At 73.3% G+C, this 49,413-nt stretch carries 49 protein-coding genes; 19 read left to right on the forward strand and 30 right to left on the reverse strand.

Annotated features, from left to right (window positions below; genetic code table 11):
* Window positions 1–120: 120 nt before the first annotated feature.
* The gene (locus AB0O40_RS22845; protein ID WP_365044641.1) at window positions 121–2,595 is read right to left on the reverse strand and encodes an FHA domain-containing protein; all 2,475 of its coding nucleotides are present in this window, start codon (window positions 2,593–2,595) and stop codon (window positions 121–123) included.
* Window positions 2,596–2,844: 249 nt separating this feature from the next.
* On the opposite strand from AB0O40_RS22845, the gene AB0O40_RS22850 reads away from it, so the two are divergent.
* Window positions 2,845–4,464 carry a streptophobe family protein gene (locus tag AB0O40_RS22850; protein ID WP_365044644.1) on the forward strand — a complete coding sequence of 540 codons (1,620 nt, stop codon included), beginning with the start codon at window positions 2,845–2,847 and terminating at the stop codon, window positions 4,462–4,464.
* Window positions 4,465–4,533: 69 nt separating this feature from the next.
* A complete protein-coding gene (gene serB, locus AB0O40_RS22855) occupies window positions 4,534–5,733 on the forward strand; it encodes a phosphoserine phosphatase SerB (RefSeq protein ID WP_365044647.1) in 1,200 nt (399 codons plus the stop codon).
* Window positions 5,734–5,806: 73 nt separating this feature from the next.
* Here serB and AB0O40_RS22860 read toward each other — a convergent pair whose 3' ends face one another.
* From AB0O40_RS22860 to AB0O40_RS22875, 4 genes are all read right to left on the reverse strand, one after another.
* Window positions 5,807–6,325 carry a histidine phosphatase family protein gene (locus AB0O40_RS22860; protein WP_365044650.1) on the reverse strand — a complete coding sequence of 173 codons (519 nt, stop codon included), beginning with the start codon at window positions 6,323–6,325 and terminating at the stop codon, window positions 5,807–5,809.
* 236 nt (window positions 6,326–6,561) lie between these two features.
* Window positions 6,562–6,786 (reverse strand): hypothetical protein, encoded by a 225-nt coding sequence (locus AB0O40_RS22865; protein ID WP_365044653.1) that lies wholly within the window; start codon window positions 6,784–6,786, stop codon window positions 6,562–6,564.
* Between the two features lie 135 nt (window positions 6,787–6,921).
* Window positions 6,922–7,038, reverse strand: coding sequence for an SGM_5486 family transporter-associated protein (locus AB0O40_RS22870; RefSeq protein ID WP_365044656.1), 117 nt, complete (start codon window positions 7,036–7,038; stop codon window positions 6,922–6,924).
* Between the two features lie 4 nt (window positions 7,039–7,042).
* The gene (locus tag AB0O40_RS22875; protein ID WP_365044659.1) at window positions 7,043–8,362 is read right to left on the reverse strand and encodes an MFS transporter; all 1,320 of its coding nucleotides are present in this window, start codon (window positions 8,360–8,362) and stop codon (window positions 7,043–7,045) included.
* 98 nt (window positions 8,363–8,460) lie between these two features.
* On the opposite strand from AB0O40_RS22875, the gene AB0O40_RS22880 reads away from it, so the two are divergent.
* A complete protein-coding gene (locus AB0O40_RS22880; protein WP_365044662.1) occupies window positions 8,461–9,150 on the forward strand; it encodes a FadR/GntR family transcriptional regulator in 690 nt (229 codons plus the stop codon).
* Window positions 9,151–9,180: 30 nt separating this feature from the next.
* Here the strand turns inward: AB0O40_RS22880 and AB0O40_RS22885 are convergent, their stop codons facing one another.
* From AB0O40_RS22885 to fabG, 3 genes are all read right to left on the reverse strand, one after another.
* Complete coding sequence (locus AB0O40_RS22885) at window positions 9,181–9,636, reverse strand: hypothetical protein (RefSeq protein WP_365044665.1); 456 nt, start codon at window positions 9,634–9,636, stop codon at window positions 9,181–9,183.
* A 138-nt stretch (window positions 9,637–9,774) separates the two neighbouring features.
* Entirely contained in the window at window positions 9,775–10,545 is a 771-nt protein-coding gene (gene fabI, locus AB0O40_RS22890; RefSeq protein WP_365044668.1) for an enoyl-ACP reductase FabI, read from the reverse strand.
* A gap of 5 nt (window positions 10,546–10,550) precedes the next feature.
* A complete protein-coding gene (fabG, locus tag AB0O40_RS22895) occupies window positions 10,551–11,270 on the reverse strand; it encodes a 3-oxoacyl-[acyl-carrier-protein] reductase (RefSeq protein WP_365044671.1) in 720 nt (239 codons plus the stop codon).
* A 184-nt stretch (window positions 11,271–11,454) separates the two neighbouring features.
* Here fabG and AB0O40_RS22900 point away from each other — a divergent pair, with 184 nt between their 5' ends.
* The 3 genes from AB0O40_RS22900 to tyrS all read left to right on the forward strand — a co-directional run bounded on the left by AB0O40_RS22900 (window position 11,455) and on the right by tyrS (window position 15,699).
* Window positions 11,455–12,978: a TldD/PmbA family protein gene (locus tag AB0O40_RS22900; RefSeq protein ID WP_365044674.1), complete on the forward strand. Its 1,524-nt coding sequence runs from the start codon at window positions 11,455–11,457 to the stop codon at window positions 12,976–12,978.
* Window positions 12,975–14,366: a metallopeptidase TldD-related protein gene (locus AB0O40_RS22905; RefSeq protein ID WP_365044677.1), complete on the forward strand. Its 1,392-nt coding sequence runs from the start codon at window positions 12,975–12,977 to the stop codon at window positions 14,364–14,366. Before AB0O40_RS22900 ends, AB0O40_RS22905 begins: the two co-directional genes overlap by 4 nt.
* Window positions 14,367–14,433: 67 nt before the next feature.
* Window positions 14,434–15,699: a tyrosine--tRNA ligase gene (gene tyrS, locus AB0O40_RS22910; RefSeq protein ID WP_365044680.1), complete on the forward strand. Its 1,266-nt coding sequence runs from the start codon at window positions 14,434–14,436 to the stop codon at window positions 15,697–15,699.
* 104 nt (window positions 15,700–15,803) lie between these two features.
* Here the strand turns inward: tyrS and AB0O40_RS22915 are convergent, their stop codons facing one another.
* Complete coding sequence (locus tag AB0O40_RS22915; protein ID WP_365044683.1) at window positions 15,804–16,082, reverse strand: GlsB/YeaQ/YmgE family stress response membrane protein; 279 nt, start codon at window positions 16,080–16,082, stop codon at window positions 15,804–15,806.
* A 214-nt stretch (window positions 16,083–16,296) separates the two neighbouring features.
* Here AB0O40_RS22915 and AB0O40_RS22920 point away from each other — a divergent pair, with 214 nt between their 5' ends.
* Together AB0O40_RS22920 and AB0O40_RS22925 are read left to right on the forward strand one after the other, a co-directional pair.
* Window positions 16,297–16,623, forward strand: coding sequence for a DUF3099 domain-containing protein (locus AB0O40_RS22920; protein WP_365044776.1), 327 nt, complete (start codon window positions 16,297–16,299; stop codon window positions 16,621–16,623).
* 138 nt (window positions 16,624–16,761) lie between these two features.
* Window positions 16,762–16,992 (forward strand): hypothetical protein, encoded by a 231-nt coding sequence (locus AB0O40_RS22925; RefSeq protein ID WP_365044686.1) that lies wholly within the window; start codon window positions 16,762–16,764, stop codon window positions 16,990–16,992.
* 59 nt (window positions 16,993–17,051) lie between these two features.
* On the opposite strand, the gene moaA is transcribed toward AB0O40_RS22925, so the two are convergent.
* The 3 genes from moaA to AB0O40_RS22940 all read right to left on the reverse strand — a co-directional run bounded on the left by moaA (window position 17,052) and on the right by AB0O40_RS22940 (window position 20,205).
* Window positions 17,052–18,041, reverse strand: a complete 990-nt coding sequence (gene moaA, locus AB0O40_RS22930) for a GTP 3',8-cyclase MoaA (RefSeq protein ID WP_365044688.1) — start codon at window positions 18,039–18,041, stop codon at window positions 17,052–17,054.
* Between the two features lie 155 nt (window positions 18,042–18,196).
* A complete protein-coding gene (locus AB0O40_RS22935) occupies window positions 18,197–19,849 on the reverse strand; it encodes a cation acetate symporter (protein WP_365044691.1) in 1,653 nt (550 codons plus the stop codon).
* Entirely contained in the window at window positions 19,846–20,205 is a 360-nt protein-coding gene (locus AB0O40_RS22940) for a DUF485 domain-containing protein (protein ID WP_365044694.1), read from the reverse strand. Before AB0O40_RS22940 ends, AB0O40_RS22935 begins: the two co-directional genes overlap by 4 nt.
* A gap of 240 nt (window positions 20,206–20,445) precedes the next feature.
* Here AB0O40_RS22940 and AB0O40_RS22945 point away from each other — a divergent pair, with 240 nt between their 5' ends.
* Complete coding sequence (locus AB0O40_RS22945) at window positions 20,446–21,984, forward strand: S8 family serine peptidase (RefSeq protein WP_365044697.1); 1,539 nt, start codon at window positions 20,446–20,448, stop codon at window positions 21,982–21,984.
* Window positions 21,985–22,059: 75 nt separating this feature from the next.
* Here the strand turns inward: AB0O40_RS22945 and AB0O40_RS22950 are convergent, their stop codons facing one another.
* From AB0O40_RS22950 to AB0O40_RS22960, 3 genes are read right to left on the reverse strand one after another with little or no spacing between them, the layout of a single operon-like run.
* Window positions 22,060–23,103: a zinc-dependent alcohol dehydrogenase family protein gene (locus AB0O40_RS22950; RefSeq protein WP_365044700.1), complete on the reverse strand. Its 1,044-nt coding sequence runs from the start codon at window positions 23,101–23,103 to the stop codon at window positions 22,060–22,062.
* 18 nt (window positions 23,104–23,121) lie between these two features.
* The gene (locus AB0O40_RS22955) at window positions 23,122–23,835 is read right to left on the reverse strand and encodes a lysoplasmalogenase (protein WP_365044703.1); all 714 of its coding nucleotides are present in this window, start codon (window positions 23,833–23,835) and stop codon (window positions 23,122–23,124) included.
* Window positions 23,832–24,743, reverse strand: a complete 912-nt coding sequence (locus AB0O40_RS22960; protein ID WP_365044706.1) for a sterol desaturase family protein — start codon at window positions 24,741–24,743, stop codon at window positions 23,832–23,834. The genes AB0O40_RS22955 and AB0O40_RS22960 overlap by 4 nt, the downstream gene beginning before the upstream one ends.
* A gap of 121 nt (window positions 24,744–24,864) precedes the next feature.
* Here AB0O40_RS22960 and AB0O40_RS22965 point away from each other — a divergent pair, with 121 nt between their 5' ends.
* Window positions 24,865–27,945: an NACHT domain-containing protein gene (locus tag AB0O40_RS22965; protein WP_365044709.1), complete on the forward strand. Its 3,081-nt coding sequence runs from the start codon at window positions 24,865–24,867 to the stop codon at window positions 27,943–27,945.
* Window positions 27,946–27,971: 26 nt separating this feature from the next.
* On the opposite strand, the gene AB0O40_RS22970 is transcribed toward AB0O40_RS22965, so the two are convergent.
* Genes AB0O40_RS22970 through AB0O40_RS22985 form a run of 4 tightly spaced genes read right to left on the reverse strand, consistent with a single transcriptional unit; the run spans window position 27,972 to window position 32,232 of the window.
* Window positions 27,972–29,219: an amidohydrolase family protein gene (locus AB0O40_RS22970; RefSeq protein WP_365044712.1), complete on the reverse strand. Its 1,248-nt coding sequence runs from the start codon at window positions 29,217–29,219 to the stop codon at window positions 27,972–27,974.
* Window positions 29,216–30,529, reverse strand: coding sequence for an amidohydrolase family protein (locus tag AB0O40_RS22975; RefSeq protein WP_365044715.1), 1,314 nt, complete (start codon window positions 30,527–30,529; stop codon window positions 29,216–29,218). The genes AB0O40_RS22970 and AB0O40_RS22975 overlap by 4 nt, the downstream gene beginning before the upstream one ends.
* A 10-nt stretch (window positions 30,530–30,539) precedes the next feature.
* Window positions 30,540–31,424: an SDR family NAD(P)-dependent oxidoreductase gene (locus AB0O40_RS22980; RefSeq protein WP_365044718.1), complete on the reverse strand. Its 885-nt coding sequence runs from the start codon at window positions 31,422–31,424 to the stop codon at window positions 30,540–30,542.
* A 1-nt stretch (window position 31,425) separates the two neighbouring features.
* Window positions 31,426–32,232, reverse strand: coding sequence for an acetoacetate decarboxylase family protein (locus AB0O40_RS22985; RefSeq protein WP_365044721.1), 807 nt, complete (start codon window positions 32,230–32,232; stop codon window positions 31,426–31,428).
* Between the two features lie 113 nt (window positions 32,233–32,345).
* Here AB0O40_RS22985 and AB0O40_RS22990 point away from each other — a divergent pair, with 113 nt between their 5' ends.
* The 5 genes from AB0O40_RS22990 to AB0O40_RS23010 all read left to right on the forward strand — a co-directional run bounded on the left by AB0O40_RS22990 (window position 32,346) and on the right by AB0O40_RS23010 (window position 36,146).
* Window positions 32,346–32,990 carry a helix-turn-helix domain-containing protein gene (locus AB0O40_RS22990; protein WP_365044724.1) on the forward strand — a complete coding sequence of 215 codons (645 nt, stop codon included), beginning with the start codon at window positions 32,346–32,348 and terminating at the stop codon, window positions 32,988–32,990.
* A 95-nt stretch (window positions 32,991–33,085) separates the two neighbouring features.
* Entirely contained in the window at window positions 33,086–34,063 is a 978-nt protein-coding gene (locus tag AB0O40_RS22995; protein WP_365044727.1) for a DEDDh family exonuclease, read from the forward strand.
* Window positions 34,064–34,127: 64 nt separating this feature from the next.
* Complete coding sequence (locus AB0O40_RS23000) at window positions 34,128–34,361, forward strand: hypothetical protein (protein ID WP_365044730.1); 234 nt, start codon at window positions 34,128–34,130, stop codon at window positions 34,359–34,361.
* Between the two features lie 173 nt (window positions 34,362–34,534).
* Window positions 34,535–35,341 (forward strand): SURF1 family protein, encoded by an 807-nt coding sequence (locus AB0O40_RS23005; RefSeq protein ID WP_365044733.1) that lies wholly within the window; start codon window positions 34,535–34,537, stop codon window positions 35,339–35,341.
* Between the two features lie 49 nt (window positions 35,342–35,390).
* Complete coding sequence (locus AB0O40_RS23010) at window positions 35,391–36,146, forward strand: SDR family oxidoreductase (protein ID WP_365044736.1); 756 nt, start codon at window positions 35,391–35,393, stop codon at window positions 36,144–36,146.
* A 145-nt stretch (window positions 36,147–36,291) separates the two neighbouring features.
* On the opposite strand, the gene amaP is transcribed toward AB0O40_RS23010, so the two are convergent.
* The 9 genes from amaP to AB0O40_RS23055 all read right to left on the reverse strand — a co-directional run bounded on the left by amaP (window position 36,292) and on the right by AB0O40_RS23055 (window position 42,628).
* A complete protein-coding gene (gene amaP, locus AB0O40_RS23015; RefSeq protein WP_365044739.1) occupies window positions 36,292–36,855 on the reverse strand; it encodes an alkaline shock response membrane anchor protein AmaP in 564 nt (187 codons plus the stop codon).
* A 4-nt stretch (window positions 36,856–36,859) separates the two neighbouring features.
* On the reverse strand, window positions 36,860–37,444 hold the full coding sequence (locus tag AB0O40_RS23020; protein WP_365044779.1) for a DUF6286 domain-containing protein: 585 nt from the start codon (window positions 37,442–37,444) through the stop codon (window positions 36,860–36,862).
* 8 nt (window positions 37,445–37,452) lie between these two features.
* Window positions 37,453–37,785 carry a hypothetical protein gene (locus AB0O40_RS23025; RefSeq protein ID WP_365044742.1) on the reverse strand — a complete coding sequence of 111 codons (333 nt, stop codon included), beginning with the start codon at window positions 37,783–37,785 and terminating at the stop codon, window positions 37,453–37,455.
* A gap of 181 nt (window positions 37,786–37,966) precedes the next feature.
* A complete protein-coding gene (locus AB0O40_RS23030) occupies window positions 37,967–38,158 on the reverse strand; it encodes a hypothetical protein (RefSeq protein ID WP_365044745.1) in 192 nt (63 codons plus the stop codon).
* A 38-nt stretch (window positions 38,159–38,196) separates the two neighbouring features.
* Window positions 38,197–38,622 carry an Asp23/Gls24 family envelope stress response protein gene (locus tag AB0O40_RS23035; RefSeq protein WP_365044748.1) on the reverse strand — a complete coding sequence of 142 codons (426 nt, stop codon included), beginning with the start codon at window positions 38,620–38,622 and terminating at the stop codon, window positions 38,197–38,199.
* 95 nt (window positions 38,623–38,717) lie between these two features.
* A complete protein-coding gene (locus AB0O40_RS23040) occupies window positions 38,718–39,497 on the reverse strand; it encodes an enoyl-CoA hydratase/isomerase family protein (RefSeq protein WP_365044751.1) in 780 nt (259 codons plus the stop codon).
* 131 nt (window positions 39,498–39,628) lie between these two features.
* Window positions 39,629–39,850, reverse strand: coding sequence for a helix-turn-helix domain-containing protein (locus AB0O40_RS23045; RefSeq protein WP_007263382.1), 222 nt, complete (start codon window positions 39,848–39,850; stop codon window positions 39,629–39,631).
* 299 nt (window positions 39,851–40,149) lie between these two features.
* Window positions 40,150–41,748, reverse strand: a complete 1,599-nt coding sequence (locus tag AB0O40_RS23050; protein WP_365044755.1) for an ABC-F family ATP-binding cassette domain-containing protein — start codon at window positions 41,746–41,748, stop codon at window positions 40,150–40,152.
* A gap of 112 nt (window positions 41,749–41,860) precedes the next feature.
* A complete protein-coding gene (locus tag AB0O40_RS23055; RefSeq protein ID WP_365044758.1) occupies window positions 41,861–42,628 on the reverse strand; it encodes a hypothetical protein in 768 nt (255 codons plus the stop codon).
* A 141-nt stretch (window positions 42,629–42,769) separates the two neighbouring features.
* Between AB0O40_RS23055 and AB0O40_RS23060 the strand changes: the two genes are divergently transcribed.
* Entirely contained in the window at window positions 42,770–43,657 is an 888-nt protein-coding gene (locus tag AB0O40_RS23060) for a neutral zinc metallopeptidase (RefSeq protein ID WP_365044761.1), read from the forward strand.
* A gap of 60 nt (window positions 43,658–43,717) precedes the next feature.
* A complete protein-coding gene (locus AB0O40_RS23065; protein ID WP_365044764.1) occupies window positions 43,718–44,113 on the forward strand; it encodes a VOC family protein in 396 nt (131 codons plus the stop codon).
* A 643-nt stretch (window positions 44,114–44,756) separates the two neighbouring features.
* Here the strand turns inward: AB0O40_RS23065 and AB0O40_RS23070 are convergent.
* Window positions 44,757–46,070 (reverse strand): hypothetical protein, encoded by a 1,314-nt coding sequence (locus AB0O40_RS23070; protein WP_365044782.1) that lies wholly within the window; start codon window positions 46,068–46,070, stop codon window positions 44,757–44,759.
* A 179-nt stretch (window positions 46,071–46,249) separates the two neighbouring features.
* A complete protein-coding gene (locus AB0O40_RS23075; protein WP_365044767.1) occupies window positions 46,250–47,377 on the reverse strand; it encodes an alpha/beta hydrolase in 1,128 nt (375 codons plus the stop codon).
* A 286-nt stretch (window positions 47,378–47,663) separates the two neighbouring features.
* On the opposite strand from AB0O40_RS23075, the gene AB0O40_RS23080 reads away from it, so the two are divergent.
* Window positions 47,664–48,926: an inorganic phosphate transporter gene (locus AB0O40_RS23080; protein WP_365044770.1), complete on the forward strand. Its 1,263-nt coding sequence runs from the start codon at window positions 47,664–47,666 to the stop codon at window positions 48,924–48,926.
* A gap of 41 nt (window positions 48,927–48,967) precedes the next feature.
* Window positions 48,968–49,189 carry a hypothetical protein gene (locus AB0O40_RS23085; protein WP_365044773.1) on the forward strand — a complete coding sequence of 74 codons (222 nt, stop codon included), beginning with the start codon at window positions 48,968–48,970 and terminating at the stop codon, window positions 49,187–49,189.
* Window positions 49,190–49,413 lie beyond the last annotated feature (224 nt).

Genomic DNA, 49,413 nt, shown 5'->3' on the forward strand with positions numbered 1-49,413 from the left:
GCTCGCGCTGGCCCCCCGGTTCGCCGGGACCCGCTCGGCGCAGGACGGACTGGCGGCACCCGGACTTCCGGGTGCCGCCCCGCGGCGTTTCGTGCGTACCGGGCCGGGCCGGCGGCCGGGCTACTTGCGCATGACCTCGGGCTCGTGGCGGCGCAGCAGGCGCGCCACGGCGAAGCCGCAGGCGATGCCGATGAGCAGCAGGACGGCGACGTCGAAGGTCCACTGCCCGGCGGTGGCCTCCCACAGCGGGTCGGTGTTGCCCGGGTTGTCGTGGTCCCACGGCGGCATGAGGTGGCCGAGGTCCAGGGTGGTGCCGGCGGCGCCGATGGCCCAGCGGGAGGGCATCAGCCAGGCGAACTGCTCCAGGCCCGGGGAGTCGTACACCTGGAAGAGGATGCCGGTGAACACGACCTGGACGATCGCGAACATGACCAGCAGGGGCATGGTCTTCTCGGCGGTCTTCACCAGCGAGGAGATCACCAGGCCGAACATCATCGAGGTGAAGCCCAGCGCGATGATCGCGATGCACAGCTCGGCGGCGGGCGGGAAGATCAGGCCCTCGGCGGGCAGCTGGCGGGTGGCGAAGCCGATGCCGCAGATGATCACGCCCTGGATGGCCGTGATCACGCCGAGGACGATCACCTTGGACATGAGGTACGCGGAGCGGGACAGGCCGGTGGCGCGCTCCCGCTCGTAGATGACCCGTTCCTTGATCAGCTCTCGGACGGAGTTGGCGGCGCCGGAGAAGCACATGCCCACCGCGAGGATCAGCATGATCGTGCCGGCGTCGCCGTTGAAGCGGGACTTGCCGGTCGGCGGCGCGAGGCCGAAGTCGGCCGGGATGACCGTGGAGACCACGCCCAGCACGGCCGGCAGGATCAGCATCAGGCCCATGAAGCCCTTGTCCGAGGCGATCACCGAGACGTAGCGGCGCATCAGGGTGAACAGCTGCGCGCCCCAGGCCTGCGGCTTGGGCGGCCGCATCTGCTGCGCGGGCGGCATCGAGACGGACTGCGGGGCGACGGCGTCGATGTCCGCGGCGTACATCTGGTAGTGCTGGGAACCCTTCCAGCGGCCGGCCCAGTCGTAGTCGCGGTAGTTCTCGAAGGCGGAGAACACGTCGGCCCAGGTCTGGTAGCCGAAGAAGTTCAGCGCCTCGGCCGGCGGGCCGAAGTACGCGACCGCGCCGCCGGGCGCCATGACCAGCAGCTTGTCGCAGATGGCCAGCTCGGCCACCGAGTGCGTGACGACCAGGACGGTGCGGCCGTCGTCGGCGAGGCCGCGCAGCAGCTGCATGACGTCCCGGTCCATGCCCGGGTCGAGGCCGGAGGTGGGCTCGTCGAGGAAGATCAGCGACGGCTTGGTCAGCAGCTCCAGGGCGACGGACACGCGCTTGCGCTGACCGCCCGAGAGCGAGGTGATCTTCTTGTCCTTGTGGATGTCGAGCTTGAGCTCGCGCAGCACCTCGTCGATGCGGGCGTTGCGCTCCTCGTCGGCGGTGTCGCCGGGGAAGCGGAGCTTGGCCGCGTACTTGAGGGCGGTGCGGACGGTCAGCTCCTTGTGCAGGATGTCGTCCTGCGGGACCAGACCGATGCGCTGGCGCAGCTCGGCGAACTGCTTGTAGAGGTTCCGGTTGTCGTAGAGGACGTCGCCCTCGTTGGCGGGCCGGTAGCCGGTGAGCGCCTTGAGGAGGGTGGACTTGCCGGAGCCGGACGGGCCGATCACGGCGATCAGCGACTTCTCGGGGACGCCGAAGGAGACGTCCTTGAGGATCTGCTTGCCGCCGTCGACGGTGACCGTGAGGTGGCGGGCCGAGAAGGACACCTCGCCGGTGTCGACGAACTCCTCGAGCTGGTCGCCGACGATCCGGAAGGTCGAGTGGCCGACGCCGACGATGTCGTTCGGGCCCAGGGTCGCGGTGCCGGACTTGGCGAGCGGCTGGCCGTTGACGTAGGTGCCGTTGTGGCTGCCCAGGTCCTTGATCTCGAACCGGCCGCCGGCCGAGCGGAACTCGGCGTGGTGGCGGGAGACCTGGAGGTCGGAGACCACGAGTTCGTTGTCGAGCGCACGGCCGATGCGCATGACGCGGCCGACGTCGATGTGGTGGAAGGTGGTCGGGCTGCGGTCGCCGTAGACGGGGGCCGCACCCGGCCGCCCGCCGCCCTGGTGGCCCTGCTGCTGCGGGACCTGGGGCGGGGCCTGCTGGGCGTACTGCGGCTGCCCGTCGGCGGCCTGGCCGGGCCAGACCGGTGCGCCCTGCTGGGCATGGGCCGTCGGCGCGGCCGCGACGGCGGCGGCCGACAGGTTCAGCCGCGGGCCGTCGGTGGCGTTGCCGAGGTGGACCACGGTCCCGGCGCCGAGGTCGGCGCGCTGCACCCGCTGGCCCTGCAGGTAGGTGCCGTTGGTGCTGCCGTGGTCCTCGAGGGCCCAGCCGCGGCCGGTCCAGCTGATGGTGGCGTGCCGCCACGAGACGCGGGCGTCGTCGATCACCACGTCGCCCTGGGGGTCACGACCCAGGGTGTACGACCTGGACGGATCGAGGGCCCAGGTCCTTCCGTTCAATTCCAGTACGAGTTCCGGCACTCCACGCCCCACTTGTTGTCCCCCGATTTCCCCCTGACGGCAGGGAGTCTAGGGATGGCGAACTTCGGGGGGAACTATTTCAGGCCCGCGCACAGAAGTGGAATCCGGGCCCCGCCGAGTGCGTACGGATCATATGCACCGGGGAGATCCGTGATGACTCGGTACGAATCGGGGGGTCCGGGCATGAGGTCCTCGGGGCGGCGGACGACGCAGGGGCCCGGTGGGGCGCGGGGGCACCGGGCGCCGGTGCGGTGGGCGGAGGTGCTGCTGACCGCCGTCGCGGCGGTGAGCTGGGCGTTGGCGGCGATGGCCGCGGTGGCGGCGGCCGGGCTGCACCTGCTGGGGGCGGATGCGGCCGGTGGTTCGCTGGGGGCGATGACAGCGGCCGCGGTGGTGCTGGCCGTTGGGGGTGCGGTGACCCCGTCGGGGGACGTGTCGGCCTTCGGCCTGTCGGGGCCGGCGGCCTCGGGCGCCGTCGACATCGCGCCACTGGGGGTGTCCCTGGCGGGGGCGCTGGCGCTGGCCGTCGTCTTCCTGCGCTCGGTGCGGTGGTACGGCGGGGACGGCCGCCAACTCGCGGTGCGGGGTGCGGCGGTGGTGGTGCTGTTCGTGGCGATGGCGGGGGGCCTGGTCTGGCTGGGGCACGACGCGGTCACGCTGGACGGGGTACGGCTGCCCGGCGGCGGGAGCGGGGACGGCGGGCCGGCGGTGCCGGGGCTCGGGGACCTGGGCGGTCTCGGGGGGCTGCTGCCGGACCGGGTCGGGGACCTGGTCGAGGCCCGGGCGCGGGTGGGCTTCACCGTGCGGGCCGCCCCCACGCTCCTGGCGGCCGGGCTCTGGGCGGCGGGGGTGCTGCTGGTCGCGGTGTGCGCCGGGCGCCGGACGGCGGCCGGGCGGTGGCTCGGGGCGCTGCGGCCGGCCGTCTCCGCGGTGGTGGCGGTGCTGCTGGTGACGGTGGCGGCCGCGCTGGCCGCCGCCGGGTGGGCGGCGGCCGGTGACGAGCATCCGCGGCGGATCCTGGGCGCGGCGCTGCTCGGGGCGCCGAACGGCGCCTGGTCGGCGGTGCCGCTGGGGCTGCTGGTGCCGTTCGACGGCCGGGTCGGCGGGTCGGCGGCGGGGCTGCTGCCGGATCCGATGGGCGAGCTGCTGGGGGGCTCGGCCGGGGAGCCGGTGACGGTGGCGCGGCTGGCGGGGTACGACGGGCGGGTCTGGCTGCTGGTGGCCGCGGTGCTGCTGGCGGTGGTGTACGGCGGGGTGCTGGCGGGGGTGCGGATGCCCCGGACGGCCGGGCCGGGGGCGTTCGCGCTGCGGGCCGCGGTGCGGGCGGCCGCGGTGTGGGCGGTGGCGCTGCCGCTGCTGGTGCGGCTGACGGGGGTGTCGGTGCGCGCGTCGCTGTCCGTGCTGGGGATCGACGCCTTCGGGGCGTCGCTGGAGCTGCACGGCCGGCCGGTCCCGGCGGCGCTGCTGGGGGCGGGCTGGGGGGCGCTGCTGGGCGGGGCGGGCGCCCTGGCGGCCTGGCGCTGGGCGCCGGTACCGGTGGCGGGTCCGGCCGGGGCGTACGGGCCCTCGCCGGGGCCCTACACGCCCTCGCCGCCGCCGGGGGTGCCGCGGGTGAACCCGTACCGGGACGGGCCGCCGGGGCGGGAGCCCGGTCCGGGGGCCGGGTACGGACGGGACGTGTCCGGGGACGCGACCCTCGCGGGGCCGTCCCCGTGGGGGCCCCGGCGGGGCGGGGGCGGTGGCCGGGAGGCCGAGGAGACGATCGCGGGGGTCCCGCCGCCCCCGCCCCGGCCGCGGCGGCCCGCAGCCGAGCCGTTCACTCCCCCGCCGCCGCCCGGACCCCCGCCCGCTCCCCGGCGGCCACCGGAAGACCGCAGGTAGGGGCGTTTTCGTCCGGGAGATGGGACGGGGGGCGCCACATCGTGGGCAGGACGATACGGTGAGGGCACCATGAGTGCTTCGCAGACCTCCGACGTCCCCACCCTCCTCGTCAAGATCTTCGGCAAGGACCGTCCCGGGATCACCGCCGGGCTGTTCGACACCCTCGCCGCGTACTCCGTCGATGTCGTCGACATCGAGCAGGTCGTCACCCGCGGCCGCATCGTGCTGTGCGCCCTGGTCACCGCCCCCGGCTCCACCCTCGACGGGGAGCTGCGGGCGACCGTGCACAGCTGGGCCGAGTCGCTGCGGCTCCAGGCCGAGATCATCTCCGGTACCGGTGACAACCGGCCGCGCGGCAGCGGCCGTTCCCACGTGACCGTGCTGGGGCACCCGCTGACCGCCGAGTCCACCGCGGCGGTCGCCGCGAAGATCACCTCGGTGGGCGGCAACATCGACCGCATCTTCCGGCTCGCGAAGTACCCCGTGACGGCGGTGGAGTTCGCCGTCTCGGGCACCGAGACCGAGCCGCTGCGCACCGCGCTGGCCATAGAGGGCGCCCGGATCGGCGTGGACGTCGCGGTGGTCTCCGCAGGGCTGCACCGCCGGGCGCAGCGCCTGGTGGTGATGGACGTGGACTCGACCCTGATCCAGGACGAGGTCATCGAGCTGTTCGCGGCGCACGCGGGCTGCGAGGACAAGGTCGCCGAGGTCACCGCGCAGGCGATGCGCGGGGAGCTGGACTTCGAGCAGTCGCTGCACGCCCGGGTGGCGCTGCTGGCCGGGCTGGACGCCTCGGTGGTCGACAAGGTGCGCGCCGAGGTGCGGCTGACCCCCGGCGCCCGCACCCTGATCCGGACCCTGAAGCGGCTCGGCTTCCAGGTCGGCGTGGTCTCCGGCGGTTTCACGCAGGTGACGGACGATCTGCAGGAGCGGCTGGGGCTGGACTTCGCCTCGGCGAACACGCTGGAGATCGTCGACGGCAAGCTGACCGGCCGGGTGACCGGGGAGATCGTGGACCGGGCCGGCAAGGCGCGGCTGCTGCGCCGGTTCGCCGAGGAGGCCGGGGTGCCGCTGGCGCAGACGGTGGCCATCGGCGACGGCGCGAACGACCTGGACATGCTGAACGCCGCCGGGCTGGGCGTGGCCTTCTGCGCGAAGCCGGTGGTCCGGGAGGCCGCGCACACGGCGGTGAACGTGCCGTTCCTGGACACCGTGCTGTACCTGCTGGGCATCACCCGTGAAGAGGTCGAGGCCGCCGACATCGACTGAGCCGTGACAGCGGCGAAGGGCCCCCGGCCGACGGCCGGGGGCCCTTCGCGTCTCGGCCCCGCGGGCCGGGGTGTCAGTGCTGCGGGACCCAGAAGTCCAGCAGGGTGCCGACGCCGTGCTCCACGGACTTCCAGGTGCCGCTGAAGCCGACCACGGCCACCGCGGCGGCCGGGAAGCCGCTGCGGGCCATGCGCTGGAGGGTGTCCCCCTCGGCGCGTCCGGAGAGGGCGTCGGCCAGGGCGTGCATGCCCGGGTTGTGGCCGATCACGAGGAGGTCGGCGACGTCGTCCGGGGTTTCGTTGAGCAGGGCGATCAGCTCGCCGAGGGAGGCTTCGTACAGCCGCTCCTCGTAGAGGGTCTTGGGCCGGTGCGGGAGTTCCTGGACGGCGAGCTTCCAGGTCTCGCGGGTCCGGGCGGCGGTGGAGCAGAGGGCCAGGTCGAAGGTGATGCCGGTTTCGGCCAGCTTCAGCCCGACGGCCGGGGCGTCCTTCCGGCCCCGCTCGGCCAGCGGCCGGTCGTGGTCGGACACCTGCGGCCAGTCGGCCTTCGCGTGCCGGAGGAGGACGATCCTGCGGGGTGTGTCGGCGCTCATGGGTCCCAGCTTCGCATGAAATGAGCCACGGGGCGCAGGGTGTTGACGGGCTCACCCGACCGGTGCGGGCGTGCTCCGGCGCGTGTCCTGCGGGGTCCGTGCGCGGTGGGCGGGGGCGCGCGTACCGGGTGAACACGACGCGGCCCAGCGGCGGGGTCCGCGCGCGGTGGGCGGGGGCGGGCCGGTGCGCGGCCGCCGGCCGGGCCGGCCGCCGGGGGCGGTGCGGGGGCGCGGGGTCAGGACAGGATGCGCAGGAACTGCTCGAAGAGCCCGGCCAGGCCGGTGGCACCGCCGGTCGCGGCGTGCGCCTGGGCCGCGCCGGGTCCGGACAGGAGCAGCAGCAGGGCCGTGAAGGCGAGGGCGGGCAGGATCAGGCCCCACCAGCGCAGCCGGGTCTCGGCGCCGCCCGGGGTGTGCGCGGTGTACCGGCGGGTGGACCGGGTCTGGATGGGGGCCGACATGACCGCCTCCGTGGGTGATCGGCTGGGTGTTCCGTCTGCTTCGAATCTAGGGATTCGAGGCGGCGGCTCCCATCAGGTGATCCACCCACTTGACCCTGAGCTCTACCCCCTAGGGGACGGGGGGTTAACCCCACCTCAGGGGGAGGCGAGGGTCGCGATGATCGCGACGACCACGGTCACGCCGAGCATGGCGCCGAGGATGAGCAGCAGCTTCTTGCGGCTGTTCTGGGGGTTCGGTTCGAGAACGGGCATGGGGTCAGTCTCCCATGCGGCATTCGTCTTCGATCGTCCGGTCCCGGCCGGCCAGCCAGCCGACCACCATCTGCGGCAGCATCAGGCCGGCCATGAGGGCCAGCGGCAGGTCCCAGCCGCCGGTGTGCTGGTAGAGGATGCCGATCAGCAGCGGGCCGGGCAGCGAGATGAGGTAGCCGGTGCTCTGCGCGAAGGCCGACAGCTTGGCCACGCCCGCGGCGGACCGGGCGCGCAGTCCGATCATCGTGATGGCGAGCGGGAAGGCGCAGTTCGAGACGCCGAGCAGGACCGCCCAGACCCAGGCACCGCCAGCGGGGGCGAGGTAGAGGCCGGCATATCCGGTGAGGCCGAAGAGGCCGAGGCCCAGCACGATGACGCCCTGGTTGCGGACGGCGCCGGCCAGCCGCGGGATCACGAAGGCCAGCGGGACGCCCATGACCATGGTGACCGCGAGGAGCACCCCGGCCGTGGAGGCCGAGACCCCGGCGTCGCGGAAGATCTGCGGCATCCAGCCCATGGTCACGTACGCGCCGGTGGCCTGGAGGCCGAAGTAGCCGCCCAGGGCCCAGGCGGTGCGGCTGCGGGCGACCCGGGGGCCGGCGTCGGGGGCGGTGGGCGCGCCCTGCGAGCCGGCGGCGGCGCGGTCCCGGCGGGCCTCGCGGGCCACCAGCAGCCAGGGCAGTACGGCGGCCAGCGCGAGCACCGCCCAGATGAGCAGGCCGGTGCGCCAACTGCCGCCGAGCGCCTGGGTCATGGGGACGGTGGCGGCGGCGGCCAGTGAGGTGCCGACGGCCAGGGCCATGGAGTAGAGGCCGGTCATGGTGCCGACCCGGCCCGGGAACCAGCGCTTGACGATCACCGGGAGCAGCACGTTGGTGAGCGCGATGCCGGCCAGGGAGAGGGCGCTGGCGGCGAGGAAGCCGAGGGTGCCGCTCGCGAAGGGGCGCAGGAGCATGCCGGCGGCGATCGCGGCCATGCCGGCGCAGACCACCGCGGCGGGGCCGAAGCGGCGGGAGAGGCGGGGCGCGGTCACGCCGAAGACGGCGAAGCACAGCGCCGGCATGGAGGTGAGCAGGCCCGCGACGGTGCCGCTCATGCCGAGGCCGGTACGGGTCTCCTCGAGCAGGGCGCCGAGGCTGGTGATGGCCGGGCGGAGGTTGAGGGCCGCGAGCACGATCGCGACGACGAGCAGCGGTCCGAGCCAGCCGGGGGCTTCGCGTTCGGGGGCCCGCTCGGCGCGCGGGGCGGGGGCGGCGGGGCGGGTGAGGGTGCGGACGGGGGCCGGTGCCGCCGTCGTCCCGGCTCGGGTGGGTTCCTCGTGCATGGGACCCACTATAGATTCATGGGATGATTGGTTGTCCAGTCTTCCGACCACAGGTGCGATAGTTCGGTGCCGAGCACACCCCCGATCCAGGAGAGTCCATGCCGCTGACCTCACCCCGGCGCTCCGCCCTCGTCGACCAGGTGATCGCCCAGCTGAGGAACCAGATCACCGGCGGGGAGTGGCCGGTGGGCTCGCGCATCCCCACCGAGCCGGAGCTGGTCGAGCTGCTGGGGGTGGCCCGCAACACGATCCGCGAGGCGGTCCGGGCGCTGGCGCACAACGGCCTGCTGGACATCCGCCAGGGCTCGGGCACCTACGTCCTGGCCACCAGCGAGCTGGCCGGCGTGATGCACCGCCGGTTCGCGGACGCCGACCCGCGGCACGTGGCCGAGCTGCGGTCCACGCTGGAGTCCTCGGCCGCCCGACTGGCCGCCGAGCGGCGCACCGAGCGGGACCTGGCCCAGCTGGACGCGCTGCTGGCCCGGCGCGAGGAGGCCTGGGGGTCCGGGGACGCGGAGCTCTTCGTCGCCGCGGACGTGAGCCTGCACATGGCGGTGGTCGCGGCCTCGCACAACGACGTCCTGATGGGGCTGTACGCGGACCTGGGCGACCTGCTGCGGGACTGGCTGCGCGACGACGTCGGCACCGAGCTGACCCCGGACACCCACATGGACCATGCCCGGCTGGTCGAGGCGATCCGGCGGGGCGACGGGGACGCGGCGGCCTCCGAGGCGGCGGGCTACCCCTTCGAGTGGCTGCGCGGGGCCCCGGGCCGGGCCCGGGACTGATCTCCGTACGACGGCCGCCCCGGCGCGCGGTCAGCCGCGCTCGTGGCTGACCCAGGCCGAGCCGACCTCTTTCCAGCAGCGGCTGGACAGCTGGACGTGGTCGGCCGGGCCGACCGGGACGGCCACGGTGTCGCCGTCCACGTCCCACCAGCGGGCGCACTCCACGTGCAGCCGGACCAGGTCGGTGTCGGGGTACGGGTTGTGGCAGTTGGCGACCACGTGCGAGCCGGTGGTCTCCAGGTCGCAGTCGGCGCCGAAGAGCTCGGCGGACCGGTCGCGGGCGGGCCGCAGCGGGGGCTCCTCGGCCAGCTCCGCGGGGAGGTCCGCAGGCAGGTCGGCGGGCAGCTCGGCGGCGGGCGGGCGACCGGCGGCCCCGGCGGCCGGGTCGAGGGCATCGGAGTCCGCGGCGGCCCCGGGCATCAGGAGGCCGGTCAGGGCGACGGCGCACACCATCAGCGACACCACCCGGCTTCGCCTCGGACGCACCCCGCACCTCCCGAGCCCCGGCCGGGGCGGTCCCGGCGTGATCAGTCTGCGGGAAAGCCGGAGGCCGCGCCTCCGGAAGAGACGCGGCCCCGTGGTGGCGCGTGCGGATTCAGCCCGTACGGACCGGATCGGCGGGTATCAGGCACCCATGGCGTGCAGGCCGCCGTCGACGTGCACGATCTCGCCCGTGGTCTTCGGGAACCAGTCGGAGAGCAGGGCCACGACGCCCTTGGCCGCCGGCTCCGGGTCGGACATGTCCCACTCCAGCATGGAGCGGCTGTTCCAGACGTCCGCCAGCTCGCCGAAGCCGGGGATGGACTTGGCGGCCATCGAACCGATCGGACCCGCCGAGACCAGGTTGCAGCGGATGTTCTCCTTGCCCAGGTCGCGGGCGAGGTAGCGGCTGGTGGCCTCCAGCGCGGCCTTGGCCGGGCCCATCCAGTCGTACTGCGGCCAGGCGTACTGGGCGTCGAAGGTGAGGCCGACCACGGCCGCACCCTCCGTCGAGAAGAGCGGCTTGCAGGCCATGGTCAGGGACTTCAGGGAGAAGGCCGAGACGTGCATGGCGGTGGCCACCGACTCGAAGGGGGTGTTCAGGAAGTTGCCGCCGAGGGCGTCCTGGGGGGCGAAGCCGATCGAGTGGACCACGCCGTCGAGGCCGCCCAGCTCGTCGCGGACGACCTGCTCCAGGCGGGCCAGGTGCTCGTCGTTGGTGACGTCGAGCTCGATGACCTTGACGGGCTTGGGGAGCTTCTTGGCGATGCGCTCGGTCAGGGTGGGCCGGGGGAAAGCGGTGAGGATGACCTCGGCGCCCTGCTCCTGGGCCAGCTTGGCGACGTGGAAGGCGATGGAGGACTCCATCAGCACGCCGGTGACCAGGATCTTCTTGCCGTCGAGAATTCCGCTCATGGTGATCAGTGACCCATGCCCAATCCGCCGTCAACGGGAATGACGGCTCCAGTGATGTACGAGGCGTCGTCCGACGCGAGGAAGCGGACCGCCGCGGCGATCTCCGCGGGCTGCGCGTAGCGGCCCAGCGGGACCTGCGAGACGATGCCGGCCCGCTGCTCGTCGGTGAGCACCGCGGTCATGTCGGTGTCGACGAAGCCGGGGGCGACCACGTTGAAGGTGATGTTGCGCGAGCCGAGCTCGCGGGCGAGGGACCGGGCGAAACCGACCAGGCCGGCCTTGGAGGCGGCGTAGTTCGCCTGGCCCGCGGAGCCGAGCAGGCCGACCACCGAGGAGATCAGGACCACGCGGCCCTTCTTGGCGCGCAGCATGCCGCGGTTGGCGCGCTTGACCACGCGGAAGGTGCCGGTGAGGTTGGTGTCGAGGACCGAGGTGAAGTCGTCCTCGGACATGCGCATCAGCAGCTGGTCCTTGGTGATGCCGGCGTTGGCCACCAGCACCTCGACCGGGCCGTGCTTCTCCTCGATCTCCTTGTAGGCCTGCTCCACCTGCTCGGAGTCGGTGATGTCGCAGCGCACCGGCAGCACGCCGAGGTCCGCCAGCTCCTGCGGCGGCTCACCCGAGCGGTACGTGATCGCGACCTTGTCGCCGGCCTCCGCGAAGGCACGGGCGATGGCGAGGCCGATGCCCCGGTTTCCTCCGGTGACGAGAACCGAGCGGCTCAACGGATCACCCTTTCCCTAGCTGTCTGGTCCCGGAAAACCTATCTGTTCGGCCGACCGTCCGGAGAATCGAGCCTCGACAGGGCATGGAGACCACCTCTGTCGAGTCCCTACAGAAAGATGTAGGCATTCCGGCCGCCCGCGCGACATGATCTGGACGACCGGTCCCGACCACAGGGAGACATCCGTGCCTCATTCCATCGACGCGGCGTTCACGGCGCTGCCGCTGCGGGCGCTCGCCGACGCGGCGCTCGCCAGGGCCCGCGCTCTGGGCTCCGAGCATGCCGACTTCCGGCTCGAGCGGATCCGCAGCGCCTCCTGGCGGCTGCGCGACGCCAAGCCCTCCGGCTCCTCGGACACCACCGACCTCGGATACGCGGTCCGGGTCGTGCACGGCGGCAGCTGGGGCTTCGCCTCAGGTGTGGACATGACCATGGACGGTGCGGCGCGGGTGGCCTCGCAGGCCGTCGCGATGGCGCAGCTGTCCGCGAAGGTGATCAAGGCCGCGGGGTCCGACGAGAAGGTGGAGCTGGCGCCCGAGCCGGTGCACGCCGACCGCACCTGGATCTCCGCGTACGACGTCGACCCCTTCTCGGTACCGGACGAGGAGAAGGCCGCGCTGCTGGCGGACTGGAGCGCGCGGCTGCTGGCCGCCGAGGGCGTGGCGCACGTGGACGCCTCGCTGCTGGCCGTGCACGAGAACAAGTTCTACGCGGACACCGCGGGCACCGTCACCACGCAGCAGCGGGTGCGGATCCACCCCTCGCTCACCGCGGTGGCGGTGGACGAGCAGACCGGCGAGTTCGACTCGATGCGGACCATCGCACCCCCGGCCGGGCGGGGCTGGGAGTACCTGACCGGCACCGGCTGGGACTGGAACGCCGAGCTGGAGCAGATCCCCGCCCTGCTGGCGGAGAAGATGCGGGCGCCGAGCGTCGAGGCCGGGCGCTACGACCTGGTGGTGGACCCCTCCAACCTGTGGCTGACCATCCACGAGTCCATCGGGCACGCCACCGAGCTGGACCGGGCGCTGGGCTACGAGGCGGCGTACGCGGGCACCTCCTTCGCCACCTTCGACCAGCTGGGCAAGCTGGCGTACGGCTCCTCGATCATGAACGTGACGGGTGACCGGACCGCCGAGCACGGCCTGGCCACCGTCGGCTACGACGACGAGGGCGTCGAGGCGCAGAGCTGGGACCTGGTCAAGGACGGCACCCTGGTCGGCTACCAGCTGGACCGGCGGATCGCGAAGCTGACCGGCCTGGGCCGCTCCAACGGCTGCGCCTTCGCGGACTCCCCCGGGCACGTCCCGGTGCAGCGCATGGCGAACGTCTCGCTGCAGCCCGACCCGGGCGGCCTGTCGACCGAGGACCTGATCGGCGGCGTGGAGCGGGGCATCTACGTGGTCGGCGACCGGTCCTGGTCGATCGACATGCAGCGCTACAACTTCCAGTTCACCGGCCAGCGCTTCTTCCGGATCGAGAACGGCCGGCTGGCGGGCCAGCTGCGCGACGTCGCGTACCAGGCGACCACCACGGACTTCTGGGGCTCGATGGAGGCCGTCGGCGGCCCCCAGACCTACGTCCTGGGCGGTGCCTTCAACTGCGGCAAGGCCCAGCCGGGCCAGGTCGCGGCCGTCTCGCACGGCTGTCCGTCGGCGCTGTTCCGCGGCGTCAACATCTTGAACACCACGCAGGAGGCCGGCCGATGACCCGGAGCACGAAGCCCCACGAGATCGTCGAGCGGGCCCTGGAGCTCTCCACCGCCGACGGCTGCGTGGTGATCGCGGACGAGGAGTCCACGGCCAACCTCCGCTGGGCGGGCAACGCCCTCACCACCAACGGCGTCACCCGGGGCCGGACCCTCACGGTGATCGCCACGGTGGACGGCAAGGAGGGCACCGCCTCGGGGGTGGTGTCCCGGTCGGCGGTCACCGCCGAGGACCTGGAGCCGCTGGTGCGGGCCGCCGAGGCGGCGGCGCGCGGCGCGGCCCCGGCCGAGGACGCCCAGCCGCTGGTCGGCGGCGTGGCACCGGCCGCGGACTTCACCGAGCCGCCGGCCGAGACCTCCTCCGCCGTCTTCGCCGACTTCGCGCCGGCGCTTGGCGAGGCCTTCGCCCGGGCCCGGGCCGGCGGCCGGGAGCTGTACGGGTTCGCCAACCACGAGCTGGTCTCCACGTACCTGGGCACCTCGACCGGTCTGCGACTGCGTCACGACCAGCCCAACGGCACCCTCGAACTGAACGCGAAGTCCCCCGACAGGCAGCGCTCAGCCTGGGCCGGCCGCTCCACCCGCGACTTCAAGGACGTGGACCCGGCGGCCCTGGACGCCGAGCTGGCCAAGCGGCTGGGCTGGGCGGAGCGCCGGATCGAGCTGCCGGCCGGCCGGTACGAGACGCTGCTGCCGCCCACCGCGGTGGCGGACCTGCTGATCTACCAGATGTGGTCGGCCGCGGCCCGGGACGCCGTGGAGGGCCGCACGGTCTTCGCCAAGCCCGGCGGCGGCACCCGGCTGGGCGAGCGGCTGTCGCAGCTGCCGCTGACCCTGCGCAGCGACCCGCACCACCCGGGGCTGGAGTCGGCGCCCTTCGTGATCGCGCACAGCTCGGGCGACGACGCGTCGGTGTTCGACAACGGCCTGCCGGTGCCGGCGGTGGAGTGGATGCGCGCGGGCGAGCTGGCGCACCTGACCACCACCCGGCACACCGCTGCCCTGACCGGCCTGCCGCACTCCCCGGGGGTGGGGAACCTGATCCTGGACGGGGGCGGCGAGCGGTCCCTGGACGAGATGGTGGCGGCCACCGAGCGGGGCCTGCTGCTCACCTGCCTGTGGTACATCCGCGAGGTGGACCCGGCCACGCTGCTGCTCACCGGCCTCACCCGGGACGGGGTGTACCTGGTGGAGAACGGCGAGGTGGTGGGCGAGGTGAACAACTTCCGCTTCAACGAGTCGCCGGTCGACCTGCTCTCCCGGGCCACCGAGGCCGGGCGCACCGAGCAGACGCTGCCGCGCGAGTGGAGCGACTGGTTCACCCGGGCGGCGATGCCGCCCGTGCGCATTCCCGATTTCAACATGAGCTCGGTCAGCAAGGGCGTGTGACCCCCATAGACTGGGCGGGGCAGCCCGCACGCTGCCCCTTCACCGTGCAATAAGGAGTCGAGAGACCGTGACGGACATCGTCGACGAACTGAAGTGGCGTGGGCTCTTCGCCCAGTCCACGGACGAAGAAGCGCTGCGCAAGGCCTTCGCGGACGGTCCCGTCACGTTCTATTGCGGCTTCGACCCGACCGCGGCCTCGCTGCACGTGGGACACCTGGTGCAGGTGCTCACCGTCCGCCGGCTCCAGCAGGCCGGGCACCGGCCGCTGGCGCTGGTCGGCGGGGCCACCGGGCAGATCGGCGACCCGCGGCCCAGCGCCGAGCGCACCCTGAACGACCCGGAGACGGTCGCGAACTGGGTGACCCGGCTGCGGACGCAGATCGAGCCGTTCCTGTCCTTCGAGGGCGAGAACGCCGCGGTCATGGTCAACAACCTGGACTGGACGGCGGGCCTGTCCGCCATCGAGTTCCTGCGGGACATCGGCAAGCACTTCCGCGTCAACAAGATGCTCACCAAGGACTCGGTCGCCCGCCGGCTGGAGTCGCAGGAGGGCATCAGCTACACCGAGTTCAGCTACCAGCTCCTCCAGGGCATGGACTTCCTCGAGCTGTACCGCCGGTACGGCTGCACGCTCCAGCAGGGCGGCTCGGACCAGTGGGGCAACCTGGTGGCCGGGCTCGACCTGATCCACAAGCTGGAGCCGGAGGCGCACGTCCACGCGCTGGCGACGCCCCTGATGGTCAAGGCGGACGGCACCAAGTTCGGCAAGACCGAGGGCGGGGCCGTCTGGCTGGACCCGGAGATGACCACGCCGTACGCCTTCTACCAGTTCTGGCTGAACGTCGACGACCGGGACGTCTCCACCTACCTGCGGATCCTCTCCTTCAAGAGCCGCGCGGAGCTGGAGGAGCTGGAGGCGCAGACCGCCGAGCGGCCGCAGGCGCGTGCCGCGCAGCGGGCGCTGGCGGAGGAGCTGACCACGCTGGTGCACGGCGCGGACCAGTGCGCCGCCGTGATCGCCGCGTCCAAGGCGCTGTTCGGGCAGGGCGAGCTCGCCGAGCTGGACGAGCCCACCCTGCGGGCGGCCCTCTCCGAGCTGCCGCGGGCGCAGGTGGCCGAGGCCGGTCTGGTGACCGACCTCTTCGCCGAGACGGGCCTGGTCGCCAGCAAGTCGGCCGGCCGCCGCACGGTCAAGGAGGGCGGCGCGTACGTGAACAACGTCAAGATCACCGCCGAGGACGCGGTGCCCGCCAAGGAGGACCTGCTGCACGGGCGCTGGCTGGTACTGCGCCGCGGCAAGAAGAACCTGGCGGCGGTCGAGGTCACCGGCTGACCCGCGGCACCCCGGCACACCGAGGGGCCGGCACGGACGACGCGTCCGTGCCGGCCCCTTCGCCGTCCCGGGATGCCGGTGCCCCGGCCCCGGGCCGCGCCGCGCTAGGTCGTCTGGCGGCGGTTGCCGCGCATCATCAGGTACAGCATGTCGCCCACGCCGACCACGGCGACCGCGCCGGCCAGCTGGAGCAGGTGGCGGATCCAGTCGATGCCCTTGGTGTCATTGACCCCGATCCAGGTCGCGACGGCGTTCCCGAGGACACCGCCGATGATGCCGAAGACCGTGGTGAGCCAGAGCGGCTGGTGCTGTTTGCCCGGGAGGATGGCCCGGGCTATCAGTCCCAGCACGAAACCCACGATGATCGCCCACAACCAACTCATGTCGCCTCCTCGTGCAGCGCGTGATGCGCAGGTGCGCCCAGTGTCATCCGGCTGGGCGAACGGCGCATGTCGGACAGCGCCGAATGTGGGACGCCCGTCCGGCTCGTCCGCCATTGGCCTGACCCCGCCCTCAACGGCGCGCGGAGCCGGGCGTACCGTGGAAGGGGTCCGGGCGAGGGAGTGTCCGGCGCGACGAGGCGGGGTGGGTGCAGTGCTGCGGAAGCGGAAGGACGACGGAGTCTTCCGGATCACCGGGGCCCGGCAGGGTCTGGCCGAGGACGTGCGCGGCCGCCAGCGGCGTTATGTGATCTCCATGGGGATCCGCACGCTGTCGGTGATCGCGACGGTGGTGTTGTGGAACGTACAGCGGCCCATCGCGGTGGTCACGCTGATCGCGGGTGCGCTGCTGCCGTACGTGGCGGTGGTGATCGCGAACGCGGGCCGTGAGACGACCCCCTCGCTGCCCTCGAACTTCATCCCGGCGCCGGTGCGGCCGGCCCTCGGGACCGGAAACCTCAATAAAAGCTCAGATCAATCATGAAGTTCCGGTGCACCGCACCCGGTCGTGCGTGACATACTGCCTACGCGCTCCGCATCCCCCGTCGGAGCGACAGACCGACGCCGGGCAGCTCCCCCCGTGGCTGCTCGGCGTCGTCATGTTCTCTCTTAGGGTTGAGGCGTGAACTCCCCTATCGAGACCGAAGTCCCCACCTGTTCCGCCAAGGGCTGCCGCGATGCGGCGGTCTGGGTGCTGGCCTGGAACAACCCGAAACTGCACACGCCCGAGCGCCGCAAGACCTGGCTGGCCTGCGAGGAGCACCGCGAGCACCTGTCGCAGTTCCTGGGCGTGCGGGGGTTCCTCAAGGACGTGGTGAAATTCGAGGACTGGTCGGACCCCGAAGCCGGCTGAGGGCCGGTCGGACCGGGGTCCGCCGGACCCCGGCCGGCCGCCGCCGGCGGCCGGCGCCGTCAGCCGCCGATCGCCGACATGGGGCGGGCGGGCTGGAGGAAGCTCGGGTCGTCGAGGCCGGAGCCGGCCTTCTTGCCCCACATCGCCACCTTCCACAGGCGGGCGATCTCCTCGTCGGGCGCCCCGGAGCGCAGCGCGGCCCGCAGGTCGGACTCCTCCGTGGCGAAGAGGCAGGTGCGCACCTGGCCGTCGGCGGTCAGCCGGGTCCGGTCGCAGGCCCCGCAGAAGGGCCGGGTGACCGAGGCGATGACGCCGACGGTGGCGGGGCCGCCGTCCACGACCCAGCGCTCGGCGGGGGCGGAGCCGCGCTCGTCGGCGCCTTCCTCGGTGAGGGTGAAGCGGGTGCGCAGGGAGGCCAGGATGTCCCCGGCGGTGATCATGCCGTCGCGCTTCCAGCCGTGCTGGGCGTCCAGCGGCATCTGCTCGATGAAGCGCAGCTCGTAGCCGTTCTCCACGGCCCAGGCCAGCAGGTCGGGGGCCTCGTCGGCGTTGAGCCCGGGCATCAGGACGGCGTTGACCTTGACGGGGGTGAGGCCGGCCTCGCGGGCCGCGGCCATGCCGTCGATGACGTCGTGGTGGCGGTCGCGCCGGGTCAGGGTCTTGAAGACCTCGGGGCGCAGGGTGTCCAGGGAGACGTTGACCCGGTCCAGGCCGGCGGCCTTGAGGGCGGCGGCGGTGCGCTTGAGGCCGATGCCGTTGGTGGTCAGCGACATCCGGGGGCGCGGGGTCAGTGCGGCGCAGCGCTCGACGATGCCCACCAGGCCCGGGCGCAGCAGGGGCTCGCCGCCGGTGAAGCGGACCTCCTTGATGCCGAGCTCGGTGACCGCGATCCCGATCAGCCGGACGATCTCGTCGTCGGTCAGCAGGTCGGGCTTGGCCAGCCACTGCAGGCCTTCCTCCGGCATGCAGTAGGTGCAGCGGAGGTTGCAGCGGTCGGTGAGCGAGACACGCAGGTCGGTGGCCACTCGGCCGTAGGTGTCGATGAGCACTGCGGGCCCCTCCCGTGTCCGGATCAGTAGAGGTACTGCTACGTGTTCGAGCCTACGCGACGGGTGTGTCTTGGCGGGATGCCCAAAGGAACGAGACGTGGCGCGGCCGCGTCGTACGGACCTACGACGCGGCCACGCTGGGTGAACGGACGGTGTCAGTGGGCACCCGTGCCGGTGAGGGAGCGGACCTCGAGTTCCGCGTACTTCTGGGGGTCGGCCTCCTCCTTGGAGAGGACCGTGCCCAGCCAGCCGAGGAGGAAGCCCAGCGGGATGGAGATGATGCCGGGGTTCTCCAACGGGAACCAGTAGAAGTCGACGCCCTTGAACATCGAGGTGGGCTTTCCGGACACGACCGGGGAGAAGAGGACGAGGACCACCGACGAGATCAGGCCACCGTAGATGGACCACAGCGCGCCCCGGGTGGTGAAGCGCTTCCAGAAGAGGCTGTAGAGCAGGGTGGGCAGGTTCGCGGAGGCGGCCACCGCGAAGGCGAGGGCGACCAGGCCGGCGACGTTCAGGTCCCGGGCGAGGGCGCCGAGGACGATGGCGACCGCGCCGATGCCGACGGTGGCCCAGCGGGCGGCCCGGACCTCCTCCTGCTCGGTGGCCTCGCCCTTGCGGATCACGTTCACGTACAGGTCGTGCGCGAAGGACGAGGAGGAGGCCAGGGTCAGGCCGGCGACCACCGCGAGGATGGTCGCGAAGGCCACCGCGGAGATCACCGCGAGCAGGACCGCGCCGCCGTTGGAGTCGGTACCGCCGCCGAGCACCTGGGCGAGCATGGGGGCGGCGGTGGTGCCGGCCTTGTGGCCGCCCTTGGCGGGGTCGGTGAGGTCGGCCGGGCTGATCAGGGCCGCGGCGCCGAAGCCCAGCGCGATGGTCATCAGGTAGAAGGCGCCGATGATGCCGATGGCCCAGTTCACGGACTTGCGGGCGGCCTTCGCGGTGGGGACGGTGTAGAAGCGCACCAGGATGTGCGGCAGGCCGGCGGTGCCGAGGACCAGCGCCAGGCCCAGCGACAGGAAGTCGAGCTTGGTGGTGGCGTCCTTGCCGTACTTCAGGCCGGGCTCGAGGAAGTGCGCGCCCTTGCCGCTGTTCTCGGCGGCCCGGCCGAGGAGTTCGGAGACGCTGAAGTCGAACTTGAGCATCACCAGGAAGGTGATGAGCAGGGTGCCGGCGATGAGCAGGACGGCCTTGACCATCTGGACCCAGGTGGTGCCCTTCATGCCGCCGATGGTGACGTAGACGATCATGAGGACGCCGACCGCGGCGACGATCGCGATCTTCCCGCCGTCGCTGGTGATGCCGAGCAGCAGCGAGACCAGGGCGCCCGCGCCCGCCATCTGCGCGAGCAGGTAGAAGATCGAGACCACGATGGTCGAGGTGCCCGCGGCGGTGCGGACCGGGCGCTGGCGCATCCGGTACGCCAGCACGTCGCCCATCGTGTACCGGCCGGAGTTGCGCAGCGGCTCGGCCACCAGCAGCAGCGCCACCAGCCAGGCCACCAGGAAGCCGATCGAGTAGAGGAAGCCGTCGTAGCCGAAGAGGGCGATGGCGCCGGTGATGCCGAGGAAGGACGCGGCGGACATGTAGTCGCCGGAGATGGCCAGGCCGTTCTGGAAGCCGGTGAACTGGCGGCCACCGGCGTAGAAGTCGGCCGCGCCGCGGGTCTGCCGGCCGGCCCAGACGGTGATGACCAGGGTCGCGACGACGAACAGCCCGAAGAGCGTGATGATCAGCGGGCGGTGCTCGGAGGCGCCGGCCGCGAGCGGCACGTCGGCCGGCGCCGCGAGGAGGAGGCCGCTCATGCGCCGCCCTCCATCCGGGACTTGATGGCCTCGGCCTGCGGGTCCAGGACGGTCGCGGCGCGCCGGGAGTACCACCAGGCGATCAGGAAGGTGCTGGCGAACTGGGCGAGGCCGAGGACCAGGGCCACGTTGATGTTGCCGAAGAGCTTGGTCCCCATGAAGCCGCCCGCGTAGTTGGACAGCAGGACGTACAGCAGGTACCAGGCGATGAAGGCCACGGTGAGCGGGAAGGCGAAGGAGCGGTAGGAGCGGCGGAGTTCGGCGAACTCGGGGCTCTGCTGGACGGCCGCGAACTCCTGCGCGGTGGGGGCGGCCGGGCGCGTGCCGCCGGGGGGCGGGGGTGCTTCGGTGCTCACGGAGTCTCCTTGCTCAGCGGGTGCGGTGGGGACGACGGACAAAACGACCTCCGTGGGGGGATGGAACGGGCCGTTCCCCCTGTCAAGGGCACGGCCGGCGGGGAAAGACGGTTCAACGCCCGATTTTTCTTTCGGAATTCATTGCTCGAGCGGGAAGATCGGCGCTAGCTTCACTCGTCATGTACCCGTCCAACGCAACCTGCGTCAGGACGGCTTTTTCACGGATGATGTGGAGAACCCATGGCTCATCTGGGATCCGGACGCCGCCGCCTGCTCGCGGTGCCGGTCGGTCTGGCGCTCACGGCCTCGCTCGGTTTCCTCCCCGGGATGTCGGCCTCGGCCGCCACCCTGGACGGCCCGGCCGCCACCGCCGCGAACACCGTCGGCCCGAAGCTCTCGTACGTGGTCAACCTGAGCCGCACCGGCCCGGGTACGGCCAAGCAGGTGACGAAGGCGATCGAGGCCGCGGGTGGCACCGTGGTGACTGCCTATGAGCAGATCGGCGTCGTCGTCGTGCACTCCCAGAACCCCGACTTCGCGAAGCAGATCCGCCTCGCGAAGGGCGTCAGCTCCGCCGGCGCCACCCGCACCGCGCCGCTGTCGGTCGTACAGACCACCGAAGAGGGCAGCACCGAGGTGCTGACCGACGCCCAGGCCGCCAAGGCCGCGGCGGAGGCCGGCCCCGGCCAGGAGCCGCTGGAGCCCAACCAGTGGGATCTTCGGAAGATCAAGGCCGACGAGGCGCACAAAATCAACATTGGCAGCCCGAACGTCACGGTCGGCGTGATCGACACGGGTGTCGACGACACCCACCCCGACCTGGCCCCCAACTTCTCCAAGGAGCAGTCGGCCAACTGCGTCGGCGGTGTCGCCGACCAGACCGACGGCGCCTGGCGGCCCTACGCCGACGGCAGCGACCACGGCACGCACGTGGCGGGCACCATCGCCGCGGCCCGCAACGGCATCGGCGTCAGCGGCATCGCGCCGGGCGTGAAGGTCGCCGGCATCAAGGTCAGCGAGCCGGGCACCAGCCTCTTCTACGCCGAGGCCGTGGTCTGCGGTTTCGTCTTCGCCGCCGAGCACGGCATCGAGGTGACGAACAACAGCTACTACATGGACCCCTGGTACTTCAACTGCAAGGACGACGAGGACCAGAAGGCCCTCGTGGACGCCGTCGGCCGGGCGACCGCCTACGCCGAGAAGAAGGGCACGCTCAGCGTGGCCTCGGCCGGCAACTCGGACTGGGACCTGGCGAGCGACTCCATCGTCGACAACACCAGCCCGGACGACGCCACCCCGGCCGACCGCACCATCGACCCGCACAAGTGCCTGGACATCCCCACCCAGCTGCCGGGCGTCGTGTCCGTCTCGGCCACCGGTGACCAGGGCCTGCGCTCGTACTACTCGAGCTTCGGCCTCGGTGTCATCGACGTCGCCGCCCCCGGTGGCGACAAGTGGCAGATCCCGGACACCCCCGACCAGAACGGCCGGGTGCTCTCCACCCTGCCGGGCGGGGGCTACGGCTACAAGCAGGGCACCTCGATGGCCGGCCCGCACGTGGCGGCCGTCGCGGCACTGATCAAGAGCAAGCACCCGAACCTGCGCCCGGCGCAGGTGCAGGCGCTGCTGAAGGCCGAGGCGGACCAGACCGACTGCCCCGAGCAGATCTACGACGCCGCGGGCGCCCTGCGCGACGCGAGCAACTGCGAGAGCTACGGTCCCCAGACGGGCTACTACGGCTGGGGCGTGGTCAACGCGCTCAAGGCTGTGAAGTGGTAGTCCGCGAGGGCTAGGAACGGCACGGGGGCCGGGCGGATCATCCGCCCGGCCCCCGCTGCGCGCGGTGCGCCCGCCTCAGGGCGCGATGATCACCTTGAGGGCGCTGCGGTCGTCCATGGCGCGGTAGCCGGCCGGCACCTCGTCCAGGGTGACGGCGCGGTCGAAGACCGGGGCCGGGTCGATGGCGCCCGACAGGACGTCGGCCAGCAGCTCGGGGATGTACGCGCGGACCGGGGCCACCCCGCCGCGCAGGGTGATGTTGCGGTCGAACATCACGCCGAGGTCCAGGCCGGTGCCGCTGCCGTGCGGGACGCCGACGTAGCCGATGGCGCCGCCGTCGCGGGTGATGTTGACGGCGGTGCGCATGGACTGCTCGGTGCCCACGGCCTCGATGACGGAGTGCGCGCCCTGGCCGCCGGTCAGCTCGCGGACGGCGGCCTCGGCGGCCTCGCCGCGCTCGGCGACCACGTCGGTGGCACCGAAGAGCTTGGCGATGTCGGTGCGGGCGGTGTGCCGGCCCAGGGCGATGATCCGCTCGGCGCCCAGCCGCTTGGCGGCGAGCACGCCGCACAGGCCGACCGCGCCGTCGCCGACGACCGCCACGGTCGAGCCCTTGGCCACGCCGGCGCCCAGGGCGGCGTGGTGGCCGGTGCCCATGACGTCGGAGAGCGCCAGCAGCGAGGTCAGCAGGTGGTCGTCACCGGCCGCCTCGGCGGGCAGCTTCACCAGCGTGCCGTCGGCGTGCGGGACCCGGACGGCCTCGCCCTGGCCGCCGTCGTAGCCCACCGAACCCCAGAAGCCGCCGTGCACGCAGGAGGTGTGCAGGCCCTCGCGGCAGTAGTCGCAGGTGCCGTCCGACCACATGAACGGCGCGACGACCAGGTCGCCGGCCCGGAAGCCGGAGACCTCGGAGCCGGTCTCCTCGACGATGCCGAGGAATTCGTGGCCGATCCGCTGGCCGGGCTGGCGCTGGGCCTCCCCGCGGTAGGCCCACAGGTCGCTGCCGCAGATGCAGGCGCGCAGGACCCGGACCACGGCGTCCTGGGGCTCTCGGACGGCGGCGTCGGGCACCTCCTCCACGCGGATGTCGTGGGGGGCGTGGATGACAGTGGCGCGCATGTTTCGCGTTCCTCAAGCTCAGTCGGGTGTGACCTCCCTACCGTACGCCCGGCCCGCGGCGAGGGCTCCGGTGGCCAGCAGGTACTGGGCCGCCAGGTAGGTGAGCATGATCCAGAAGTCCGGGCGGGGCGGCTGCGGCCAGTCGGCGACCCCGGTGGCGATGAGGGTGTCGGAGAGCATGAACAGCGCGCCGCCCAGCGCGGCGGTCCGTCCCAGCGCCCCGGACCGGTAGGCCATCGCGGTGAGCAGCAGGCTGTACACGGCCACCGGGATCCGCAGCTCCCCGGGGAGCCCGGGCCACAGCAGGACGACCGTGGTGACCAGGGCCAGCCCGTACGCCGCCCCGACGAGCGGGTCGGTCCGGACCCGGCCGAAGAGGAACAGGTAGCAGAGGTGGCCCAGGGCGAAGGAGGCCATGCCGACGAGGAAGGCCGCGTCGGCGTCGAAGAGCAGCGCCAGGTCCCCGCCCCAGCCGAAGCCCAGCGCGGCCAGCAGCGGGTACGGGCCCCGGCGGGTCAGTACGTACGCCATCAGGAGCGGCATGAGCAGCGGCTTGGCGGCCAGGTGGCCCGGGTGCCAGCCGGCCAGCAGGCTGACCAGGTCGAGGCCGCCGACCGCGAAGAAGGCGGTGCGCAGCCCCCGGGCCACCGCCTCCCGCCGCCCGGCGAGCCGGGGCTGCGCCCACGAGGGGATCCGGGGCCCGGCGGACCCGGGAGAGGTGGCGGTGGTCATGCGGGGGCCTCCGTGGCGCTCGGTGCGGGTGGTGCGTGCGGCGGGGACGGCGGGGCGGGCGCCGGGGAGTGGGCGGCCGGGGCGGGCTGCCAGCCGGGGCCGCCGAAGAGCCGGCCGGCGCGCTCGCGCCAGCCGGCCGCGGCCCGCAGGTCCCGGGCGATCGCGGCGTACTCGTGGGTGGCGACCCGCAGCGGGTTGTACGTCTCGATGTTCTTCGTCAGGCCGTAGACGGGCCGCTCCGTCTCGGCCGCGAAGGACCCGAAGAGCCGGTCCCAGACGATCAGGATCCCGCCGTAGTTGCGGTCCAGGTAGCCGCCCTGGGAGGCGTGGTGGACCCGGTGGTGCGAGGGGGTGTTGAAGACGTACTCGACGGGCCGCGGCAGCCGGTCGATGCGCTCGGTGTGGATCCAGAACTGGTAGACGAGGCTGACGGAGGAGCAGAAGGCCAGCACCGCCGGGTGCATGCCCAGGGCGATCAGCGGCAGGTAGAACGGCCAGGAGGTGAGGCCGGTCCAGGGCTGGCGCAGTGCGGTGCTGAGGTTGAAGCGCCGGCTGCTGTGGTGGACGACGTGGCTGGCCCACAGGACGCGCACGACGTGGTGCCCGCGGTGCTGCCAGTAGTAGCAGAGGTCCTGGCCGAGCAGCAGCAGCGGGACGGTCCACCACAGCAGCGGCACCCGCAGCGGGGTCAGTGCGTAGAGCCCGCCGTAGAGCGCGACGACCGGGACCTTCCACAGCGCGTCGAAGAAGAGGCTGCCCAGACCCATGCCGATGCTGGTGGCCGCGTCCTTCGGCTCGTACCCGGCGGCCTCCTCGTCGGGCCGGAGCCGGTAGCTGACCGCCTCCACCACCGTGAGCAGCACGAAGGCCGGTATGGACCACAGCACCACGTTCGGCAGATTCGGCATGAGCGCACGATAGGGCCGCCCCCGCCCGGCCGCCAGGGGTTGTTACCGATCGGTATCCGCCGGGGTTACCGGCGGTTCGCGGGATAGTGGCCGGCAGGCGTTCCAGGGGAGGGACCGGGGGATGACGGGGATCGAGACGGCCGTCTTACGAACGGCGGCGAAGGCGGCGGGCTGGCTGTACCGGGCGCGACTCGGGCAGGTCCCGGGGGCGGGGCTCACGAACGACCCGGTACGGCCGGCCCGGCGCTGGCAGCGGCCCGCGGAGCTCGGCGGGGCCGAGCTGCGGGGGCTCGCAGCGGATCTTGCGGCGCGGCTGGGCGGCGCGGTCGACCGGCTGCCGGAACACGAGCGGCTGGCGGCCCTCGACGCGGTCGCCGACGCCTTCGCGGGGCCGGGGGCGATGGACGCCGGAGCCGCGTTCGCGGCCGACCTGGATCCGGCGCGGCTCGCGGCACGGTTGGCCGTGCCGAACGGCGCGGGGCTGAGTACGGCCGCGGAAGCGGTGTGCCGGGAGCTGATCCTGACCGCCTGTACGCACGCCGTCGAGTACCTCACGACGATGCCATCGTTCGGCGCCCGGGCCGATGTCGAACTCGTCCGCCGCACAGGCGAGTTGCAGCGGTCCTTGGACCGGCTCGCGGAACCCGCCGACGGGGCGGTGCACGCCTTCGAGGCCCGGTACACCCGGTATCTCGCCGAGACCCATGGCCGCCTCCAGCTCTTCGGGCTGACCACCGGCCGGCGGCGCGAGGAGTGGCCGCTGGACCTGGCGTACATCAGCTTGGCGGTGAGCGGCGAGCAGCACTGGCCGCATCCGGGCGAGCCGGTCCCGCAGCAGAGCACGGTGAAGGCGGAGCGGGCCCTCGGCGCGGCGGACCGGGTACTGCTGCGCGGCCCGGCCGGTTCCGGCAAGAGCACACTGCTCCAATGGCTCGCCGTCAACGCGGCCCGGCAGCGGGGCGGTGGTCCGTGGGCCGGGTGTGTGCCCTTCGTGCTGCGGCTGCGGGCATTCACCACGGCGGACGCCTTGCCGCTGCCGGAAGGGTTCCTGCGGGCCACCGGGGTGCCGATGTCCGCGCCGCCCGGCTGGGTGGAGGCCTTGATGCTCGGTGGCCGGGCCCTGGTGCTGGTGGACGGTGTGGACGAGGTCCCGCAGCGGCTGCGCAACCGCACCGAGGTCTGGCTGCGCTCGCTGGTCGCCGCCTTCCCGAAGGCCCGGTACGTGGTGACCACCCGCCCGTCGGCGGTTCCGGAGGACTGGCTCGCCGGAACGGGCTTCGTCCCGCACACCCTGCTGCCCATGGAGCGCGAGGACGTCGGCTCGTTCATCGCGCACTGGCACGCGGCGGCCCGGGCGGAGCCCGGTGCGGAGCGGGAGGACCTCGACTCCTACGAGGCCTCGCTGCGGGAGGCGATCTCGGCCCGCCGGGACCTGGGGCGGCTGGCGACGAACCCCCTGATGTGCGCACTGCTGTGCGCCCTGAACCGGGACCGCCGCATGCATCTCCCCCGCGCGCGCAAGGAGCTGTACGACGCGGCGCTCGACATGCTGCTGGTACGCCGGGACACCGAGCGGGAGATCGGCGGGGTCGAGGGGGTCTGCCTCACCCGCGACGAACAGATCCTGCTGCTCCAGCGGTTCGCGTACTGGCTGATCCGCAACGGCCAGGTGGAGGCGGGCTTGGACGAGGCGGTCGCGCTGGTGGCGGAGTGGCTGGACTCGATGCCGCAAGTGCGGGAGCAGGGGGACGCGGAACAGGTCTTCGCCCACCTGCTGGTCCGCAGCGGGCTGCTGCGCGAGCCGGTGGCGGGTTCGGTCGACTTCGTCCACCGGACCTTCCAGGACTACCTGGGGGCCAAGGCGGCGGTGGAGTCCCGGGACTTCGGCGTGCTGGTGAAGAACGCGCAGGACGACACCTGGGACGACGTGGTCCGAATGGCCGTGGGCCACGCCCGCCCCGACGAGCGCACCCGCATCCTGCGGGGCCTCCTCAAGCGCGCTGACCGCGTCAAGAGCGCCCGCAACCGCCTGGTCCTTCTGGCCGCGGCGTGCCTGGAACACGCGCCGGAACTGGACCCGGCGGTCCGGGAAGAGGTGACGTCCCGGACGGCGGACCTGCTGCCGCCCCGCACCATTGCGCAAGCGGAGGAGCTGGCCAAGGCCGGTGAGCTGGTGCTGGACCTGCTGCCGAGCGGCGGCCTCAGCGCCGGGGAGGCGGCGGCGTGCATCCGGACTGCGGCGGCGGTGGGAGGAGACCGGGCGTTGGCATTCATCCGAAGGCTGCGCGGCGACGGGCGCGGCGAGCCGCTCGCCGAACTCGATGCGGCCTGGGGCTCCTTCGACCCGGAGACCTACGCCGCCGAGGTGCTGTCGGGGATCACGGCCGAGCACGCCCTGCTGTCCGTGCGCACCCCCGAGCAACTGGCCTGTCTCGACCGGCTGCGCGGCTTCCGCGGGCTCCGGCTGTTCGATGCGGTCCGGATTCCCCCCGAAGTGGCCACCCACGAGGGCCTGGGGATGCTGTACGTGCTGGAGTCGCCCGGGCTGACCGACCTCGGGCCACTGGCCCAGCTGAGCGGACTGCACCACCTGAGCCTGCAGTGTCCGGCCGTGGAGGACCTCACCCCGCTCTCCGGGCTGCCGCTCACCAGCCTCTTCCTGATGGGCAGCCAACGAGCGCGCCTGGACGTACTGGCGGCGCTGCCCGGACTCACCTCGGTCGGACTCAGCTCGACCGGGCGGTTCGGTTCGGTCGGCGAATTGCCCGGACTGACCGGCCTGACCGCGCTGTGGCTGTACGAGGGCACGGAGCCCACGTTCCTCGACGGGCTGGAGCGCTGGCCCGGCCTGACCTCCCTGACCATCAGCGGCAACCACCAGCTGGCCCAACTGCGCGCCCGGGCCCAGGTTCCCGACCTCATGTTCCTGCAGCTGGTCCACTGCCACGGACTGCAGCCCGACGACGTCCTGCGCTTCCCCGACCTGCAACGGGTGTTCCTCAGCGACTGCCGGCTCCCCGAGGGCACGGTGCGAAACCTGGCGAGCCTTGAGGGGCTCACCCTCCTCGGCCTGAGCGCCTGCGGCACCGTGGACCTCGCGCCGTTCGCCGGCCGGCCGGACGTGACCATCCGCCTCCTCGGCACCGGCACCGAGGTGCGCGGCGGGGAAGTGCTCCCGCCGGGGCGGCTCCAACTCCTCTAGGAGGGAGCCGCCCCGGCGGGGGCCCGTCACCACACCCGGACCGAGCCCCCCTTCGCGAAGGCCGGGCTGGTGGCGTCGGCCGGGACCTCCGTCAGCGGGGCGGAGATCTCGGCGACGGTCGGGCCGTGGACGGCGGCCAGGGCGTCCAGGGCCGGGAGGTCGAAGCCGTAGACCCGGGCGGCGTTGCCGCCCACCATGGCCGCGACCTCCTCCCGCGGCAGTCCCGCGTAGGCGATGCGCAGGGCCTCGCGGGTGTAGGGGGCGGTGCCCTCGTCGTGCGGGTAGTCGCTGCCCCACATGATCTTGTCGAGGCCGATCCGGTCCCGGAGCGGGACCTCGTGCGGCCGCATAAAGCTGGCGCCGACGAAGCAGTTGTCCCGCCAGACCTGGCCGGGGCCCTTGCCCATCGAATCCGCCAGCCCCGCCCCGAACTTGGACTCGGCGGTGGCGGCCCGGGTCGCGGCGGAGACCAGCCGGCCGTGGTAGTAGTCCAGCATGTCGAGCACGCCCGGGATCCACCCCGAGCCCTGCTCGGTCAGGACCAGCTTCAGCGCGGGGTGGCGCCGGAAGGCCCCGCCGAAGATCAGGTGCCACAGCGCCCGGTGCGAGAACCACGTGGTCTCCACCATGAACACCGCCCGGGCCGCCGGCTCGTCACCCAGCGGCGGCGAGGCCGAACCGCCGTGGTGGTTGACCGGCACGTCCAGCTCGGCGCAGACCGCCCAGATCGGGTCGTACGCCTGCGAGTAGAGCTCGGGCACCGGCGAGCCGGGCGGCACGCCCGGCAGCAGGATGCCGCCCGTCAGCCCCTCCTCGCGGGTCCGGCGGATCTCGGCGACCGCCGCGTCGACGTCGTTGAGCAGGATCTGCGCCACCCCGGCCCGGCGGCCCGGCGCCCGCCCGCAGAACTCCGCCAGCCAGCGGTTGTGCGCCTGGAGCCCGGCCCAGCGCTGCTCGTACTCGTCCCGGGTGGGCGGCTGGGCCATCAGGGAGGCCTTGGGGAAGAACGGCGGGATGGTGTTGGGGAAGACCACCTCGGCGACCACGCCGTCCGCCGCCAGCTCGGCCAGCCGCCGGTCGGAGTTCCAGTTCCGGTCGGCGGTGTCCGCGAGCAGGTCCTCGTACGGGTTGACGTAGGTGGCCGCCCAGGCGTCGAATTCGTCGTGGTGCTTCTTCTCCAGGTACGGCTTGTAGTCCAGCAGGTCCGCGCCCGCGTGGCAGTCCGCGGAGACGACGGTGTACCGGTCCTCGCCGGCCGGGTCGGCCCCGGTCACCGGTCCGCCCCCAGCACCGGGAAGTCGTGCTCGGTCAGCCAGTGCCGGCCGACCTCGCGCGAGCGGGCCCAGGAGGCCTCGACGGCGGCCTGGTCGGGCGACTGGCCGAGCTCGGCCGGGGTCGGGCCGATCCGGGCGGCGATCGGGGCGAGCTTGCCGGTGTCGAAGCCGAAGACCTCGGCCGCCGCCAGCCCCAGCATCCGGCGGGTCTCCGCCACCGGGATGTCGTGGAAGGTGTTCCGCAGCCAGGTACGGGTGTTGGGCCAGGTGCCCTCGGGGTGCGGGAAGTCCGAGCCCCACAGGATGTTGTCCACACCGATCTCGTACCGCTGGGCCAGCTCGCGCCGCTTGGTGTTGGTGGCGCAGACGAACACCTGGCGGTCCAGGTACTCGCTCGGCGGCCGCTTCAACTCGGCGAAGGGGGACAGCTTCTTGCCGCCGTGCGCGCCGAGGTAGAGCCGGTCCATGAACCACAACTGGTTGGGCAGCCACCAGCAACCGGACTCGGCGACACCGAACTTGAGACCGGGGTGGCGCTCGAAGACCCCGGACCAGAGCAGGAACCACAGCGGCCGGGCCGGCCACCAGGTGACCTCGGAGACGTAGATGCCCAGGTGGTCGCCGTACTCGTGGCGGGGGGCCGCGCCGGAGTGGGTGACGATCGGCATGGCGGTCTCGGCCGCCGCCGCCCAGACCCGGTCGTAGCGCCGGTCGTGGTACGGCGCCCGGTCCACCCACATCGAGGGGATCATCAGGGCGCCGAGGCCGGACTCCTTGGCCCGGTACACCTCCGCGACGACCTTGTCCGGATCGCCGGTGATGGGCAACAGGGCGACGCCGCAGTGGCGTTCGGGGTGCTGCCCGACGAACTCGGCCAGCCAGCGGTTGTGCGCCTGGGCGCCCGCCATGCCGAGCTCCGGGTCCTGGTCGCCGGAGAGGCCCAGGCCCACGCCGAAGGGGGCGGCGGTCTGGCTGTCCACAGCGTCCGCGTCGGGGAAGACCACCTCGGCGGCCACCCCGTCGCCGTCGAGCTCCTTCAGCCGCTGGGCACTGTCCCAACCGCCTTTGAGGCCTTCCTCATTGTCGTGGAACCACTTCTCGGCGAAGGCCTCGTTGCGGATCCCGAGCCGGGTGGCCTCCTCGCGGCGGGCGTCGCGCTGGCCCAGGAACTCGTCGAACTGCGGGTGGAAGCGGGAGTCGAGGTAGGGGCGGTACTGCTCGGTGGGGAGGCCCGCATGGCAGTCGGAGGAGATGATCAGGTACGGGTCGTCGTAGGCGGCGGCAGGTGAAGTCGTGCTGTCGTCGGTCACGGTGCACCCCTCAGTCGAGGATGAAGCTTTCCAGGTAGGCGGGGTTGGCGCGGTCGAGCATCGACTGCGACCGGGCGCGGATCTGGCGGTCGCTGTGCTCGCTGTCCGGGAGCATCCAGAAGCGGCCGGCGCGGATGCCGTCGACCACGTGGTCGGCCACGTCCTCCACCGGGGTGAACTCCACCTCGTGACCGGCTTGCTTCATCGCCGCCTCGTACTGGTCGATGCTGCGGTACGGGGTCTTGCGGGGGCGCTCCTTGGCGTACCGGTCGGGCCGGTTGCGGTGGGACTCCCACAGTCCGGTGCGCAGCATGTGCGGCCCGGGGAAGAGCACCGAGGCGGCGACCGCGGCGCCCTCCGCCTTGAGGTGGGCGTACAGGGACTCGGTCATGGTGACCACGGCGGCCTTGGTGACGGCGTAGACGGAGGCGGTGGGCAGGGGCGCGATGCCGCCGTCGCCGGAGGAGGTGTTGACCACGTGCCCGGGCTGCCCGCCGGCCAGCATCCGGGGGACGAAGGCCTGGATGCCGTGGAAGACGCCCCAGACGTTGACGGAGAAGGCCCACTTCCAGTCGTTGGGCTCGTGCTCCCACATCCGGCCCTCGGCGCCGGAGCCGACCCCGGCGTTGTTGCAGAGCACGTGCACCGCACCGAAGGCCTCGTACGCCGCGTCGGCGAGGGCGAGGACGGACTCCCGCTCGCTGACGTCTACCTGACGGGCCAGCACCTCGGCGCCGTCGGCCGCGAGTTCGTCGGCCGCCTTGCGCAGGGCCGCCTCCTCGACGTCGGCGAGCACCACCCGCAGCCCCTCGGCGGCGAACCGGCGGGCCATGGCGAGCCCGATGCCGCTGGCCGCGCCGGTGACCACGGCCACCTGTCCGGGTACGAGTTCCATCTCAGGCACCGCCTTCCGAGCCGGCCGGCGGCGCGTCGTAGGCCTGCTGGGGGTCGTCGTAGCGCTGGTGGAGGTACGGCAGGAGCGCCTGGGCGCTGACCCGCTCGACCACCCGGCCCTGCTGGTCGGTGGTCTTCTCGCCGATGGTGATCTCCACCAGCCGGCGTACCGGGAGGTCGGCCACCGGGTCGAACATGGACTCGCGGAGCACCACGTCACCGGTGATGTGCTCCAGCTTGCGGACCTTCTCGTTGCGGGTGCAGTGCACCAGCACCGGGTCGCCGTCGAAGCCGGAACCGTCCACGGCCGGGAGGAACTTGAAGTAGAAGTCGGTCTTCTGGGCCGGCTCCGGAGGCGGCAGCTCGCGGTCCACCGCGCCGCGCACCTCCACGAAGGCGATGCCGTGCCGGGCCAGCGTGGCGCGGACGACGAGGCCGTCCCGCTCGACGGTGACCTCGCCCAGCTTCTTGGGCTCGCCGAAGACCTCGCGGCCGCCGGTCAGGGCCCGCTCCAGGGTCATCGGCATCACCAGCGGGTACCAGCCGGAGACCCCGTCGTGCTCGGCGGCCACCGCCACCGAGCCGGCGCCGAGCGGATAGCCCGGCAGGTCGACGGTGCTGATGTTGGCCCGCACCAGCGGGCGTTCGGCGGGCTTGAGCGGCGGCGGCAGGACCGCGGCCACCACATCGGGATCGGTCTCCCAGACCGCCACCACACCGGTGGACCAGATGTCCGGGAGCTTGGAGCTCTTCTCGCGCGACGCGGCGATCTCGGCCTCGGTGCGCGCTCCGTACCGTACGCGTGCCATGGGTGCACCACCCCTTCGTCGTCGGTTCTGTAACACAGTTACACCGACCCCGATGAAGGGTAAAGAGGGCTGCACGCACCAGAACTGACGGAGTGACAGATGTGGGGGATCCGATGACCCGAAACCCGCTCACCCGCGAACAGGTGCTGGCGGCGGCGGCCGGGCTGGTCAAACGGCACGGCCCAGGCGCCCTGACCATGCGCAAGCTCGCCGCCGAGCTGGGCACCGCCGTCACCTCGATCTACTGGCACGTCGGCAACCGCGAACAACTCCTCGACGCCCTCGTCGAGCGGACCGTCCAGGACATGGGCGCGATCCGGCCCACCGGCCGCACCCCCGCCGACCGGGTGGTCTCGGTGGCCCGGAGCCTGCGCCGGGAGCTGCGCGAGCGGCCCCACCTGATCGCGATGGTGCACGAGCGGGGGCTGACCGAGCGGATGTTCCTGCCCGCCCAGCAGGCCCTGGTCCACGAGGTGCACGCGGCCGGGCTGCGGGGCGCCCGCGCCGCCGCCGCGGTCCGGGCGGTCCAGTTCCAGATCGTCGGCTTCGTCCTGGTCGAGCGCAACCGCGAACGCTCCCCCCTCCAATCCCCCGCCGAAGCCGACCTCTGGCACGCGGCCACCCCCGCCGACCCGGCCCTGACCCGCGCCCTGTCCCGCCCCGTCGACCCCGAACGCCTCTTCCTCCTCTCGGTCCGGGCCCTGGCCGAATCCCTGCTGAAGGAGGACCCGAAGGAGGAGCGGAGGGGCGAGGGGTGACGAGGGCCACGCGCCGGCGGCGGCCGGAACCCGCCCGCCCGGGCCCCTCTTGCGGGGTTCGGGGCGTGGGGTGTCAGCGGGGGCCCGTATCCTCTGTGACCATGCTCGACGACCGCACGACCGCAGAGACGACCTGGCCGGCCGCGTACCCGCAGGGGTACGCGGTCGTCGACGTGGAGACCACCGGGCTCGCGCGCGAGGACCGGATAGTGTCCGCGGCCGTCTACCGGCTCGACGCGCAGGGCAACGTGGAAGACCACTGGTACACGCTCGTCAATCCGCAGCGCGACCCGGGCCCGGTCTGGATCCACGGCCTGACCAGTGACGTCCTCGAGGGCGCGCCGCTGTTCAAGGACATCGCCGAGGAGTTCGCCGAGAAGCTGGCGGACCGCGTGCTGGTCGCGCACAACGCCATGTTCGACTGGCAGATGATCGCCCGCGAGTACGCCCGGGCCGAGGGGGCCGCGCCGGTCCGGCAGCGGCTGTGCACCATCGCGCTGTCGAAGGAGCTGCGGCTGCCGCTGCCCAACCACAAGCTGGAGTCGCTGGCCGCCCACTTCGGCGTGGTCCAGCAGCGCGCCCACCACGCCCTCGACGACGCCCGGGTGCTGGCCGAGGCCTTCCGGCCCTCGCTGCACGCCGCCGCGGAGGGCGGGGTCCGGCTGCCGCTGCTGGAGTGCCGGCCGCTGACCGAGTGGTCGGACGCGGCCGCCGCGCCCCGGGTGGGGCACCAGGCCGCCTACCGGCCCGTCAGCTGGCGCCCCTCGCGCAAGCGCCCGGCCTGCCCCTACCCGAACCCGGGGCGGTACGAGGACGGCCGGCCCCTCAAGCAGGGCATGCGGGTCGCCTTCTCGGGTGACACCTCCGTGGAGCGGGAGCTGCTGGAGGACCGCGCCGTGGAGGCGGGGCTGCACATCGCCACGAGCGTGTCCCGGCTCACCAGCCTGCTGGTGACCAACGACCCGGATTCGGCCACCTCCAAGACCGTCAAGGCCAAGTCCTTCGGGACCCCCGTCGTCGACGAGGCGGCCTTCACCCACCTGCTGCGGGACGTGGCTCCGGCAGACGGGTGACCGTGCGGCGACTCGCCCGGCGCCCGCTCGCCCGCCCCGGCCCGCTGGACCCACCCTGTGGCGCATGGCACGTTGCGAGGTCTGCGGAAACGATTACGGCATGTCCTTCGAGGTGCACGCGCAGGGCGCGGTGCACGTCTTCGACTGCTTCTCCTGCGCCATCCACCGCATGGCGCCCATCTGCGAACACTGCCGGGTCCAGATCATCGGACAGGGCGTCGAGGTCGAGGGCCAGTGGTTCTGCGGAGCCCACTGCGCCCGGGCCGAGGGGAAGGCGGGCATCGTCGACCGGGTGTGACACCGGCCGGGCGCGGACCCGAGCAGCTGCCAGACCGGCCGGGCGCGGACGCGCCCCGCTGTGAGACCCACCGCCGTACGGACCCCGGCCCCGGGGCCCCTCCCCCGCCGCCCCGCGGCCCCGGGAGGGACCCCCGCGCCGGGGTCCTCCGTACGAGGGGTACCGTCAGGGGCGTGTACCGCTTCGTCCTGACCCGGCAATGGGTGTGCCTCACCCTCCTCGCCCTCCTCCTCATCCCCGTGATGATCAAGCTGGGCTTCTGGCAGTACCACCGCCACGAGAACCGGGTCGCACAGAACGCGCTCATCGCGCACAACCTCACCGCGAAGCCGGTGCCGGTCACCGAGCTCACCTCCCCCGGCCACAAGGTCCCGCGCGCCGACTACTGGCGGGCGATCACGGCCACCGGCACGTACGACTCCGCGCACGAGGTCGTGGTGCGCCGCCGCACCTCGAACGACGACAAGATCGGCGTACACGTGGTGACGCCCCTGGTCCTGAAGGACGGCCGGGTGCTGCTCGTCAACCGCGGCTGGGTGGACTCCGGTGACGACCAGCGCGCCTATCCGCCGGTACCGGCCGCCCCCAAGGGCGAGGTGACCGTGACCGGGCGACTGAAGGCCGACGAGACCAGCGGCGCCTCCGGCATCAAGGACCTCAAGGGCCTGCCGGAGCGTCAGGTGATGCTGATCAACAGCAGCCAGCAGGCCGCGCTGATGCACCGCACGGTGCTGGGCGGGTACATGGAACTGACCGCGCCGGTGCCGAAGGACGGCAGCCCCGAGCCGATCGCCGAGCCCGACCACGACGACATCGGCCCGCACATGGCGTACGCCGTGCAGTGGTGGCTGTTCTGCGGCGGGGTCCCGGTGGGCTGGGTCGTCCTGGTGCGCCGGGAGAAGCGCGACCGCGAGGCGGCCGCGGCCGCCGCCGAGCAGGGCGCCGCCCCGCCGGCCGAGCCCGAACCCGCCTCCGTCTGACCGCCGCCCGGGGCTGCCGGGCCGGGGCCGGACACGGCAGGATATGGGCATGGATCTTGGACTGAAGGACCGTGTCTACGTCGTCACCGGAGCCTCCCGCGGCCTCGGCTTCGCCTCCGCGCGCGAGCTGGTCGCGGACGGCGCGAAGGTGGTCGTCTCCGGACGGGACGAGAAGCAGGTGGCCGCGGCCGCCGCGGAACTCGGCCCGAACGCCGTCGGGGTGGCCGCCGACAACTCCGACCCGGAGGTCGCCCAGCGGCTGATCCGCACGGCGCGGGAGCACTTCGGACGCTTCGACGGGGTGCTCGTCAGCGTCGGCGGGCCGGCGCCGGGCTTCGCCGCCGACAACACCGACGAGCAGTGGGAGGCCGCCTTCACCGCGGTCTACCTGGGCGCGGTACGGCTCGCCCGGGCCGCGGCGGGCGAGCTGGGCGAGGGCGGGGTCATCGGCTTCGTGCTCTCCGGCTCGGTGCACGAGCCGATCCCGGGCCTCACGATCTCCAACGGCCTGCGGCCGGGACTCGCCGGCTTCGCCAAGTCCCTCGCCGCCGACCTGGGTCCGCAGGGCATCCGCGTCGTCGGCCTGCTACCGGCCCGGATCGACACCGACCGGGTGCGGTCGCTGGATGCGCTCTCCGGCGATGCGGATGCGGCGCGTACGGCGAACGAGGCGCAGATTCCGCTGCGGCGGTACGGGACGCCGGAGGAGTTCGGCCGGGCGGCGGCCTTCTTGCTGTCGCCGGCGGCCTCCTACCTGACCGGCGTCATGCTCCCCGTCGACGGCGGCGCCCGCCACGGCTTCTGACCCCCCTCGCGCACGCGCGCCCGGGCGCAACCGCCCGTCCCGTACGCGTGGCCGCGCCCCGGAGCCCCCGCACCGCCGCTGCGCGCAAGGCGACAGCGGGGCTCCGCCCCACGTAGCCCCGGCGGCGGGCGCGCCTACGGCCGGGTCACGTCACCCGTTTCGCGTGGTGGTCGGTGGCGTGGAGGCGGGCTTCGGTCGGGAGGGTGGGGAGGCCCGTGGAGGTGCGGGCGTGGGTGAGGGCTTCGTGGGCGAGGGTTGCCAGGGCGTCGGCGGGGACGGCGTGCGGGGCGAGCAGCAGGCGGACCCGGACGGTGGGCGCGGTGCGCCGGCCGTGCAGGGTGACGTGTGCCGAGGCCACCCCCGCCACCGCCGCGAGTTCGGCGGCCATCGCCTGCTCCAGCGCGTGCCCGCGCAGTTGCGCGTACGCCCCGTCCCCGGTGTCGACCAGCAGGGCCGGCAGCCGGGAGCGCCGCCACTGGGCGAGGAACCACCACAGCGCGAGCAGCACCACGACGCCGAGGACCGGCAGGACCACCCACCACCACCAGCCCTCGGACGTCCAGCGCCGCCGGTCCTCGGCGGAGAGCAGGACGTCCCCGCGACCCGAGTAGGGCCACAGCCCGCCGAGCAGGGCGGCGCCCAGGGCCAGCAGCACCAGCCCGGTCAGCGCGAGCAGCGTCCGGTTGACCGCCGCGAGCCGGTTCGTCACGGCCTCACCCCTTCCCGGCCGGCCGGGAGACCCGGACGTCCACCGGCGGCGCGTGCGCCAGCCCGAGTTCGTCCAGGCCGACGGCGAGCACGTCGTCCAGATCGGCGCGTACCTCGTCCAGTTCGCGGAAGTGCGACACCGCGCGCACCACCACCCGGGCCCGGCGCACCGAGACCCGTACCGCCCGGACCCCGGCCACCTCCATCGCCCGGTCGCGCAGCACCAGCGCGGCCGCCTTGCGGGTCAGCCCGGCCCGCACGGCGGGGTCCGGGGCGTGCATGGGCAGCACCGCCCGCAGTCCCGGGGTGGCGGCGAGCACCAGCAGGAGCACCCCGAGGGCGACGAGGACGGCGGCGGCGGTCACCACGCCCGGGTCGTCGAGGGTGTGCCCGGCCAGGGTCCGGGTGAGGGACCGCCGCCAGTGCATGCCGGGCCGGTGCGCCCGGACGGCCGCGGTGTCGTAGAGGAAGAGCGCGGCCACGGCCAGCAGCACCAGCGCGGTGAGGGCGGCCGGCACCCGGCGGGCGGACCGGAACCGGGCGGCGCGCACCGGTGGCGGCTCCTCGTCCTCCTTGCGGAGGACCGGCACCGGGGCGCTCACCGCAGCCTCGCCCGGCCGCCGGGCCGGGTGTACGCGGAGTGCAGGTGCTCGACGTCGATGTCCACCTCGGGCACGGCCATGCCGGCCAACTCCTCGACCCGGGCGGCGACATGCCGGCGCACCTCGGCGCAGGCGGCCCCGATGTCGCGGGGGTAGCCGAGGTCGAGGGTGATCCGCACCCGGGCGATGTCGTGGTGCACGGTCACGGTGGCGTGCGGCGCGGCGCTCCCGGCCGGGGGCCCGGGCAGGGCCTCGCGGGCCGCCGCGGCGGCGATCTTGGCCACCACCCGGTCGGCGATCCGGGTGGCACCCCGCTCCCCGGCGGGCACCGCACCCGCCCGCGACCGCCGCGCAGCGGACCCGGCCCCGGACCCGGCCGCGCGTCCGGCACCCGGCCCGGAACCGGATGCGGCCACCGGAGGACGGGACCCGGCGGCGGGCTCGGCGCCAGGTTCGGCCATCGCATGGCCGTAAGCGTCGTCGGGGTCGGGAGCGGGGGGCGTCACCCGCTCACCGGTGCCGGTCGTCGCGGTCGCGGGACCGGAAGAAGTCGCCCGGTTCCAGGTCGCCGTCGGCGAACCGGCCCGCCACGAAGCCGATGGCGCCCAGCGCCGCCACCAGCAGGAACGCTCCGAAGCCGCCGAAGTACCCGGCGAACCCCAGTGCCATGCCGGCCAGCATCCCGGCCACGGCCATGCTCATCGTGAGCTCCTCTCGGGTGCCCCGCTCTTGCCCACGCGCTACTGGAGCCGGGTCTCCGGTCCCTCGTCCTCGTCGTCCGGCAACTTGACGTCGGTGACCGCGACGTTGACCTCGACGACTTCGAGGCCCGTCATGCGCTCCACCTCCGCGACGACGTTCTCACGGACCGCCCGGGCCACGTCCCTGATCGACACGCCGTAATCCACGACGAGGTCCAGGTCGAGGGCGGTCTGGAACTCGCCGACCTCGGCCTTGACCCCGCGGGAGACGGACTTCGCGGAGCCGCCGGGAACCCGGTCGCGGACCGCGCCGAGGGTGCGGGCCAGGCCGCCGCCCATCGCGTGCACACCGGGCACCTCGCGGGCGGCCAGGCCGGCGATCTTCTCGACCACGCCGTCGGCGATGCTCGTGCGGCCGCGGTCGGCGGGCACGGGGAGGGGCTTGCCGGTGTCGCTGTCGGTCATGCCGGGTCCCTTCGAGGGGTGCGGAGCCGTACGGCGCTCCCGACCCACGGTAGGCGCGGTTGCCCGCGCCCGCCCGACGGGACCCGGCGACCGGGTCAGTCCGACAGCCCCGCGAGGTCCCGCAGCCGGCGGGCCTGGGCGGCGCGCTCGGCGGCGCGCTGCTCCTCGTACGAGCGGGTGGCGGCGCCCCGCAGCAGGGTCTTGGTCTCGATCACCGCGTCCCGCGGCGCGCCGACCAGCGCGGCGGTGAGGTCCTGGACGGCCGCGGACAGCTCCTCCGCGGGCACGACGAGGTTGGCCAGCCCGATCCGCTCGGCCTCGGGGGCGTGCACGAAGCGGCCGGTGGCGCAGATCTCCAGGGCGCGGGCGTAGCCCACGGCGGAGACCAGCGGGTGCGTGCCGGTCAGGTCCGGCACCAGGCCCAGACTGGTCTCGCGCATGGCGAACTGCACGTCATCGGCGACGACGCGCAGATCGCAGGCGAGGGCCAGCTGGAAGCCCGCGCCGATGGCATGCCCCTGTACGGCGGCGATGGTGATGATGTCGTTCCGTCGCCACCAGGTGAAAGCCTCCTGGTACTCGGCGATCGTGGCGTCGAGGCGCTCGTCCGAGCCCCGGGCCAGGTCGAGGAAGGACGGCTCTCCCTCGAAGCCCTCGGGCGTGAACCCCTGCCGGTCGAGGCCGGCGGAGAAGGACTTGCCCTCACCACGGAGGACGACGACCCGCACGGAACCCGGCAGCAACCGCCCGGCCTCCGTCAACGCCCGCCAGAGCGCGGGGGACTGAGCGTTTAGCTTGGCCGGATTGTTCAGTGTCACCGTGGCGACCGTGTCTTCGACGGTGAGTCGTACGCCGTCCTTGTCGAGCAGAGCCATCATCGCCTCCGGGCGTGCAGTCGAGCGTGCTAAGTGACTGCACAGTAACCACCCAGCCGTCCCGTCGGCCGACCGGGGGTCACCGAAGTTCCGATGGCAGATTTCCGATCCGCGGCTCCCCGCGGCCTGAATCAGGCCGCGGCGGCCTTCTTGCCACGGGTCGCGCCACCGCGACCGCGCAGCGTGACTCCGGACTCACTGAGCATCCGGTGGACGAACCCGTAGGAACGGCCGGTCTCCTCGGCCAGCGCCCGGATGCTCGCACCGGAGTCGTACTTCTTCTTCAGGTCTGCCGCGAGCTTGTCGCGCGCGGCGCCGGTCACCCGGCTGCCCTTCTTCAGAGTCTCGGCCACCCGTGCCTCCTCATGGGAAGTGCGCTCTGGACTTCTCATGATCACCCCTTGCGGCCTTCCTGGCCACCCATTCGACAAGGTCCGTCGCGGGGCTTTTTTCGCGCACGGCGGAGTCGCCCGGGCCGGAATCGGATAATCCGGATCTTTGACGGCCCTGACCTGGAGATTCTTTTGGGGCCCGGCGGGCGGTGGCTGAGGCGGTCCGCTCGCCGGTACCAGAGCGTCTCACTCAGATGACGGACCGCACATGAGCCGAATGATCCAGAAGCAATTGGATCATCGGCTCCCGTGCGAGCGCCTTACGCGAGCGCGACCAGGTCCTTGTAGTCCGGACCCCACAGGTCCTCGACGCCGTCGGGCAGCAGGATGATGCGCTCCGGCTCGAGTGCGTCCACCGCGCCCTCGTCGTGGGTGACCAGGATGACCGCGCCCTTGTAGGTGCGCAGCGCGCCGAGGATCTCCTCGCGGCTGGCCGGGTCGAGGTTGTTGGTGGGCTCGTCGAGGAGCAGGACGTTGGCCGAGGAGACCACCAGCGTGGCCAGGGCCAGCCGGGTCTTCTCGCCGCCGGAGAGGACCCCGGCCGGCTTGTCGACGTCGTCGCCGGAGAAGAGGAACGAGCCGAGCGTCTTGCGCACGTCGACCAGGTCCAGGTCCGGGGCGGCGGAGCGCATGTTCTCCAGGACCGTGCGCTCCGGGTCCAGGGTCTCGTGCTCCTGGGCGTAGTAGCCGAGCTTGAGGCCGTGGCCCGGGGTGACCTGGCCGGTGTCCGGCTTCTCGGTCCCGGACAGCAGCCGCAGCAGGGTGGTCTTGCCGGCGCCGTTGAGGCCGAGGATGACGACCCGGGAGCCCTTGTCGATGGCCAGGTCGACGTCGGTGAAGATCTCCAGCGAGCCGTACGACTTCGACAGGCCCTCGGCGGTCAGCGGGGTCTTGCCGCAGGGCGCCGGGTCCGGGAAGCGCAGCTTGGCGACCTTGTCGGAGACCCGGACCGCCTCCAGGCCCGACAGCAGCCGGTCGGCGCGCTTGGCCATGTTCTGCGCGGCCACGGTCTTGGTGGCCTTGGCGCGCATCTTGTCGGCCTGGGCGTTGAGCGCCGCGGCCTTCTTCTCGGCGTTCTGGCGCTCGCGCTTGCGGCGCTTCTCGTCGGCCTCGCGCTGCTGCTGGTAGAGCTTCCAGCCCATGTTGTAGACGTCGATCTGGGAGCGGTTGGCGTCCAGGTAGAAGACCTTGTTGACGACCGTCTCGACCAGGTCGACGTCGTGGGAGATCACGATGAAGCCGCCGCGGTACGTCTTGAGGTAGTCGCGCAGCCACACGATCGAGTCGGCGTCGAGGTGGTTGGTGGGCTCGTCGAGGAGCAGGGTGTCGGCGTCCGAGAAGAGGATCCGGGCCAGCTCGACACGGCGTCGCTGACCGCCGGAGAGGGTGTGCAGCGGCTGGCCGAGCACCCGGTCGGGCAGGCCGAGGGCGGCCGAAATGGTGGCGGCCTCGGACTCGGCGGCGTACCCGCCCTTGGTCAGGAACTCGGTCTCCTGGCGCTCGTACTGGCGCAGGGCCTTGTCGCGGGTGGCGCCGGCGCCGGTGGCGATGCGCTCCTCGTTGGCGCGCATCTTCTTGATCAGGACGTCGAGGCCGCGGGCCGAGAGGATCCGGTCGCGGGCGAGCACGTCGAGGTCGCCGGTGCGCGGGTCCTGGGGCAGGTAGCCGACCTCGCCGGAGCGGGTGATGGAGCCGGCGGCCGGCTGGCCCTCGCCGGCCAGGCACTTGGTGAGGGTGGTCTTGCCCGCGCCGTTGCGGCCGACCAGGCCGATGCGGTCGCCCTTGGCGACGCGGAAGGAAGCGGACTCGATGAGGACGCGGGCGCCGGCGCGCAGCTCGACGCCGGTGGCGGTGATCACGGAAATACTCCAGTGCGGTATGGACGGCGGAAGGGGGGCGGTGAGGCGAGCTTCGGCGCCGCTAATCCGCGAGGAGATTTGCCATGGGGTTAAGTCTAACGGCGGTGCGCAACTACTTTCCGGGGCTGTGAGTGGCCTCACCCGGGCGGTCGTTGCCCAGCGGGCGGCGGGTGGGGGTGACCCGGCCCAGCGGGTCGATGGCGATCAGGCCCTCGGTCCAGGACCGGGCGGGGTCGGTGCAGGGCCGGGGCACGAGCAGGACCCCGCCCCGGCGCAGCAGCCCGGCGGGCTCGAAGGCGCAGTCGGCGGGGGCCGGGAAGGTCCAGCGCAGGTCGCCGTCCTCGGTGCGGAACGCGGAGATCCGGGCGGTGCCCACCACCGCCAGCATCCGCACCTGCGGGTCCAGGGCCCACAGCGCGCCGTCGGCGGCGCCGGGCATCACGCGGTGCCAGCGCACGGCTCCGGCGGCGGGACCGGGCGGCGCGGCGGGCGGTCCGCCGGCCGGGGCCGGACCGGTGTCGGTGACCATGCCGTCGTCCCAGAGGGCGAAGCCGTGGCCGGGCGCGGCCAGCACCGACACGGGCCGGCGGCCCGGACGGCGGTACGTCCACAGCGGCGCGCCGGTGCGCGCGTCGGAGGCGGCCAGCGCCCCGCCCCCGGTACGCAGCACCGGGGCGGCGGCGCCGAGCCGGGCCGCCGCGGGGTGGACGGTGAGCAGGTCGCCGTAGGGCGCGGTGCGGCCCTCGCGCAGCGCACCGGCCAGCGGGGCCGCCAGCAGCAGGACGCAGAGCACGGGGAGCGCCGGGCGCAGGGCCCCGGTGCGGGCGGCGGCCCGGCGGAGGGCGACGGCGGCGGCCCGGCGGGCGGGGATGCGTGGCACGGGCGCCGAGCGTAGCCGCCGGGCCCCGGAGTGCCGCCCGGCGGCGGGCCCGGGTCCCCCGTTCGGCCCTCACCCGGCGCCGCGGGCGCGGTCGGGGCCCCAGGATGAAGGGGTTGACACCCGGAACGAGGGCGGTGCGGGATGCAGTTCGACGACGACGCCAACCTGGACACTTCCGAGGTCCAGGACGTCCGCGGGAGCCGTATCCCCGGCGGCCGGGCCACCATCGGCGGCGGTATCGCGGGCCTGGTCGCGCTGCTCCTGGGGCTCTTCTTCGGGGTGGGGCCGGAGCAGCTGGGGCTGTCGTCCGGGGACTCCGAGCCGAAGGCCTCGGCCTCCTCGGTCTCCCAGGTCCAGCAGACCTGCCGGACCGGCAGGGACGCGAACGCCCGGGAGGACTGCCGGATGGTGGCGGTCGTCAACAGCGCACAGGACTTCTGGCGGCAGGAGTTCACCCGTCGGGGCGGGAGGTACACACCGGCCCAGACGGTGTTCTTCACCGGCCGGGTCGGCACCGCGTGCGGCGCGGCCACCTCGGCGGTGGGGCCCTTCTACTGCCCGGCCGACCGCAAGGTCTACCTGGACCTGGACTTCTTCAACGAGCTGCGGACCAAGTTCGGCGCCAGCGGCGGTCCCTTCGCGCAGGCGTACGTGGTGGCGCACGAGTACGGCCACCACATCCAGAACCTGATGGGCACCCTGAACAAGTCCCAGGACGGCCGGCAGGGTGCGAACAGCAACGCGGTGAAGGTGGAACTGCAGGCCGACTGCTACGCGGGCGTCTGGGCGCACAACGCCACCCGCACCCCGGACGAGTCCGGCCGGCCGCTGATCACCCAGCTGACGGACGAGGACATCAAGGACGGCCTCAGCGCGGCGGCCGCGGTGGGCGACGACCGGATCCAGGAGAAGTTCCAGGGCCGGGTGACGCCGGAGTCCTGGACCCACGGCTCGGCCGAGCAGCGGCAGCAGTGGTTCTACCAGGGCTACCGGACGGGCGACATGGCCCAGTGCAACACCTTCCGCTGACGGCCGGGCCGGCCTGCCAGACTGTGCCGTGGGTCACATTCAGGAGAGGAAGTGATCGTCATGGCAGGTACTCCGGCGGTCTGCCCCACGCTGCTCTACGCCGACGCGAAGGCGGCCATCCGGCTGCTGACCGAGGCCTTCGGCTTCACGCGCGTCGCGGTGTACGAGACCGAGGACGGCTCGGTGATGCACGCGGAGCTCTCGTACGGCAACGGCGTGGTGATGCTGGGCAGCAAGGGCAGGGGCGGGGCCTTCGACAAGGCCATGGAGGGCGGCGGCCCGACGGGGGTCTACGTGGTGGTGGAGGACGTGGACGCGCACCATCGGCGGGCGGTGGAGCACGGGGTGGAGATCCTGATGGAGCCGACGGACCAGGACTACGGGTCGCGGGACTACATGGCGCGGGATGCCGAGGGGAACGTCTGGAGCTTCGGCACGTACCGCCCCGCCTGCTAGGCGCCCCGCCCCTTCGGCCGGGCCCCGGCCCCGCATGATCCGGTTCCGCTTCCGGTTCCGCTTCCGGGGCCGACCCGTGTACGCCTCCCGCGGGCGGTCGGGATGTGCGGGGAGGCCCTTGACGGGGTGTGGCAGGCTGGCGCGGAGGCAGGCCCGGGCCTGGGATCGCCGCCGGCGACGGCGAAGCCGCTTGTCCCAGGGGTGGGCCTGCCGCAGGGCCTGCAGGCCACACCCCCGCAAGGGCCGGGGACCCGCACATCCCGACCGCCCGCCCGCGTAGTGGCCGCTGCGCGGAGCCGGCCCCCACCCCGCCCCTTCCCGAAACCGGTGGGCGCCGCCCCCGGAGCCCCCGCGCCTCAAACGCCGGCGAGGCTGGTAAGGGGACAGCGGGGCTCCGCCCCGACCCCCGCACCGCCGCTGCCGCGACGGTCGCCTCAAACGCCGGCGAGGCTGGGTAAGGAGGCGGCTGGGCTCCGGTCGCCTCAAACGCCGGCGGGGCTGGTAGGGGGACGGCGCTGGTAGGCCCCAGCTACCGCTGGGAGGTACCCCCAGCGGGGCTGGGGGCGGTACGCCGCGGCGTGGCGGCACCGCCACCGGCGCTCCGTGGCAGTCGGCTCAGCAGGCCGGCGCCGCGGCCAGGCCGTCAGCCGCCGCCCGTGTGGAGTTGGAAGGCGGCTCGGCGGACGGCTTTGGCGAGGGCCGGGTCGGGGTGGGCGGCGGCCAGGGCCACCAGGACCTGGACGGTGCGGGGGTGGTTGATGGCCCGGACCTCCTCCAGGAGGTGCGGGACGGTGGTGCGGACGGCCGAGTCGAGGTGGCGTACCAGCAGGTCGTTCTCGCCGTGGTCGGCCACCGCCGCGGCGGTGTCCACCCACAGCCAGGTGGTCTCCTCGCGGGTCAGCACCTCCTGCGCCTCCTCGGGGTCCGCCCCGTCGTGCTCGGCCAGCCAGAGCAGCGCGTACGGGCGCAGCGCGGGCTCCTCGGCGGCGGCGCGTACCTCGGGCTCGGCCGGCGCGCCGACCACCCGCAGGGCCTCGAAGGCCAGCCCGCGCAGCAGGGCGTCCTCGCCCCGGGCGGCCTGCAGCAGCTCGGTGATGGCGCTGCCGACCGGCCGGGCGGCCAGCCAGGCCCGGTACTCGGCGCGGGCCGGTCCGGGGGTGAGGCGGGCGCAGCCGAGGAGCATGTTGGCGGCGTTCTGCTCGATGTTCCCGGCCGGGCTCTGCGCGGCCACGCAGATCTGCTCGAGCTTGACCCACACCGCCCAGCTGCCGAGCGGGGTCAGGGTGGCCCGGGCCGGGCCGAGGGTGAGCGCGCCGGCGGCGGCGAGCGCCCCCAGGGCCCAGCGCAGCAGCCGGGAGAGGGTCGCCGAGTCGGGCGCCGGCCCGTGGTCCTCGGCGCTCTCGTACGGCACCTCGCAGCGCTCGTCGCGCAGTTCGGCCACCCGCTGGCCCAGCAGGTCCAGCAGGGCCGGGACGGTGACCGGGCCGGCCGAGAGCTGGAGCAGCGAGAGCAGCTGGGGCATGGCCTCGACCACCTCGGCCACCGCCGCGCGGGCCACGTCCGCCGGGGCGGGGTGGATCAGCGACCAGGCGTCGAAGAGCGCGACCCAGCCGCGCAGCACGGCCGCGTCGTCGCTGTCCCAGGCGCGCAGCCGCCACCCGGGGCGGGCGCTGGTGCCGTGCACCTCGACCAGGCCGGCGAGCCGGGCCCGGTCCCAGGCGGCCCGGATCTGGCCCGGCGTCAGGGCCAGCTCCGCCGCGGCGCGTTCGACCGCGTCGGAGGGGAGCGTCCCGGTGGCGCCGGGGCCGGACTCCTCGTCGGCTCCCAGGCAGCGGGCGGCCCAGCGGGTCAGCCGTACCTCGTCGGCGAGTGAGGCTCTGGCGCGGTTCGCGAGCTCGGCCGGGGCCGGCGTTCCGGCGGGCGGCCGCGGTGCGGGCCGCCGGTGCCGGTTCGTCACCGCCGTGCGGGCGGCGGCCACCGACCGCGGGGAGACGAGTCGGAGTCTGGAGTCGCGCGCCAACTGCTCATCAGGCTTTCGGGACGTCACGGAGAGCAGTCTCGCCCGTCACCCGCCGAAAGCCCAAACGGAACCGGCCGTTGCCATAGGCGTGTTCACGTCATCCAAGAGCGGCGGGGTCACATGAGGGGCGTGAGGAAGCGCCGCAGGGCCTCTTCGTAGGCGGCCGGAGCCGCGTTCCACATCGCCCCGTGGGGTGCGCCCGGGACGGCGTGCAGGCTGACGAGGTCGGGCCGCCGGGCGGCCAGCCGGCGGGAGAGCTCCCAGGGGGCGAAGGCGTCGTCCGGTCCGTGGAAGACCAGGACCGGGACCTGGAGCCCGGCCGGGTCGGCGGCCTCCGGCAGCCGGTCGCCGCGCAGCCCGGCGCGGCCCTGGGCGGCCCGGACCGCGAGCGGGACCAGCGGACCGGGGGTGCGCCGGGCGGCGGCCAGCGCGCGCAGGGTCAGGTGCCAGTCGAGCACCGGCGAGTCGAGCACCAGGCCGGCGATCCGCTCGCGCAGCGCGGAGCGGGCGGCGGCGTGCAGCGCCATCGCGGCGCCGGTGGACCAGCCGTGCAGGACGACCCGCTCGGCGCCGAAGCGGACGGCGTAGCGGATGGCCGCGTCCAGGTCCCGCCACTCCGACTCGCCGAGGTGGCCGAGGCCGTCCGGGGAGGCGGGGGCGCCGAGGTCGTTGCGGTAGGCCAGGTCCAGGACGGGCAGCTGCCGCTCGTGGAAGAAGGGCATCAGGTTCATCGGGTGCTCGCGGGTGGTGCCGAGCCCGTGCACGGCGATCACCCAGGTGCGGCGGGCGGCGGGCACGAACCACGCGGGCAGCGCGCCGAGCTCGCCCGGGACGTCGACGTCGGCGTGGTCGAGGCCCAGGGCGCTGCGCGGGTCCCCCAGGTGCAGGGTGGGGGTGAGCCGGACCCGGGTGCCCGGGTCGAGCCGGCCGTGGGTGATCCGCTCCAGCCGGCGCACGACGGTGTCCGGGTCGCGGGAGAGCCCGTCCAGCACCGGACCGACCACCGCGTGCACCCCGGGGGCGTCGAGCCCGTAGGTGCCGGGCCGCAGCGAGGCCAGGCTGCGGGTGAGCCAGACGTGCCCGTCGGCGGCGCTGTGGACGCTCAGCCGCCGGCCGCCGGGCAGCGGCCGGCCGGGGGCGGGCCGCAGGGCGGCGTCGCCGGCGTGCCGGCCGAGGGCGACCGCCGCCGCCCCGGCCCCTATCAGCGTGGTGACGGCCGCGGCCGTCGCAGTAGCGGTGCGCACCGCTCCAGTCTCCGAGCCGCGGTCCGGGGCGGCCAGCCGAGCGCGGCTCCCGGAGTGATCTGGCTCTCTTCCAGGGGGGCTCCGGAGGGGTGCCCGCGGGCCCGGCGCTTTGCCGGTTCACCTGCCATTGACAGGCATTTTTAGCCATATGCACGGCAGAATCGGGACAAGACGCCCCACCGACCCCCGAGGCGGTACACCGGTCGTCCCGTCTCAGTTCATCTTCCGTTCACTCAGGTTGCCTACGTTCAACGAAGCCACTGACCTCAAACAGAAGCCTGGGTAAATGGAGCACATAACGCTTCTCCTCGGGATCGTGATCGTTACCGCTCTCGTCTTCGACTTCACGAACGGTTTCCACGACACCGCCAACGCGATGGCCACCACCATCTCGACTGGCGCTCTCAAGCCCAAGACGGCGGTGGCCATGTCCGCCGTGCTGAACCTCGTCGGCGCTTTCATGTCCGTGGAGGTCGCCAAGACGATCTCCAAGGGCCTCGTCAACGAAGACGGCATCCAGCCCGAAGTGATCTTCGCCGCGCTCGTCGGCGCGATCCTCTGGAACCTCGTCACCTGGTTGATCGGACTGCCCTCCAGCTCCTCGCACGCCCTCATGGGCGGCCTGGTCGGCGCCGCGGTCGCCTCCGCCGGCCTCGGCGCGGTCAACGGCAACACCCTGGTCACCAAGGTCCTGATCCCGGCGGTCGCCGCCCCGCTCGTCGCGGGCATCGCCTCGTACGTCGCCACCCGCGCCACGTACAAGCTGGGCAGCAAGGTCGACGACAAGACCTCGGCCAAGGGCTACCGGGCCGGCCAGATCGCCTCCGCGGGCCTGGTCTCGCTGGCGCACGGCACCAACGACGCGCAGAAGACGATGGGCATCATCACCCTGGCGCTGGTCGCCGGCGGCGCCATCGCCCCCGGCTCCAACCCGCCGGTCTGGGTCATCGTCTCCGCCGGTACCGCGATCGCCCTCGGCACCTACCTGGGCGGCTGGCGCATCATCCGCACCATGGGCAGCGGCCTGACCGACCTCCAGCCGCAGCAGGGCTTCGCCGCCCAGACCTCGGCCGCGAGCGTCATCCTCTCCTCCGCGAACCTCGGCTTCTCGCTCTCCACCACCCACGCGTGCTCCGGTGCCGTCATGGGCGCCGGCCTCGGCCGCAAGGGCGGCGTGGTCCGCTGGTCCACCGCGACCCGCATGTTCATCGCCTGGGGCCTGACCCTGCCGGCCGCCGCGCTGGTCGGCGCGGGTGCCGAGCTGGTCATGCGGATCGGGACGGTCGGCGTCGTCGCCGTCACCGTCTTCCTGATCGGCTCCTGCCTCGCCATCTGGCAGATCTCGCGCCGCCAGGTCGTCGACCACACCAACGTCAACGACCTGGACCCGGCCACCGAGGGCCCGGGCGTGGTGACCACCGCGATCGCGGCCGTCACCCCGCCGCCGGCCGGCACCACGGCCGCCGTCGCGGACGACGCCCTCAAGGCCACCATCCCGGCCCCGGCCCCGGCCGCCCCCGAGGCGCCCACGGCCCCCGCCGCGGTCTGACCGCCCGCGCACCGCGAACCAAGGACTAGAGGACTTTCGGTATGGACATCGACTGGGCAGCTCTCGGCTCCGTCTTCGGCGTCAGCCTCGGCGCGACGGTCGCCCTGGTGAGCCTGTTCACCCTCGGCATCGTCGGGCTCTCCAAGCACGAGACGGCTGTGCAGGCGGGTGGGGCTGCGCATCTCGCTCGTACGGGGGCGTTCGTCTCCTTTGCGGCGTGTGCGGCGGCTGTGGCGTACGGGATCTATCTGATCGTCACCTGACGATCGCGATCGTGCCGCTCCCCCGTGGGTTCGCCCCGCGGGGGAGTTTCGCGTGTCCGCGGCCCGTGCCGTGCCCCGGCCGCGGGTGGCCGCCCCTGGCCGCTGCGTTGCAGGGGTAGATCTGCAGCTGAGGCCAGCCCGGAGCTAGCTGCCGTCTCCCCCGCCGACGCGACCCGCACCCTGCGCGCCCTCGACCGGCTCAGCCTCATCGACCACCAACCCAC

Source organism: Streptomyces sp. NPDC089919 (assembly GCF_040684615.1).
In the GTDB taxonomy this organism is placed as follows: Bacteria; Actinomycetota; Actinomycetes; order Streptomycetales; family Streptomycetaceae; genus Streptomyces.

What these genes read in the sequence shown, in the direction of transcription:
- AB0O40_RS22985 (WP_365044721.1), bottom strand. Translation starts at nt 32,232, where the DNA reads ATGGCACGCGTACGGTACGGAGCGCGCACCGAGGCCGAGATCGCCGCG.
- AB0O40_RS22935 (WP_365044691.1), bottom strand. Translation starts at nt 19,849, where the DNA reads ATGAGCGGCCTCCTCCTCGCGGCGCCGGCCGACGTGCCGCTCGCGGCC.
- AB0O40_RS22870 (WP_365044656.1), bottom strand. Translation starts at nt 7,038, where the DNA reads ATGCCCGTTCTCGAACCGAACCCCCAGAACAGCCGCAAGAAGCTGCTG.
- AB0O40_RS23080 (WP_365044770.1), top strand. Translation starts at nt 47,664, where the DNA reads ATGGAGCACATAACGCTTCTCCTCGGGATCGTGATCGTTACCGCTCTC.
- AB0O40_RS22945 (WP_365044697.1), top strand. Translation starts at nt 20,446, where the DNA reads ATGGCTCATCTGGGATCCGGACGCCGCCGCCTGCTCGCGGTGCCGGTC.
- AB0O40_RS22880 (WP_365044662.1), top strand. Translation starts at nt 8,461, where the DNA reads ATGCCGCTGACCTCACCCCGGCGCTCCGCCCTCGTCGACCAGGTGATC.
- AB0O40_RS22965 (WP_365044709.1), top strand. Translation starts at nt 24,865, where the DNA reads ATGACGGGGATCGAGACGGCCGTCTTACGAACGGCGGCGAAGGCGGCG.
- AB0O40_RS23060 (WP_365044761.1), top strand. Translation starts at nt 42,770, where the DNA reads ATGCAGTTCGACGACGACGCCAACCTGGACACTTCCGAGGTCCAGGAC.
- AB0O40_RS22860 (WP_365044650.1), bottom strand. Translation starts at nt 6,325, where the DNA reads ATGAGCGCCGACACACCCCGCAGGATCGTCCTCCTCCGGCACGCGAAG.
- AB0O40_RS23035 (WP_365044748.1), bottom strand. Translation starts at nt 38,622, where the DNA reads ATGACCGACAGCGACACCGGCAAGCCCCTCCCCGTGCCCGCCGACCGC.
- AB0O40_RS22990 (WP_365044724.1), top strand. Translation starts at nt 32,346, where the DNA reads ATGACCCGAAACCCGCTCACCCGCGAACAGGTGCTGGCGGCGGCGGCC.
- AB0O40_RS23085 (WP_365044773.1), top strand. Translation starts at nt 48,968, where the DNA reads ATGGACATCGACTGGGCAGCTCTCGGCTCCGTCTTCGGCGTCAGCCTC.
- fabI (WP_365044668.1), bottom strand. Translation starts at nt 10,545, where the DNA reads ATGAGCGGAATTCTCGACGGCAAGAAGATCCTGGTCACCGGCGTGCTG.
- AB0O40_RS22955 (WP_365044703.1), bottom strand. Translation starts at nt 23,835, where the DNA reads ATGACCACCGCCACCTCTCCCGGGTCCGCCGGGCCCCGGATCCCCTCG.
- AB0O40_RS23010 (WP_365044736.1), top strand. Translation starts at nt 35,391, where the DNA reads ATGGATCTTGGACTGAAGGACCGTGTCTACGTCGTCACCGGAGCCTCC.
- AB0O40_RS23030 (WP_365044745.1), bottom strand. Translation starts at nt 38,158, where the DNA reads ATGAGCATGGCCGTGGCCGGGATGCTGGCCGGCATGGCACTGGGGTTC.
- AB0O40_RS22950 (WP_365044700.1), bottom strand. Translation starts at nt 23,103, where the DNA reads ATGCGCGCCACTGTCATCCACGCCCCCCACGACATCCGCGTGGAGGAG.
- AB0O40_RS23040 (WP_365044751.1), bottom strand. Translation starts at nt 39,497, where the DNA reads ATGGCTCTGCTCGACAAGGACGGCGTACGACTCACCGTCGAAGACACG.
- AB0O40_RS22915 (WP_365044683.1), bottom strand. Translation starts at nt 16,082, where the DNA reads ATGAGTTGGTTGTGGGCGATCATCGTGGGTTTCGTGCTGGGACTGATA.
- AB0O40_RS22980 (WP_365044718.1), bottom strand. Translation starts at nt 31,424, where the DNA reads ATGGAACTCGTACCCGGACAGGTGGCCGTGGTCACCGGCGCGGCCAGC.
- AB0O40_RS23065 (WP_365044764.1), top strand. Translation starts at nt 43,718, where the DNA reads ATGGCAGGTACTCCGGCGGTCTGCCCCACGCTGCTCTACGCCGACGCG.
- AB0O40_RS23000 (WP_365044730.1), top strand. Translation starts at nt 34,128, where the DNA reads ATGGCACGTTGCGAGGTCTGCGGAAACGATTACGGCATGTCCTTCGAG.
- AB0O40_RS22905 (WP_365044677.1), top strand. Translation starts at nt 12,975, where the DNA reads ATGACCCGGAGCACGAAGCCCCACGAGATCGTCGAGCGGGCCCTGGAG.
- AB0O40_RS22875 (WP_365044659.1), bottom strand. Translation starts at nt 8,362, where the DNA reads ATGCACGAGGAACCCACCCGAGCCGGGACGACGGCGGCACCGGCCCCC.
- AB0O40_RS22865 (WP_365044653.1), bottom strand. Translation starts at nt 6,786, where the DNA reads ATGTCGGCCCCCATCCAGACCCGGTCCACCCGCCGGTACACCGCGCAC.
- serB (WP_365044647.1), top strand. Translation starts at nt 4,534, where the DNA reads ATGAGTGCTTCGCAGACCTCCGACGTCCCCACCCTCCTCGTCAAGATC.
- AB0O40_RS22960 (WP_365044706.1), bottom strand. Translation starts at nt 24,743, where the DNA reads ATGCCGAATCTGCCGAACGTGGTGCTGTGGTCCATACCGGCCTTCGTG.